This window comes from Tessaracoccus caeni, assembly GCF_029211185.1.
GTDB classification, from domain to species: Bacteria; Actinomycetota; Actinomycetes; order Propionibacteriales; family Propionibacteriaceae; genus Arachnia; species Arachnia caeni.
The window spans coordinates 110760-158717 of record NZ_JARGDO010000009.1; the positions used below are offsets into that span (position 1 = coordinate 110760).

46 protein-coding genes and 2 tRNA genes (1 of these 48 cut by a window edge) are annotated in these 47958 nt (G+C 66.6%); 22 read left to right on the plus strand and 26 right to left on the minus strand.

Annotated elements, in window-relative coordinates:
* Window positions 1-279 carry the start of a dTDP-4-dehydrorhamnose 3,5-epimerase family protein gene (locus P0D62_RS09905; protein WP_275702473.1) on the minus strand. It extends 297 nt beyond the left edge of the window, so only the first 279 of its 576 coding nucleotides appear in the window; it begins with the start codon at window positions 277-279; its stop codon lies off the left edge, out of view.
* A 183-nt stretch (window positions 280-462) separates the two neighbouring features.
* Here P0D62_RS09905 and P0D62_RS09910 point away from each other — a divergent pair, with 183 nt between their 5' ends.
* From P0D62_RS09910 to P0D62_RS09920, 3 genes are read left to right on the plus strand one after another with little or no spacing between them, the layout of a single operon-like run.
* On the plus strand, window positions 463-1731 hold the full coding sequence (locus tag P0D62_RS09910; protein ID WP_275702474.1) for an ATP-binding protein: 1269 nt from the start codon (window positions 463-465) through the stop codon (window positions 1729-1731).
* Between the two features lie 19 nt (window positions 1732-1750).
* On the plus strand, window positions 1751-2239 hold the full coding sequence (locus P0D62_RS09915) for a glutathione peroxidase (RefSeq protein ID WP_275702475.1): 489 nt from the start codon (window positions 1751-1753) through the stop codon (window positions 2237-2239).
* A 24-nt stretch (window positions 2240-2263) separates the two neighbouring features.
* On the plus strand, window positions 2264-3130 hold the full coding sequence (locus P0D62_RS09920; RefSeq protein WP_275702476.1) for an SDR family oxidoreductase: 867 nt from the start codon (window positions 2264-2266) through the stop codon (window positions 3128-3130).
* Window positions 3131-3202: 72 nt separating this feature from the next.
* Here the strand turns inward: P0D62_RS09920 and P0D62_RS09925 are convergent, their stop codons facing one another.
* A complete protein-coding gene (locus P0D62_RS09925) occupies window positions 3203-3616 on the minus strand; it encodes a hypothetical protein (RefSeq protein ID WP_275702477.1) in 414 nt (137 codons plus the stop codon).
* 265 nt (window positions 3617-3881) lie between these two features.
* On the opposite strand from P0D62_RS09925, the gene P0D62_RS09930 reads away from it, so the two are divergent.
* From P0D62_RS09930 to P0D62_RS09960, 7 genes are all read left to right on the plus strand, one after another.
* On the plus strand, window positions 3882-4988 hold the full coding sequence (locus P0D62_RS09930; protein WP_275702478.1) for a magnesium and cobalt transport protein CorA: 1107 nt from the start codon (window positions 3882-3884) through the stop codon (window positions 4986-4988).
* Window positions 4989-5032: 44 nt separating this feature from the next.
* Window positions 5033-5962, plus strand: a complete 930-nt coding sequence (locus P0D62_RS09935) for a helix-turn-helix domain-containing protein (protein WP_275702479.1) — start codon at window positions 5033-5035, stop codon at window positions 5960-5962.
* 97 nt (window positions 5963-6059) lie between these two features.
* The gene (locus P0D62_RS09940) at window positions 6060-7001 is read left to right on the plus strand and encodes an alpha/beta hydrolase (protein ID WP_275702480.1); all 942 of its coding nucleotides are present in this window, start codon (window positions 6060-6062) and stop codon (window positions 6999-7001) included.
* Window positions 7002-7137: 136 nt separating this feature from the next.
* Window positions 7138-8454, plus strand: coding sequence for an MFS transporter (locus tag P0D62_RS09945; protein WP_275702481.1), 1317 nt, complete (start codon window positions 7138-7140; stop codon window positions 8452-8454).
* A 42-nt stretch (window positions 8455-8496) separates the two neighbouring features.
* Window positions 8497-11190 carry a PEP/pyruvate-binding domain-containing protein gene (locus P0D62_RS09950; RefSeq protein WP_275702482.1) on the plus strand — a complete coding sequence of 898 codons (2694 nt, stop codon included), beginning with the start codon at window positions 8497-8499 and terminating at the stop codon, window positions 11188-11190.
* Window positions 11191-11842: 652 nt separating this feature from the next.
* On the plus strand, window positions 11843-14119 hold the full coding sequence (locus tag P0D62_RS09955; protein ID WP_275702483.1) for a tetratricopeptide repeat protein: 2277 nt from the start codon (window positions 11843-11845) through the stop codon (window positions 14117-14119).
* Complete coding sequence (locus tag P0D62_RS09960) at window positions 14097-14897, plus strand: tetratricopeptide repeat protein (protein WP_406708241.1); 801 nt, start codon at window positions 14097-14099, stop codon at window positions 14895-14897. The genes P0D62_RS09955 and P0D62_RS09960 overlap by 23 nt, the downstream gene beginning before the upstream one ends.
* Window positions 14898-15159: 262 nt before the next feature.
* On the opposite strand, the gene P0D62_RS09965 is transcribed toward P0D62_RS09960, so the two are convergent.
* The 5 genes from P0D62_RS09965 to P0D62_RS09985 are packed head-to-tail and all read right to left on the minus strand — an operon-like array spanning window position 15160 to window position 19799.
* Window positions 15160-15810, minus strand: a complete 651-nt coding sequence (locus tag P0D62_RS09965; protein WP_275702485.1) for a GNAT family N-acetyltransferase — start codon at window positions 15808-15810, stop codon at window positions 15160-15162.
* 23 nt (window positions 15811-15833) lie between these two features.
* On the minus strand, window positions 15834-16646 hold the full coding sequence (locus P0D62_RS09970) for an ABC transporter ATP-binding protein (RefSeq protein WP_275702486.1): 813 nt from the start codon (window positions 16644-16646) through the stop codon (window positions 15834-15836).
* Window positions 16643-17698, minus strand: coding sequence for a FecCD family ABC transporter permease (locus tag P0D62_RS09975; RefSeq protein WP_275702487.1), 1056 nt, complete (start codon window positions 17696-17698; stop codon window positions 16643-16645). The genes P0D62_RS09970 and P0D62_RS09975 overlap by 4 nt, the downstream gene beginning before the upstream one ends.
* Complete coding sequence (locus tag P0D62_RS09980) at window positions 17695-18696, minus strand: FecCD family ABC transporter permease (RefSeq protein WP_275702488.1); 1002 nt, start codon at window positions 18694-18696, stop codon at window positions 17695-17697. Before P0D62_RS09980 ends, P0D62_RS09975 begins: the two co-directional genes overlap by 4 nt.
* 38 nt (window positions 18697-18734) lie before the next feature.
* Complete coding sequence (locus P0D62_RS09985) at window positions 18735-19799, minus strand: iron-siderophore ABC transporter substrate-binding protein (RefSeq protein ID WP_275702489.1); 1065 nt, start codon at window positions 19797-19799, stop codon at window positions 18735-18737.
* Window positions 19800-19943: 144 nt separating this feature from the next.
* Between P0D62_RS09985 and P0D62_RS09990 the strand changes: the two genes are divergently transcribed.
* Window positions 19944-21362: a serine hydrolase domain-containing protein gene (locus P0D62_RS09990; protein ID WP_275702490.1), complete on the plus strand. Its 1419-nt coding sequence runs from the start codon at window positions 19944-19946 to the stop codon at window positions 21360-21362.
* Here P0D62_RS09990 and P0D62_RS09995 read toward each other — a convergent pair.
* From P0D62_RS09995 to P0D62_RS10005, 3 genes are all read right to left on the minus strand, one after another.
* Window positions 21352-21633: a hypothetical protein gene (locus P0D62_RS09995; RefSeq protein WP_275702491.1), complete on the minus strand. Its 282-nt coding sequence runs from the start codon at window positions 21631-21633 to the stop codon at window positions 21352-21354. The two genes, P0D62_RS09990 and P0D62_RS09995, sit on opposite strands and share 11 nt — an antisense overlap.
* 223 nt (window positions 21634-21856) lie before the next feature.
* Entirely contained in the window at window positions 21857-22849 is a 993-nt protein-coding gene (locus P0D62_RS10000; RefSeq protein ID WP_275702492.1) for an AraC family transcriptional regulator, read from the minus strand.
* A gap of 64 nt (window positions 22850-22913) precedes the next feature.
* The gene (locus P0D62_RS10005) at window positions 22914-23909 is read right to left on the minus strand and encodes a glycosyltransferase family protein (RefSeq protein WP_275702493.1); all 996 of its coding nucleotides are present in this window, start codon (window positions 23907-23909) and stop codon (window positions 22914-22916) included.
* 25 nt (window positions 23910-23934) lie between these two features.
* Between P0D62_RS10005 and P0D62_RS10010 the strand changes: the two genes are divergently transcribed.
* Window positions 23935-25686 carry a DUF4012 domain-containing protein gene (locus tag P0D62_RS10010; protein WP_275702494.1) on the plus strand — a complete coding sequence of 584 codons (1752 nt, stop codon included), beginning with the start codon at window positions 23935-23937 and terminating at the stop codon, window positions 25684-25686.
* Between the two features lie 23 nt (window positions 25687-25709).
* Here P0D62_RS10010 and P0D62_RS10015 read toward each other — a convergent pair whose 3' ends face one another.
* Complete coding sequence (locus P0D62_RS10015; protein ID WP_275702495.1) at window positions 25710-25979, minus strand: DUF4342 domain-containing protein; 270 nt, start codon at window positions 25977-25979, stop codon at window positions 25710-25712.
* Between the two features lie 274 nt (window positions 25980-26253).
* On the opposite strand from P0D62_RS10015, the gene P0D62_RS10020 reads away from it, so the two are divergent.
* Window positions 26254-27675, plus strand: coding sequence for an amidohydrolase family protein (locus P0D62_RS10020; protein ID WP_275702496.1), 1422 nt, complete (start codon window positions 26254-26256; stop codon window positions 27673-27675).
* Window positions 27676-27912: 237 nt separating this feature from the next.
* Window positions 27913-28407, plus strand: a complete 495-nt coding sequence (locus tag P0D62_RS10025; RefSeq protein ID WP_275702497.1) for an NUDIX hydrolase — start codon at window positions 27913-27915, stop codon at window positions 28405-28407.
* 136 nt (window positions 28408-28543) lie between these two features.
* Here P0D62_RS10025 and P0D62_RS10030 read toward each other — a convergent pair whose 3' ends face one another.
* Window positions 28544-29047, minus strand: a complete 504-nt coding sequence (locus tag P0D62_RS10030) for a carboxymuconolactone decarboxylase family protein (protein WP_275702498.1) — start codon at window positions 29045-29047, stop codon at window positions 28544-28546.
* A 94-nt stretch (window positions 29048-29141) separates the two neighbouring features.
* Here P0D62_RS10030 and P0D62_RS10035 point away from each other — a divergent pair, with 94 nt between their 5' ends.
* Both P0D62_RS10035 and P0D62_RS10040 read left to right on the plus strand, forming a co-directional pair.
* Window positions 29142-29612, plus strand: a complete 471-nt coding sequence (locus tag P0D62_RS10035) for a MarR family winged helix-turn-helix transcriptional regulator (protein WP_275702499.1) — start codon at window positions 29142-29144, stop codon at window positions 29610-29612.
* Window positions 29613-29795: 183 nt separating this feature from the next.
* Entirely contained in the window at window positions 29796-29948 is a 153-nt protein-coding gene (locus tag P0D62_RS10040) for a nuclear transport factor 2 family protein (RefSeq protein WP_275702500.1), read from the plus strand.
* A 75-nt stretch (window positions 29949-30023) separates the two neighbouring features.
* Here P0D62_RS10040 and P0D62_RS10045 read toward each other — a convergent pair.
* A tRNA-Arg gene (locus tag P0D62_RS10045) sits at window positions 30024-30096 on the minus strand.
* A 96-nt stretch (window positions 30097-30192) separates the two neighbouring features.
* Between P0D62_RS10045 and orn the strand changes: the two genes are divergently transcribed.
* The gene (gene orn / locus P0D62_RS10050; protein ID WP_275702501.1) at window positions 30193-30819 is read left to right on the plus strand and encodes an oligoribonuclease; all 627 of its coding nucleotides are present in this window, start codon (window positions 30193-30195) and stop codon (window positions 30817-30819) included.
* An 88-nt stretch (window positions 30820-30907) separates the two neighbouring features.
* A tRNA-His gene (locus tag P0D62_RS10055) sits at window positions 30908-30983 on the plus strand.
* Here P0D62_RS10055 and P0D62_RS10060 read toward each other — a convergent pair.
* The 8 genes from P0D62_RS10060 to P0D62_RS10095 all read right to left on the minus strand — a co-directional run bounded on the left by P0D62_RS10060 (window position 30976) and on the right by P0D62_RS10095 (window position 38762).
* Window positions 30976-32655: a recombinase family protein gene (locus P0D62_RS10060; protein ID WP_275702502.1), complete on the minus strand. Its 1680-nt coding sequence runs from the start codon at window positions 32653-32655 to the stop codon at window positions 30976-30978. The two genes, P0D62_RS10055 and P0D62_RS10060, sit on opposite strands and share 8 nt — an antisense overlap.
* 173 nt (window positions 32656-32828) lie before the next feature.
* Window positions 32829-33035, minus strand: a complete 207-nt coding sequence (locus tag P0D62_RS10065; protein WP_275702503.1) for a hypothetical protein — start codon at window positions 33033-33035, stop codon at window positions 32829-32831.
* Between the two features lie 3 nt (window positions 33036-33038).
* On the minus strand, window positions 33039-33602 hold the full coding sequence (locus P0D62_RS10070; protein WP_406708239.1) for a hypothetical protein: 564 nt from the start codon (window positions 33600-33602) through the stop codon (window positions 33039-33041).
* Between the two features lie 11 nt (window positions 33603-33613).
* Complete coding sequence (locus tag P0D62_RS10075; protein WP_275702505.1) at window positions 33614-34051, minus strand: single-stranded DNA-binding protein; 438 nt, start codon at window positions 34049-34051, stop codon at window positions 33614-33616.
* Window positions 34052-34133: 82 nt separating this feature from the next.
* Entirely contained in the window at window positions 34134-35909 is a 1776-nt protein-coding gene (locus P0D62_RS10080) for a type IV secretory system conjugative DNA transfer family protein (protein ID WP_275702506.1), read from the minus strand.
* The gene (locus tag P0D62_RS10085) at window positions 35906-36454 is read right to left on the minus strand and encodes a hypothetical protein (RefSeq protein WP_275702507.1); all 549 of its coding nucleotides are present in this window, start codon (window positions 36452-36454) and stop codon (window positions 35906-35908) included. Before P0D62_RS10085 ends, P0D62_RS10080 begins: the two co-directional genes overlap by 4 nt.
* Window positions 36451-37935 carry an ATP-binding protein gene (locus P0D62_RS10090; RefSeq protein ID WP_275702508.1) on the minus strand — a complete coding sequence of 495 codons (1485 nt, stop codon included), beginning with the start codon at window positions 37933-37935 and terminating at the stop codon, window positions 36451-36453. Before P0D62_RS10090 ends, P0D62_RS10085 begins: the two co-directional genes overlap by 4 nt.
* The gene (locus P0D62_RS10095) at window positions 37932-38762 is read right to left on the minus strand and encodes a hypothetical protein (protein ID WP_041652872.1); all 831 of its coding nucleotides are present in this window, start codon (window positions 38760-38762) and stop codon (window positions 37932-37934) included. The genes P0D62_RS10090 and P0D62_RS10095 overlap by 4 nt, the downstream gene beginning before the upstream one ends.
* A 149-nt stretch (window positions 38763-38911) precedes the next feature.
* On the opposite strand from P0D62_RS10095, the gene P0D62_RS10100 reads away from it, so the two are divergent.
* Window positions 38912-39673 (plus strand): hypothetical protein, encoded by a 762-nt coding sequence (locus P0D62_RS10100; protein WP_013601309.1) that lies wholly within the window; start codon window positions 38912-38914, stop codon window positions 39671-39673.
* Between the two features lie 42 nt (window positions 39674-39715).
* On the opposite strand, the gene P0D62_RS10105 is transcribed toward P0D62_RS10100, so the two are convergent.
* The 4 genes from P0D62_RS10105 to P0D62_RS10120 all read right to left on the minus strand — a co-directional run bounded on the left by P0D62_RS10105 (window position 39716) and on the right by P0D62_RS10120 (window position 43334).
* The gene (locus P0D62_RS10105; RefSeq protein ID WP_013601308.1) at window positions 39716-41185 is read right to left on the minus strand and encodes a PrgI family protein; all 1470 of its coding nucleotides are present in this window, start codon (window positions 41183-41185) and stop codon (window positions 39716-39718) included.
* A gap of 3 nt (window positions 41186-41188) precedes the next feature.
* Window positions 41189-42568, minus strand: a complete 1380-nt coding sequence (locus P0D62_RS10110) for a hypothetical protein (RefSeq protein ID WP_013601307.1) — start codon at window positions 42566-42568, stop codon at window positions 41189-41191.
* A 31-nt stretch (window positions 42569-42599) separates the two neighbouring features.
* On the minus strand, window positions 42600-42920 hold the full coding sequence (locus P0D62_RS10115) for a DUF6112 family protein (RefSeq protein WP_013601306.1): 321 nt from the start codon (window positions 42918-42920) through the stop codon (window positions 42600-42602).
* Window positions 42921-43067: 147 nt separating this feature from the next.
* Window positions 43068-43334, minus strand: coding sequence for a DUF6112 family protein (locus P0D62_RS10120; RefSeq protein WP_013601305.1), 267 nt, complete (start codon window positions 43332-43334; stop codon window positions 43068-43070).
* Between the two features lie 318 nt (window positions 43335-43652).
* On the opposite strand from P0D62_RS10120, the gene P0D62_RS10125 reads away from it, so the two are divergent.
* The 3 genes from P0D62_RS10125 to P0D62_RS10135 are packed head-to-tail and all read left to right on the plus strand — an operon-like array spanning window position 43653 to window position 46436.
* The gene (locus tag P0D62_RS10125) at window positions 43653-45155 is read left to right on the plus strand and encodes an MFS transporter (RefSeq protein WP_272027574.1); all 1503 of its coding nucleotides are present in this window, start codon (window positions 43653-43655) and stop codon (window positions 45153-45155) included.
* 25 nt (window positions 45156-45180) lie between these two features.
* Window positions 45181-45774: a TetR/AcrR family transcriptional regulator gene (locus P0D62_RS10130; protein WP_232550279.1), complete on the plus strand. Its 594-nt coding sequence runs from the start codon at window positions 45181-45183 to the stop codon at window positions 45772-45774.
* A complete protein-coding gene (locus P0D62_RS10135) occupies window positions 45771-46436 on the plus strand; it encodes a GAP family protein (protein ID WP_272027573.1) in 666 nt (221 codons plus the stop codon). The genes P0D62_RS10130 and P0D62_RS10135 overlap by 4 nt, the downstream gene beginning before the upstream one ends.
* 113 nt (window positions 46437-46549) lie before the next feature.
* Here P0D62_RS10135 and P0D62_RS10140 read toward each other — a convergent pair whose 3' ends face one another.
* Window positions 46550-47197, minus strand: a complete 648-nt coding sequence (locus tag P0D62_RS10140; protein ID WP_275702509.1) for an NAD(P)-dependent oxidoreductase — start codon at window positions 47195-47197, stop codon at window positions 46550-46552.
* Window positions 47198-47958: the final 761 nt, after the last annotated feature.

Below are 47958 nucleotides of genomic sequence, written 5' to 3' on the forward strand. Positions count from 1 at the left end.
GTCGAGGTAGACCCCGAGCGCCGATCCGCTGGCGATCATGACGAGCTTCGCCATGGCCTCGCCGTGCAGCCCTCGAACCGTGCCGGACTTGGTCCGGGTGAGGTTGATCTGCTTCCATCCATCGCCGGCCAGCGCCAGCAGCGGAGGGTAGACGCTCTCGCGGTACAGCTCGCGCACTGTCCCCCGAGCTTCGGTGACGGTGCGGGCGTCGATGACGACGAGTCCGTCGATCTCGCTCGACGACGTGCGGAGTTCGTTGATGGTCACATCCGAGGACATGCCGGGAGTCTATCTTCAAGGAACCAAGGGCCATCGATGAGCCGGCATCGCGTTGACGTCGTCTGCCGCGTGTGTACGTGAGCGTCGCGCGATCACGGGGCCAATTCGCTGTTCGTCGAGACGAGATCTGCAAAAACGGCGAATGGGTAGCCAAAAAAACGGTTAGTGAGTAGCCTGTTTTGCATGCAATCGTCCGACTATCTGCCGCGGTACCTGGATGCTCCGCTCGCGGAAGCGATCAGGACGTCACCGATCGTCGTTCTCGACGGGCCCAGAGGGGCCGGTAAGACGACGTCTGCGCGGCGCCTCGCGAAGTCCGTCGTCATGCTGCCGCGCGATCTGCCGGCACTGCAGGTTGATCCAGAAGGCTATCTGCGGGGACTGACCCCGCCCGTGCTCATCGACGAGTGGCAGCTTGCAGGCACGGAGTTGCTCTGGGTGTTGAAGTCAATGGTTGACGATGCCCCGGTGGCGGGAAGATTCCTCCTTACGGGAAGTGTTGAGCCGGCTTCCTACGGTCCGACCTATCCCCTCACTGGACGCTCCGCGCGACTGGTGATGCGCCCGATGACGTGGGCTGAGCTTGAAGGTGCTGGCGATCTGCCGCCCTTTTTGTCGGCGGCCTTTGCGGGCGCTCCGGTGTCGGTTTCGGCGGGCCGCCCGTCGACCTTCGAACTCGATTGGCTGGCTAGGCCCGGGTTTGCCGCCGCACGTGCGCTTCCCGATCCACGGCTCTTCCTGGATGCCTACACGTCCATCGTGTCCGAGCGTGCCGGCGACGAAGGCAGAGACGCTGCTCGTTTGCTGCGCACGATGCGAGTGCTAGCAACCCTGACCGCACAGACGGTTCCGGACCAACGGATCTGGGAGGCAGCAGACATCAACAAGGCTACTTGGCGGCAGTATGAGGATCTGTTGCTCAGGACGCACCTTCATTCACCGTCGCCGGCTCTGGAGAGCAACCGGCTGAAACGGCTGACGTCATATCCGAAGAGGTTCCTCGCCGATACCGCGATGGCTTTGGCGCTCAGCGACGTCACGATCAGCGACCTTCGAGAAGACCCTCGACTCGCCGGTCCCTACTTCGAGTCTTTCGTCCTGCAGCAGTTGCGTCCTCAGGTGGACTTGCTGCGTGGGGCGCTCATGCATCTTCGGACGGGGGCCGGGGAGCATGAGGTCGACGCGGTGGTCGAGGTGGGGCGCAAGATCGTGGGTATCGAGGTGAAGCTGGGGTCGCGTCCGGGAAAGGACGATGCCAGGCAACTGGAGTGGCTTCGTGATCGATGGGGTGAGGGGTTCCTTCACGGCTACGTGGTGCACACCGGGGGAGACTGCTACCCGCTAGGCGATCGGGTCACCGCAGTGCCGGTAGATCTTCTCGCCGCTCCCCGTGGGAGTCTAGGCTCAAAGAACCAAGGGTCATCGATGAGCCGACATCCCGGCGACGGATGAGCGTGGCAGAAGGAGAAGCATGTCCATCTTCGACATCCAGATCGACGCTCTCGCGGGCGGGCCGGCCGACCTTGCCCAGTACCGAGGCAAAGCGGTGCTGCTGGTCAACGTCGCGTCGCGGTGCGGGCTTACCCCGCAGTACGGCGTGCTGGAACGACTCCACGAGCACTATGCGCCCCGTGGCTTCACCGTCATCGGCGTGCCGTGCAATCAGTTCATGGGACAGGAGCCCGGCACTGCCGAGGAGATCGCCGAGTTCTGCTCCACCACCTACGGCGTGACGTTTCCCATGACGGAGAAGATCGACATCAACGGCGACGGTCGGCACCCGCTCTACGCGTCGCTGCACGAGGTGCCCGACGCTGAGGGATACCAGGGGGACATCCGCTGGAACTTCGAGAAGTTCCTGATCGCTCCCGACGGTGAGGTGGTCGCTCGCTTCGCGCCACAGGTCGATCCCGAGGACGAACAGGTCACCACCGCGATCGAAGCCGCGTTGCCGGTCTAGCCGCCTGAGGCGAGGAAGACAGGGATGAAAGCGGTTTTCGTCACTGGGGCCACGGGAACGGTGGGGGCGGCCGTCGTGGCGCACCTCGCGGAGCGCGGGGAGAAGGTGATCGCCGCCGTTCGACGCGACGCCGATGCTGAGAGGCTCCCGAAGGGTGTGGAGGCCAGGCGATTCGAGTTCACCGATGACGCCACCAAGGCGCACGCGGCCCTCGATGGTGTCGACCGGCTGTTCCTGATGCGCCCGCCCGCCATCGCCGACGTGCAGACCTACCTTTTCCCGCTGATCGACGCGGCGCGCACGCGAGGCGTTCGGCAGATCGTCTTCCTGTCGCTGCAAGGGGTGCAGGCCAATCGCGGCACGCCGCACCACGCCGTCGAGGCCTATCTCAGGCAGCAAGACGCGCCCTACACGTTGCTTCGTCCCAACTTCTTCATGCAGAACCTCTCCACCACCTACGCGACGCAGATCCGAGACACGGGCGAGATCTTCGTTCCGGCCGGGTGGTCCCGCACGGCGTTCATCGACGCGCGCGACATCGGCAGGGTCGCGGCCTCCGTGTTCACCGAGCCTGGCCACCTGCGTAAGGCCTACACGCTGTCCGGCGAGGCAAGCTTGAGCTACGGCGACGTCGCTCGCATCATGAGCGACGTGCTGGGCCGGCCCATCGTCTACGCGCGACCGAGCGAACGCGACTACCTCGAGGCCCTGGCCGCTCAGGGGGCGCCGACCGACTACATCGACGTGCAACGGATGATCTACCGGGTGGTCAGGCTCAACGTCTCGGCCCTGCCCAATCGGGCAGTTCGTAAGCTGACCGGGCAACCGGCGACGACGTTCGCCGCATTCGTTCGCGACCACCGCGCCGTCTGGCTGCCAGCTGCGGAGTAGCCCGCCGTTCCCGTGCGCCGTCCGACCACTGATCGGGCGTCGTTCTGGTCGTACGGCGCACCGGAACTCTCCTCAGCGCAGTTCTGCCACGCCAGCTCGGAGTTGCGCTTCGGCGTCGGCGAGGGTTTCTGCGGCCAACCGCCGGTACCGTTCGGCGAAGGAGCGGTCGAAAGACGCGTCTGGGCTTTCTCCGATCTCGCAGTAGTCGGAGATGATCTGCCTCACCACCGTGAGCACATCAGCCGCACTAGTGAGATCGTGTAGGAACCCGCGATCGGTGGCGTTCGGGAGGTGGACCAGGTCGAGTACGTAGAGGCTAGAGGTAGCCGCCGCAGCGTCAATGCGTTCGCCGGGGAGCAAATTGGGAAGCCATGCTTCGATGAAAGCGTCGGCTTGCCCCGGATGATCGGGAGCAACGTCGTTGACGATCACCTCGACGACGTCGCGAACCGACATGTGTCGGGCGATGCTGAGCGCTTCAGTCACCTCGCTGCCAACCGGCGCCAGAAGTGCTTCGTGCAGCTGCCTACCTAACCCACCCATTGCTGACCTTTCCGCTTTCCTTCGCGTATGTGACGACGACAGTCTTTCCGTTGTAGTTATACCTGCCCCGTGACCAACGCAGGGAGTGTTGTTGCTCCGGGTTCGGGCTGAACTCCTATCGGCGTTCCCTGCTCTTTACAGGGACCTTCTCTCGGAGCCTGACCATGTCACCGCGCGGTATGGTTGCCGACCACGGGTAGGAGGACGGGTGGCAGCAAGGAACGAGCCCGCGTGGCTGCGGAGCCGGACGTCTCAGCGTCGGTCGGCGTCGCCCAGTGAGATCGTCAAGGCGCCGGTTCTCGTGCGGCGGATCGAGGCGGGCGTGCCGCTCGCCGTCGATACCGCGACCAGCTTCGCGGAGGCGCTGAGCTACACCGAGGAGGCCGGCGACCGGATGACGCTCACCGTGCTCTCCTCGCCGGATGCGCGTGAGATCGCGGCGCTCGCGGATGCCTGGAGCCTGCATCCGGTGCTCACCGAAGATCTTCTGCACGCCGGTCAGCGCCCCAAGCTGGAGCGCTACGACGATGTGCTGTTCTTGGCGGTTCGCTCGGCCCGCTACATCGACGAGCGCGAGGAGGTGGAGTTCAGCGAGTTCCACCTGGTGATGCTGCCCCAGGCTCTCGCCGTCGTCTGCCAGGACGGTCGCCTGATCAACGGCGTCGATATCGCGCGCGGCAGCGCGAGCGACGCTGAACTCTCGCTGGGCGATGGCGCACCGCTCTTGGACAACCGGGAACTGCTCCTGCTGGGCCCCGAGGCGATGGTCTACCGCTTCCTCGACGCCGTCGTCGACGGCTATTTTCCGGTACTCGACGGGCTGCAGATCGACAAGGAACAGATCGAACGCCAGGTGTTCAGCGGCGACCCCGCCGCGGCGGAGCGCATCTACCGCCTGACCCAGGAGGTCATCGACCTGCTGCACGCGGCTACGGCGCTGTCGAAGGTCGTCCGGCGCCTGCACGAGGGGGCTGACAGGTACGACATTCCCGCCGAACTGCAGGCCTACCTGCAGGACGTCGCCGATCACCTTGCCCGCGTCATCACCGAGGCAACGGAACTGCGCGACGCGCTGTCGCAGATCTTGAACGTCAACGCCACGCTCGTCGCTCAGCGTCAGAACGAAGACATGAAGAAGATCTCCGGCTGGGCCGCGATCCTCTTCGCCCCGACGCTGGTGGCCGCCATCTACGGCATGAACTTCGACGTGATGCCGGAACTGCATTGGGCCGCCGGCTACCCCCTGGCGGTCGGGCTGATGGTGGCCTTCGCCGTGGCGCTGTATGTCGTCTTCAAGTACAAGAAGTGGATGTGACGGCCACGCGCTGGTTTTCCTAGGATGAGTGCTAGGTTTCCGGTATGAATGCCAAGACCGCGACGCGTATGCCGCACCTGCGTGAGCTGGGAGAGTTTCTGCGCGCGCGGCGTGGCGCTCTCGATCCTGCGGATTTCGGCCTTGTGGCGGATGGCACGCGCAGGCGGGTGAGCGGTCTTCGTCGCGAAGAAGTGGCCGAGCGCGCCTGCATCAGCAGCGACTACTACACGAGGATCGAGCAGGGGCGGCTCGCGCCCACGGGGCCGGTGATGGAGGCGCTGATCCGCGCGCTTCGGTTGGACGAGGATCAGGCAGAGTATGCGGTGAGCCTGCTCGACCACGCCGCCCACGCTGCCGCGGTGCCCAGCGTGATGGCAACCAGGGCGCGAAAGGACCGGCTCCGCGTGCGCCCCCAGTTGCAGCGACTGCTGGATCAGTTGGACAGGAGTCCGGCCATGGTTCTGGGGCCGCGCACCGAGATTCTCGCGTGGAATCCGCTGGCCGAAGAGGTGTATCTGCGCTTCAGTGAGCTGCCCAAGAAGGAACTCAACTTCGTGCGCCTGGTATTCACGGAGCCGCGGATGCGCGAGGTCTTCGTCGACTGGCAGACCGTCGCGCGCTCCTGCGTCGCGATCCTTCGACGTGAAGCCGCCGTCAATCCTGATGATCCCGCCCTGGCGGAGTTGGTGGGGGAACTGACCATTGCCGATCGGCAGTTCGGACGGTGGTGGGCGGCGCGCAACGTGGCCCGGCAAGACTTCGGCACCAAGGTGCTGAGGCATCCGGTAGTCGGCGAGCTGGTCTTCGACTGGGACATCTTCCGGCATGCCAGCGCGCCTGAGCAGCAACTGGTGTTGAACTTGGCGGAGGACGGCTCCGAGACGGAGAAGCGTCTAGAGGTGCTGCTTCGGGCCATGGTGCACGAGCGCGACGAGCCCGATGATGCGAGAAAAGCAGGACAGAATTTTTCCTAGGAAAGATTCTGTCCTGGTATCAGGCGCGCTCCTGGCCGAGGATGGAGTCAGAGCCCGGGTGACCGGGCGGATCGACAACCAATCCAGGAGGACGCACATGGCCGACTCGACCATCACAACCACTTCGGTCAAGGTTCCAGGCCTCGCCTGGGACATCGCCGCAGACGTCTACTTCCCGGCGGACTTCGACGAGACCGCCAAGCACCCCGTCGTCATCTCTGCCCATCCGACGGGTAGCTGCAAGGAGCAGACCTCGGGCAATATCTACGCCACCGCGCTCGCCAAGGCGGGCTTCGTCGCGATCGCCTTCGACGCGAGCTTCCAGGGCGAGTCGGGCGGCGAACCGCGATTCACCGAGGATCCCGGCTTCCGGGTCTCCGACTTCAGCTACGTCATCGACTACCTGGTCACTCAGGACTACGTCGACGAGAACAAGATCGGTGTGCTGGCCATCTGCGGCGGCGCTGGATATGCGGTCACCGCGACGATGATCGACCGCCGGGTCAAGGCGCTGACGACGGTGGTCGGCTCCAACGTCGGCCGGCTCATGCGGGAGGGCTTCTCCAACTACGACCCGATGGGCATGCTCGAGGCGCTCGCGAAGCAGCGCACGGCCGAGGCTCGTGGCGCCGCCGGGGTCGTGAACGACCTGCTCCCGCCGTCGGTGGAGTTCGCGCTGGAGAACGGCCTGACCGATATCGACGTCACGGAGGCCACCGACTATTACAAGACGGACCGCGGCGCTGCCGAGAACGGCTGCACCAGCTTCTTCTTCACGCGCCAGGGCCCGCTGGCACTGTGGGACGCCTACGACCGGGTCGAGACCTTCCTCACCCAGCCGCTGCTCGTCGTGATCGGCGATAAGCCCGGCGCCTTCGCGTCGTACCGGCTGGGCATGGAGCTCTACGGTCGCGCAGCGTCGAAGCAGAAGGAACTCGCGGTGATCGAGGGGGCCTCGCACTACGACCTCTACGACCAGCCCGAGCCCACCGGCAAGGCGCTGGAGAGCATCGTCCCGTTCTTCCAGACGCACCTCTGATCCGATCGACGGCCGCCCGAGCAGACCATGCTCGGGCGGCCGTCGTCGTTGGTAGGGTGCTGCCAAGCGGGGGCTGATCGTCCACGCGAGGGTCATGCGGAGGAGGGCTTCGGCCTTCCAGTCTTGAAGGAGCCCGATGACGACGTCCCCCTGGCGCTACGGCGTCGGCATGTTCGGCACCTCGATCCCGATCAACCTGATCAAGGGGTCGATGTTCTATTTCTACGTCACCCTGCTCGGCATGCCGGCCACCACCTTCGCGGCGGTGTATGCCGTCTACGGCGTCCTCGACGCGATCGACAATCCGGTGTTCGGCTACCTGTCCGATCGCACGCGCACCCGCTGGGGACGACGACGCCCCTACCTGGTGATCGGCGCGCTGGTGCTGCTGGCGTCGATGATCGCGCTGTTCCTCGTGCCGGGCCGCGTGGCGGCGGGCACCGCGTCGCTGGTGATCTGGTTCACGCTGTTCGCGATCCTCTCCGAGATGGCCGACTCATTGATCAACGCCAACTACGGCGCGCTGCTCCCCGAACTGTTCCCGGAGGAGAAGCGGCGAGCCGTCGCCAACTCCGCGCGTCAAGGGTTTCAGCTGGCGGCCATGATCATCGCGCTCGGGCTCACACCGATGCTCGCCCAGAACGTGTTGGGCTGCACGGGGCCGGACTGCGCTGATCCCACCGTCGGCTACTCCCGGCTGGCCGTGATCTATGGGCTGATCGCCACCGTCGTCATCGTCTATATGGCGCTGGGCGTGCGCGAGAATCCGGCGATCGACCAGGAGGAACGACCCAAGTTCTTCCGCTCGATCGGCCAGATCCTGGCCAACCGCTACTTCTGGACGGTGGGCGTCGTCAGCGCGCTCTACGGCACCGCGATGGCGCTGTTGCTGGGCGGCCTGCAGAACTACGTGAAGTACACGCTCGGCGGCGACGGTGTCACCGCCACCATCCTCCAGGTCACGGTGATCGTGGCCACGATGCTGTTCCTGATGGGCTGGACCCAGATCGTTAAACGCAAGGGTGCGGCATGGACGTGGAAGTGGGCGCTGCTGGTGGCGGCGCTCGGCTTCGTGCCGTTGTTCTTCGCGCACAACTTGGTGACGGCGATCGCCGGCGGGCTGACCGTGGCCCTCGGCTACGCGGGAATGCTCTCCACCAACGACCTGATCCTGGCGCGCGTGCTCGACGACGACGCTGCCCGTCACGGCGTGCACCGCGAGGGCACCTTCTTGTCGGCATTCGGGGTGCTCACCCGACTCAACGGCCTGGTGGTGGCGCTCGCGCTGGCCTCGCTCACGTGGTTCTTCGGTTTTGAGTCGGGGGAGAACCCGGGCGCCCAGCCCGACGTCGCCTTCCGCGTCTACCTGTCGGTCTATCCGTTCGTCCTGTTCCTGACCGGCGCGGTCCTCTCGCGTTTCATCACGGTGCCGGGGGCCGGCCGTCCACGCTGAGTAGGCGGGGTTAGGCTGGAGGCTCGACAGGAAGGGCCCGCCATGACGAGCAGCCACACCGACGAGGCAGCGACGAACCTGGAGAGATTCGGCGGCAAGGGGGCCAACCTGGTGCGCCTGCGCGACGCGGGCTTCCCGGTCCCGCCCTTCGTGGTGCTCGGCACCGAGGAATACGACGCGTTCGTGGCCGAGCACGGCCTGAACGTCGAGATCGAACATGCGCTGGACGACGACCATGCCGCCGCCTCGCGTCGCATCCGGGGGGCGTTCCGCCGGCCCTTGTCCGAGGCGCAACGGGCTCGGATTGCCGAGGCCGTCCGTGCGCTGGGGGACGTGGCCGTCGCCGTCCGGAGTTCCGCGACGGCGGAGGATCTGCCTGATGCGTCGTTTGCCGGCCAGCAGGACACCTTCCTCGACGTGCGGGGGCTGGATGCCATCCTCGAGGCCGTCGTCGAGTGCTGGTCGAGCCTCTGGACCGAACGCGCCATCAGCTATCGCGAGAGCCACGACGTCGACCACGCGGCGGTCAGCCTGGCCGTCGTCATCCAGCAGATGGTGCCCGCCGACGCCTCCGGCGTGATGTTCACCGCCGACCCGCTGACCGGCCGACGCGACCGCATCGTCGTCGATGCCGTGCTGGGGTTGGGGGAGCAGCTGGTCTCCGGCCAGGTGGTGCCGGATCACTACGAGCTCGACGGTGACGGCGCCATGACCGTATGGCACGTGCACGGCGACGTCAGCGCGCTGAGTCTGCCGCAACTGCGGGCGCTCGGGGCGTTGGGCCGGCGGATCGCCGAGTCGTTCGGCGCCCCGCAGGACATCGAATGGACTCGGGTAGGCGACGAGTTGCACGTCGTGCAGTCGCGCCCGATCACCAGCCTCTACCCGTTGCCCGACGGCCCCGGCGACGGCCTGTGGTTTAGTTTCGGGGCATTCCAGGGCATGCTCGAGCCCATCACGCCGCTGGGCCAGGATGCGCTGCGCGCCATCGTCAGCGCGGGAGCGCTGCTGTTCGGCGGCAACGCCGATTTCCGCCGCAACCCCTACTTGAAGCCCGCAGGTGGGCGGCTGTGGGTGCGCTTGGACGACGCGCTGCGCAACGCTGTCGGGCGTCGTGTCGCGCCCGTCGTGCTGGCGGCGGCCGACCCCAACGGAGCCGCGGTGCTGCGCGACATCCGCGACGAGGCGGACTACCCGGTGCGGCGCGGCTCCAGCCGCGGGGCCTTGCGACGCATGCTTCCGTTCCTGCGGCGGATCGCGCCCAAGATCGTTCGCGCGCTGCGCCGTCCGGAGTCCGCGCGACGGACGATCGACGTCTGGGCCGACAAGGTCGTGGGCAACTTCGAGTTCCGGTTGCGCGAGATCGACGGGCTTTCGGAGCCGCGTGCGCGGTGCGCCGCGAGGGTCGAGGCGGTGGAGACCTTCGCGGCCTCAGCACTGCCGACGTTGCTTCCGCTGTTCGCCCCGGTGATGTCGGTGGGTGTGCTGGGCACCCTGCGTCTGCGTGCCCTGGCGCGCTCGACAGGTCTGGACGACGCTGACCGGCTCGCCCTCGGCGCGTTGCGTGCTCTCCCTGGGAATGTCACCACGGAGATGGATCTGGCGCTGTGGCGTGCCACCCAGGCGATCCGCCGCGATCATGCGTCCGTGGAGGCCTTTGCCGCCGACCCCGAGGAACTCGCCGAGCGCTACCTGCGTCGCGAACTGCCCGTCCCCGCTCAGACGGCGATCGAGGGGTTCATGGGCCGCTACGGCATGCGCGGCGTCGCAGAGATCGACATGGGCGTGCCGCGCTGGCGCGAGCGACCCGATGGCGTCCTACGCACCATCCACTCCTATCTGACGCTGTCCGCTGAGGATGCGCCGGACGTCGCCTATGAGCGGGCGGGTCGCGAGGCTCTCGACGACATGGCCAGGCTCGCCCGTGAGGTCGGGCGCGTGCGCGGGATGCAGGTTCGCTTCCTGGGGCGACGGGTGCGCGCGTTGTTCGGGGCTCGGGAGACGCCGAAGTTCGTGCTGGTCCAGGGCCTCGGGCTGTTGCGCGAGGCATTCCGCGACACCGGCCAGGATCTCGTCGAACTCGGTGTCCTGGACGACGCGGACGACATCTTCTTCCTCCACCTCGACGAGCTGGTGCCCGCCTTCGACGGCGGCAGCCGCGCCGCTCTGGTTCCTGCCGTCGATGGCGGCAGCCTCGCTGCTCTGGTTCCTGCCGTCGATGGCGGCAGCCTCGCTGCTCTGGGTCCTGCCTTTGATGGTGGCAGCTTCGACGCTCTGGGTCCTGCCTTTGCCGGTGGCAGTCTCGCCGAGGTTGTGGCCGAACGACGCCAGGAGCGGGCCCGAGAGTCGCGACGACGCCGGGTGCCCGTCGCGCTGGTGGGAGACGGTCGCGCGCTGTTCGGGGGTTCCTCCGCCGGGGTCGCCGATCTCACCGGGATGGGTGTCTCGCCGGGCGTCATCGAGGGCGTCGCCCGAGTGGTGGATCACCCGGAAAGCTCCGCGCTGGAGCCGGGGGAGATCATGGTCTGCCGTGGCACCGACCCGGCCTGGACCCCCTTGTTCCTGACGGCGTCCGGCTTGGTGACCGAGGTCGGAGGCCTGATGACCCACGGCTCCGTCGTCGCAAGGGAATACGGCCTCCCGGCGGTGGTGGGAATCGTCGGAGCCACCGAACGCATCCCCACCGGAAGCCGCATCCGCCTCGACGGCTCCACGGGCACCATCACGCTCCTGTAAGGCTGAGTCGTCGACGGTGCGGTGGAGCAGGTTCTCGCGCTCCTTGTGGTGCGAGCGAAGCGTGCTGCTGACGGTGTGGTGGAGCAGGTTCTTACGCTCCTTGTGGTGCGAGCGAAGCGAGCCACTGACGTAGGCGTGGTGGAGCCGATTCTTACGCTCCTGTGGTGCGAGTGAAGCGAGCCGCAGACAGCGTGGTCGAGCAGATTCCCACGCTCCTTGAGGTGCGAGCGAAGCGAGCCTCGAAAGGGCGTTACCGTGGGCAGGGATTTGTGTCGCGCCCGTCTTTGGGCTGTCGCTCGCTTCGAAGCGCCTCCCAGGTTCGTTCTGTCAGTGCTCGACGATCAGCGAGGCTGAATCCGTCACCGCTTGGGCTCATCCATGCTCAGCGGGGTTGTGAATATCAGCATGCTGATATTCACAACCCCGCTGATGCGAGATCGCAGTGCAACTGAACGGAATCAACCCCGATAAGGCGTAACGACCGGACGCTGCGGTCGAGCAAAACGTCTCCCTCAAACGCCTGGTCTGCGTCCGCGTGGGGTAAGCGGTTCGAACAACGCGGGAATGTTCTGGCCAGGTGGCGGTGAATCCGGGAACCAGGCACCGTCGGACATCCGCGCCGGTAACGTGTGACCCGTCGATAGGGGGACGGATGTCGAAGGTGTCGTCGATCGTGAGCGCGGCGGTGCCGTGGGTCTTGGGAGTGTTCGGAGTGCCGCCCCTCGTTGCTGAGGGTGCTGGTGTTGTCGCTGCGGGGGTTGACACTGTTGTCGAGGCCGGGAAGGCAAGCGCGGCCCGCAACAGAGAGTTGCAGGCCTTCGTCGCGAAGGCTGCCGAGAGTTTCGAGGAGCAGTGCGGCCGCGAGATCACCCACCTGGGTGACTACGACCGAGAAGTCGTCGAGAAGCGGATGCGCGAGTTGCTGCAGGCAGCGGATCGTGACGCGATGCTCGGTGCGGCGCTGATCGGATACGACGAGTTCCAGCTCCGGCTCTTTGGTACGGAGGCGTGCGCCGGACTGGACGACGATGGTCGCGGATACCTTGTTGCACTCTGTGGCCACGTCCACGGATTGGTGTTGTCCTTCGCCCAATCTGACGCTGTTCTCGGCGTTGCCAGTACGACGGCGATCAGGATCATCTGGCGAGAGTTGGCATCGCGCCCGACGCTCGATCAGGTGCAGCTACTGATCAGGCAGGCGATCTCGGGAGAGGTCGAGAAGCGGCGACACGTCGTGGGGTCTCGCCCGCGATTGGCAGCTGGCTTCGTCACGCGCAACGAGATGCCCGCGCTGAGGGACGCGCTGGATCAGTCTGGGGTCGCGACGGTCTCCGCCTTGCAGGGCATGCGGGGTGCGGGCAAGTCGCAGTTGGCGTCGGCATACGCGGAGGCTTGCGAGAACGACCTCTGGCGATTCGTCGGCTGGATAACCGCCTCCACTCGTGAGCAGGCGATCACCGAGTTGGCGGCAGCGGCCCAGTCCACCGGCATCTCTGACGAAGAGATCCCGGAGAAGGCCGCCAGGCAACTACTCGCCTGGCTGAGTAGCGCCGGACCAGAGCCACGACTGCTGGTGTTCGACAATGTGAACAGCGCGGACGACGTCACCGACCTGATTCCTACCGGGCCCGGCATGCGGGTGATCGTCACCACCACGCGCAAGGCAACTGCGCTGGGAAAACCCGTCGAAATCGGCGTCTACACGCCTCAGCAGGCCATCGACTACTTGCAGGACGCCACCGACGTTCGAGACGAAGAAGGCGCGGGTGCCGTTGCCGAAGATCTGGGACGACTGCCGGTCGCGCTGACCCAGGCGGCGGTCGTGATCAAGGGACGCAACTATGACTTCCGCCGGTATCGGGAACTGCTATCCAGTGGCCGGGGGCTCGACAGGGTGGTTGAGACGGAAGACGGCGCCTATCCCCAGTTGGTCGGTGTGGCACTGCGGCTGGCGTACACCGATGTGCTGAAGGGCTTGCCCGGCGAAGTGTCGGATGCGGCAGAGCACGTGCTGGGGGCCCTGGCGCTGTTGGCCGAGCCGGGCGTGCCCCGTGAGTGGCTACGCGGGCTTGGGGACGATGAGTTCGTGGTCGACGAGACGGTGGGCGCCCTAGTCAAGAACTCGATCCTGATCGAGTCCGAGGACCGACGCATCGTCTCGCTGCACCGGCTACAGGCCCAGGTGATCCGTGAGGACTTTGAGGCTCGCAATGAAATGGGGGCCGCCGTTCGAAACGCCTGCGTCGCGATGCATGGGGCGAGTTGGTATGTCGCGAATACCTACCTGGTGGAGCGGGACAATAACCGTGAGATAGCTAGTCAGTTCGTTGCGGTCAGGGAGCAGTCACACTCTACATCGCTGATGAATGACGAGGACTGGATGCGACTTGTGGCGGCCGTGGTGTATCGGTCAAGTCAGCAGCTCGATCCTTATCCTGCTATCGAACTTGAGGGCTACCTGGAAGATGTAAATAGAGTATTAGGAGCCGATTGTCGAGAAGCTCTTATGTTCTGTAACAATCTCGGTGTCGTCTACGAGTTGGTAGGTGATCTTGGTCGGGCCCGTTTGTTCTACGAGAGAGCACTGGACGGGCTATCTAAAGTAACAGGAGCTGATCAGTCTGATGTGCTAGCGGCCAGGAATAATCTGGCTGGTGTTTATCTGTCATCAGGTAATTTGACTCAAGCGGCTTCGATGCTGGAGAGGGTTGTTTGCGATGCAAAACGAGTCTTCGGTGAGAGGCATCCAGATACCTTGATGTTTCGGGGCAATCTTGCGAAGGCCTACGAAGCGGTGGGGGATCTGAGTAGAGCATCTGTGCTGTTCGATAGGCTTACGGAAGATACGTCGCGCATCCTGGGGAGCGGTGATCAGCGCACGTTTACCGCTCGTAGCGGGCTCGCGCGTGCGTATAAGGAGCAAGGGTGACTGGGGTCGCGCGATCTCGTTGAATGAGGAACTGATGAGGGACTGTCAGCAGATCTTGGGTCCAGATCATCCTAGGACTGTGCGGATACGGGACGATCTTGCCACTATGTACGAGGCTGCGGGTCAATTCGAGCGAGCCATCTCATTGCATGCGCGTGCGTTGTGGGATAGCGAGCGGATTCTGGGTGTTGGTCATCCAGTAACGCTTACTTGTAGAAACAACCTCGCCTACGCTTACGAGTCGGCGGGTGATTTAGATCGGGCGTTCTCGCTTTACGAACAGACGCTGCTGGATCGCGAACGACTCCTGGGTCTCGATCATCCGAGCACCTTGGTGTCTTGTAACAATCTTGCCGGCCTGTATCAGGCGAAGGGAGAGATAGGGAAGGCGGTTTCCTTGTATAAGCGGACGCTGGGGGATAGGGAGCGCTTCTTGGGGGCTGATCATCCGGACACGTTGATCTCTCTTAATAACCTTGCTGGTGCGTATCGCGCCGCAGGTAATCTGGTTCGAGCTGTACGTCTCTATGAGCGTGGTTTAGATGAGTGTGGGCGTGTGCTGGGTAAGGAACATGCAACCACTTTGGGGGTGTGGCGAAATCTCGCCGATACATATGGGATGATCGGTCGGTGGCGGGAGGCGTTCATGACGCTGGAGGAAGCAGTCAAAGTGTCGAAAAAGGCCTATGGCGCCGAACATCCAATAACTCAAGGTCTATTGGAACGTAGGGATGCTATCAGTCGTATGGGTGTGTTTTGGGTAGGTGGCGATCATTGATCTTGACGATTTGTTTGAGCTCGAAAGCTATGGACTGATCAGCCGCCACGGACTATTGACCCGAATCCTCAAGTAGGGACACGTCCCCGCTGTCGAGGGCGCTCGCAGCAGCGTCGCTGCTCAGGCGTGCGACGGCTCGCCCAGGTTCTGGATGTCAGCATGCTGACGTCAACGACCTGGCTGATCCGAGATCGCGGGGCAGCTGAACGGAATTAACCTGGATAAGACCGCGCTGGCTTGCGCACCGTTGGCTCAGCTCAGCTCAGCTCAGGCCGACGAACTCCTTGAAGGCCTCCACGCCGTCGAAGGTGACGGTGCCTGTCGGGCGGACGAAATGATCGGGGGTCAGGATGAAGCGCACTTCCTGGGCTCGCTCGCCCAGCCGATTGACGGGCCGGACCTCGACCCGCTGATAGCCGAGCTTCTCGCTCACACGCTGACTCGCGGGATTGTCCGAATAGGCCTCGGTGCGGCATTCGTCGGCGCCCAGCGCGTCGAAGGCGAAGGCGCAGACCAACTGGCGCATCGCCGTGCCGATACCGGAGCCGTGGTGCCGGCGGCCGAGCCAGGATCCGGTGCGCGCCACGCGGGTGATGGGGAAGTCGTCGGTCATGAGGTCTTGGCAGCCGACGATCTCGCCGCGATGTCGAACGACGAAGAGCAAGGACCAAGCATCGGGCCGAGCCGCTGCCCAGGTGGAGAAGTAGTGCCGGGCGGAGTTGAGGCGCAGGTCGGCCGGTTCTCGCAGGGCCCAGTCGTTGTTGAACGGATACGGCCGGTCTGGATCGACGACCCCCTCCGCCGCGAGGTCCAACAGTTCCGGCACGTCGGCGGGCGTCATGCCATGCAGTTCGAGGTCGCCGCATGCGATGGACACCCCGAACGGGGGATAGATCTCTGCCCAGGTAGTCACCCAGGCAGGCTATACCTCTATCCCTACGCCCCGTGCGGGTTGACGCGGTGCCGGCCCAGCGGGAGCATCAGGGGGCGGCCGCTGGTGGGGTCGGCGATGATCTGGCTGTCGATGCCGAAGACCGTGCGCACCATGTCCGTCGTCAGCACCTCCTCCGGCGAACCCGACTGATAGACGGTGCCGCCGGCGATGGCGACGAGGTGGTCGGCGTAGCGGGCGGCCAGGTTGAGGTCGTGCAGCACCATCACGATGGTGGTGCCGCTGGACTGATTGAGGTCGGTCAGCAGGTCCAGCACCTCCACCTGGTGGCTCACGTCCAGGAAGGTGGTGGGCTCGTCGAGCAGCAGCAGCTCGGTCTGCTGGGCGAGCGCCATGGCGATCCACACCCGCTGACGCTGACCGCCGGACAGCTCGTCGACGGCGCGATCGGCCAGGTCGAGGGTGTTGGTGGCCTCCAGTGCGGCGGCTACGGCCTCGTCGTCCTTGGCGGTCCAGCGGGAGAACACCTTCTGGTGCGGGTGGCGGCCCCGGCCCACCAGGTCGGCGACCGTGATGCCCTCCGGCGCGATGGGCGACTGGGGGAGCAGCCCCAGCGTGCGGGCCAGTTCCTTGGCCGGCATCTGGTGCACCTGCTTGCCGTCCAGCAGCACTTGGCCCTCGCGCGGCGCGAGCAGCCGGGAGAGCGAGCGCAGCAGCGTCGACTTGCCGCACGCGTTGGCGCCGACGATCACCGTGATCTCGCCGGGCGGCACGCTGAGATCGAGGCCCTCGATCACCGCGCGGTCGCGATACCCGAGGCTGAGACCCTGCGCCTCGAGGAGATGGGACCGGGTCACAGTGATCCTCCTGTGCGGTTGGTGCGGATGATGAGGTAGACGAGATACGGCGCTCCCAGCGCCCCTGTGACGACGCCGACGGGGTAGCGGGCGCCGAAGGCGTACTGGCCGAGCAGGTCGGCCAGCAGCACCAGCAGCGCGCCCACCAGTGCCGCCGGTACGAGGGGAGAGCCATGCGGTCCGATGATCCGGGCCGCAATGGGGCCTGACAGGAAGGCGACGAAGGCGATCGGACCCGCAGCCGCTGTCGCGAAGGCGATCAGGCCCACGGCCGAGACGATCAGGATGATCCGGGTGCGTTCGGTGCGCACCCCCAACGCGGCGGCGGTGTCGTCGCCCAAGCGCAAGGCGGCCAGGTTGCGGGCCTGCCCCAGCAGCACCGGGGCGAACACCACGAACGCGACGACGGCCGGCAGGTTAGTCTCCCACCGCGCGCCGTTCAGGCTGCCCATCAGCCAGCGCATCGCCTCCTGCAGCTCCCATTGGGGCGCCTTGCTGAGGAAGTAGGAGGTCAGCGAGTCGAGCATCGCGGCCATGCCGATGCCGATCAGGATCAGCCGGGTGCCGGCCACCCCTGAGCGGAACGACAGCAGGTAGACGGCGACGGCGACGCCGAGGCCGGCGGTGATGGCGAACACCGACACGCCCGTGCCGGAGAGCCCCAGCACGATGATCGCGAACGTCGCCGCCGCGCTGGCGCCGGAGCTGATGCCGATGATGTCGGGGCTGGCCAACGGGTTGCGCAGCATGGTCTGGAAGGTGACGCCGCCTAATCCGAAGCTGAGCCCGGCCACCACCGCGAGCACCGCCCGTGGCAGGCGCAGGCGACCGACGGTGAACGTCGCACCCGCGACGTCCTGGCCCAGCACCACACGCACCACGTCGCTCAGCGGATAGAACGTGTTGCCCACCATCAACGAGACGACGAACAGTGCGACGATCAGCACCGCCAGGACAGCCATGATGATCCGGCGACGGCGCCCCCGGCCACGTCGCCCGGACGCGACCAGCTCGACAGCCGCCGGAGACGCGGACAACAGCCTGGTGCTCATAGCTCACGCACCTTCTGCCGACGCACGATGGCGATGAAGAACGGCGCTCCGATAAGCGCGGTGATGATGCCGACGTCCACCTCGTCGGGCCGGGCGACGACGCGCCCTACCACGTCGGAGGCCGTGAGCAGCGCGGCTCCCGTCAAAGCGGAGAAGGGTAGCAGCCAGCGGTAGTCGGGGCCGACGATGAGGCGGCAGACATGCGGAACGACGAGCCCGACGAAGCCGATCGGCCCCGCCACCGCCGTCGCAGCCCCGCACAGCACGACCGCACCCAGTGAGGCGACGGCCCGCGCCACCGCCACGCGCTCGCCCAGGCCGGCGGCCAGTTCGTCGCCCAAGGCCAACGAGTTCAGCGACCGGGCCGAGGTCAGCGCGATGATCGTGCCCACGATCAGGAACGGCGCCACCTGCGCGATGGCGTCGAGGTTGGCGCCACCCACTCCGCCGATCTGCCAGGACCGCACGCTGCCGGCGATGTCGCCGCGCGGTAGGACGATGGCGCTGATGAAGGCGCTGAGGGCGGTGGCCGTCGCCGCCCCGGCCAAGGCCAGCTTGAGGGGAGTGGCGCCGCCGCGGCCGAGCGAGCCCACCAGATAGACGAACACCGCGGACACCGCGGCACCCGCGATGGCGATCCAGATGAACGAGGTGTAGGTCCAGACGCCGAACCACGCGATGCCCACCACGACGGCGAGCGAGGCGCCCATGTTCACGCCGAGGATGCCGGGGTCGGCCAGCGGGTTGCGGGTTACGCCCTGCATCAGGGCTCCCGCTAGGCCCAGGGCCGCGCCGACGACCAGTGCCAGCAGGGTGCGGAGGATCCGCTTGAGCACGGCCGCCTCGCCCAGGCCGTTCGTCGAGCCGCCGAACGCCGCCACGATCTCCGCCCACGAAACCACTCGCGAGCCGATCGCCACGGACAACGCACAGACCACAGCAAGCACCACGGCGACGCCGAGCAGCCCGAGCGCGCGCCGACGCGCCGGCCGCCGCACGATGGCGGCGCCCGGCGCGTTAGCGGTCGTCTGGGGAATCAGCTCGCCTTGTTCGCGGCCTCGGCCAGCATCGCGACGTAGTCGTCGAGCACCCACGAGATCGACAGCGGCGTGGGGTTGGCGGCAGTGCCCAGCGGGCCGCTGCCGTCGAGGAAGACCACCGCGTCGTTCTTGATGGCGGGCATCTGCGAGAGCAGCGGGTCGGCCTTCAGGGTGTCGACCAGTGCCTGGTCGCCGTAGGTGACGATCAGGTCGACGTCGTCGAACATGTCTACCTGCTCGGCGCTGACGCTGCCGGAGAACTCGCCCGCGGCGGAGGCCTCGGCCACGGCGGCCGGGGTGGTGAGGCCGAGATCCTCGAAGAACGCGGCGCGGGTGTCGTTGGCGGTGTAGAAGTTCACCTTGCTCAGGTCGGCGGTGTCGACGTGCGTCACGAACATGGTCGCCTTGCCCTCGAGACCCGGGTGGGCGGCCACCGTGTCGGTGATCTGCTTCTCGAGGGTCGCGATCAGCTCGTCGCCCTCAGCGGCCATGCCCATGCCCTGAGCGTTGAAGCGGATCACGTCGCGCCACGACGTGGACCAGGCGGCCTCGGGGTAGGCGACGGTGGGGGCGATCTCGCTGAGGGTGTCGTAATCCTCCTGCGTGAGGCCGGAGTAGGCGGCGAGGATCACGTCGGGCTTGGTGTCGGCGACGGCCTCGAAGTCGATGCCATCGGTCTCGTCGAAGAGGACGGGGGTCTCGGCGCCCAGCTCGGTGAGCTTCTCGGAGACCCAGGGCAGCAGGCCGTCGCCGTCGTCGTCGCCGAAGTTGGCAGCGGCCATGCCGACGGGCACCACGCCGAGCGCCAGAGGCACCTCGTGGTTGGCCCAGTTGACGGTGGCGACGCGCTCTGGCTTGGCCGGGATGGTGGTGGTGCCGAGCGCGTGCTCGATGACGATGGGGTAGGCCTGACCGGTTGTGGAGGCCTCGCCGCTCGCGGACGGGGAGGTCGTCGGAGCGGAGGTGGTGGGGTCGGCCGGCGTGGGGGTGCCGGAGGAGCAGGCGGAGAGGGCGAGTGCGGTGGCGCCGATGGCGGCGGCGAGCATTCTGCGGAAGCGCATGAGGGGGAATCTCACTTTCGACTGGTGGTGGGCATGCCGAGTGCATCCGACGGGACGCGACACTTATGTAAGGCAATGCTTACCTAATACCCTAAGCAGGAAGTCGAGGTCTGCGCAATCGTGCAGTGCAATAGATTGGCGCCCATGACGATGCCGCGCAGTACCCCGTCCGCTCAGGGCGTAGACGCCCGAGGCCTGCTGGCCCTCCTCGACTCCTTCGAGACCCCCGGACACGGATACCACTCGCTGATGATCGCCCGCCGTGGCCATGTGATCGCCGAGGGATGGTGGGCGCCTTATGCCCGCGACCGAGTGCACCTGGGCTACTCGCTGACCAAGAGCTTTACGGCGACGGTACTGGGCGACGTGGCGGAACGAGGGCTCATCGACCTGGATGCGCCCGTGCTCTCCTACCTCACCGACCTCGACGACGTGCCGGAGATCTGGCGACGGGTGACCGTGCGACACTGCATCACCATGACCGTCGGGCACACCGAGGACGTCTGGAATTGGCGCGGCGACGCAGAACCCAACCCCGCCGGACCGCACGATGGCGACCCGTTGCTGTCCTTGGTCCTCGACCGCATCCCCGACGACGAGCCCGGCCAGGTCTGGGCATACAACCAGGCGGGCACCTACCTCGTCGCGCAGGCCATCGCCGCGGCCACCGGTGAGCCCGTCTCGTCGCACATCCGACGACTTCTTCTCGATCCGTTCGGCGGCGCTCCCGCGAAAGCGCAGCGCACCTACCAAGGCCGCGACCTCGGCTTCAGCGGAATGTCTTTCACCACGTCGTCGATCCTCGCGCTGGCGCAGACCTGGCTGGACGGCGGTCTCTGGCAGGGGAGGCGGATCGTTCCGGAGGGCTTCGCCGCGCTCGCTCCCGTCCCCAGCGCTCCGTCCTTGGCCAGCGACGGCGTCGGCGACTGGGGCTGCGGTTATGGCTATTCGTTCTGGGGACAGCGTCACGGCTTCCGCGGCGACGGAGCTTTCGGACAGTTCGCGGTGGTGCTACCTGAGCAGGACGTCGTGGTGGCGATCACCTCAGAGGTGGACGTGATGCAGGACGTGCTCGACCGGCTGTGGGCCCATCTCCTACCCGCCGTCGACGCCACCCCGGACGTCGAGGCCGATCGCGAACTCGCCGAGCGGCTGAGTGCCCTTGTGCATCCGGCGCTGGGCGGCCCGGAGCGCAGGGAATCGTCGACGGTGACGCGCGATCCGGCCTCCCAGCTGCCCGACACCTTCGCGGCAGCGAGCCTGGAGGCTGTCGAGGACGGCCACATCCTGCGCATTCAGCATCCGGCGGGGGAGTTGGTCACGGTGATCGGCGACGGGAAGTGGGTGGAATCGTCGTGGCCCACGCCGAGAGGACCGGAGATTCCGGTGGTGGCTAGCGGTGCGTGGGAGGGTGCCGTCTTCGTCGCTCAGGTGCGTCTGGTGGAGACTCCTCACACCGTCCTCGTCCGCATCGATCCGGCGGCCGGATCCGTGAGGCTCGACTGGAGGCTGGTTGCGCTCACGGGCGCTGACCCGCTGTCGACCGCCTCGTTCAGCTTCTGAACGCAGCCCCGCGACGACGGGCGGTCCCGACCGCGATGGTGGTCATTGCCAGGGGGAGGACGAGGAGGGACATCAAGGCGTCGGGCAGACCAGCACGCACGATCGGCGCCCCATCCGCGGGATCGGTGAACCCGATGTGGTGGGTGCCGACGAGGAGCGCGATCATGCTCAGCACGATAGCGATGCCGATCGCCGTGGCGTCCTTGCACGCCGGGCGCCGTCGGAATCGGTCGCTCGTAACCACGTTGTAGTGCGCGATGGCAGTATCCATCTTCTTCCCCTCGTCACTGGCTTCGTCCGAACGGATGAAGCCTGTCAACGCCCCGGATCGCGGTGATCGGACCTCCCGATCGTGTGCCATCCAGAAGGGCACCGTTGTGTCTTTCTACACAAGAAGACAGCGAAAAGCTCTAACTATGACGTGATGTAGGAGATATCGCTCCGAATCCGAACGCGCCCGGACGGCCGCGTGTCTCTCAGCCGAAGCGGCGAGCCTAGCGGCTCCAGGGGTTGTTCGAGTGGGGCGGCCGGTTCGGTCGATAGTCGCGGCGCACGGCACCGGGGTTGCGGCCGATGACGCGCGTGAACGCCCGGTTGAACGCGGCCTCAGAGCGATAGCCCGTCTCCTCGGCTACGTGCGCGACCGGGACGTCGTCCTCCCGAAGCCTGGTCAAGGCCAGGTTCATCCGCCACCGGATGAGGTAGGAGATCGGAGGCTCGCCGACGAGCCTGGAGAAGCGTGCGGTGAACGAGGAGCGGGCCATGCCGGCGACGTCGGCCAGTTGGTCCAGGGTCCAGGAGCGGCCCGGATCCGAGTGGATCGCCTCGAGGGCCCGACCGATGCGCTCATCCTGGAGGGCCCTCAACCATCCGGTGGTGGCGTCGGCCTTGGTGGCGATCCAGCAGCGCAGTGCCTGAACGACGAGGATGTCGGCCAATCTGGTCGCGACGGCCTCTTCGCCCGTTCGGGGCTGGGCGAGCTCGCTGCTCATGAGCCGGGTGGTGTCCCTGAGGAAGGACTCGGCGAGCGCGGAATCGCGTCGGATGATCAGGACGGGCGGCATGGCGCGCATCAGCTCGCGCGCGGCGGCGTCCTCGAACGACACGACGCCGTAGATCAGCTGCGACGCACGGCCCGCGCCGCCATACCGCAACTGCGAGTAGCGCTCGCTCACGCGTTCCTGGGGGACGCGGTCGATGCGAGGGCCCTCGGGCTCGTCCGGCGAGCTGACCAGTTCATGCCCCTGGCCGTCGAGGATGAGCGCCAGGTCGCCCCCGCGCAGCTCCATCGGAACCGACCCTGGCATGCGGATCCAGCACGCTCCCGAAGTGAGCAGATGGAACGTGAGTGAGTCGGGGATAGCCGGTATCTCCAGTGACCACGGGGCACTCAGGTCCGCGTGGCAATAGAGCCTGCTTCGCATCCGGAGCGACCGAAGAGTACGGGCGAGCCAGATCTGATTTCGCGTGCTCGCCGTTGATTGCATGAGGCATTGTGGCACGACTCGGGGCTTCTTTGCGCGTCCGTTCCGCCAAAACGTGGCGCCGACGCTAGCTCCGGAGCTCCAAGGCCCGAGTCAGCAGTGCTTCGGCGCGCCGCTCGAAAGAGTGCTCCGAGCGAATCCGTTCGGCGACAGCCATTCGGTGCGCCAGGTCGGGCCACACCTGCTCCGGGTCCGACGCGAGTGCCTCTCGCACGTCGTCGGACGACTCGCAGCCCACCACGCAGCCGTCGAAGAGATCCAGCCCGTCGATCGAGTCGCTCAGCACCCGCGCTCCGCACGCCACGGCGTCGAACAGGCGGTTGGAGAGGAACCCAGCCCGTCGCATGTCGTCCCAGTGATCGCTCAGCACCACCGTGGCGGCGGCATAGTGCGCGCCCAGGTCGTCGTTGGGGATCCGGGTACCGGCCAGGTGTGAAGCCACATGAGTCTCCTCCCAGCCGGTTCCGAAGATCCGGGGTCGAGCTCCCGCCTCAGCCGCCGCTTCCACGACAGGACGATGCGAGCCGCGTCGCGCGTTGCCGACGAACAGCACTCCTTCTGTAGCTCCAGGCAGGGTGCGGCCGGGATGGAAGAACTCTGGGTCGGTGCATTGCAGCAGCGGTGACACCGGGATGCCCCACTCGGCGCTTCGAGCGGCAGCCCAGGACGGGGAGGCGGCGAATACGGCGTCGTAGGAGCGGGCCTCGTCGGCATCCACCTTGTCGGGATGCGAGATCACCCACAACAGATGCAGCGGACCGGGGCGAGGGGTCACCCGTTCCAGGCCGCGCAGCGTGACCACAACGTCGTCCTGGCTGCGGCTGTCCCTGTCGCGGGTGTCGCGACGGTCGATCTGAACGCTCTGATCGAGTCGGCGCAACGCTCGTGCCAGCGAGATCGCGAAGTAGGTGTCGCCCCACTGGTCACCCCAGCGCCCCGGTGTGGCCGCGGTGTCGATCGCCCAGTTCAACCGAGGGCGGGCGGCCGGCTGTCGGCGTCCGGTGAACCGCCCGAAAAGGCGCGCCCACGAACCTGGGATGTCCGAACGCTGCATGTCGTTCATCGTAGTCACTCTGTACGATGGCGCCATGCCCGCTCACACAGGCGCGTCACGCCGCGTTTCCCGTCAGTCTCAGCGTCGACGCACAGCGAGGTGGGTGGGCATCACGGTGGCGGTGGTGCTCGTCGCCCTGATCGGTGCCGGCGTCTGGTTGGGGCTGAAGGTGCTCACCGTGCGCAACGAATTGATGGCCGCACAGGCAAGCTTGTCCGGACTGCGTGACGGCGACGCGGAGCAAGGCCTCACCGTCATGGCGGAGCATGGAGCGCGGGCTGCCGAGGCCACCGACAGCCTGGTGTGGACGGCCGCCGAGTACGTGCCGTGGGCGGGGGACAACCTCCGAGCCGCCCGCCTGGCCGCCGAGACCTTGGACGCGCTCGCCGGCGGGCTCGGCGTGCCGGCGCTGAATGCGCTGAAGAGCGACAGTGACGATCCGATGCTGACGCGCGTGTTGCCGGTGCTGCAAAGCTCGGCGCCGCGGGTCCATGAGCTCAACGCGCAGCTTCAAGACGTGGGACGCAGTGACAGCCTGGTGTCGCAGCTGCGTGGTCCTATCGAGCAGGTTGCCGAAGTGATGGGAACCGTCGACCCGGTGCTGCAGGTGCTGCCCGGAATGCTCGGCGCTGACGGCGAGCGCAACTATCTCCTCGTCGGGCAGAGCAATGCGGAGACGTTGGCGCTGGGTGGCAGTGCCGCATCGCAGAGCCTGCTGCATGTGTCGGACGGCGAACTGAAGATCGTCAAGCAAGCCGACAGCAAGCAATATCAGTGGGGCGTACACGCCGATGTGGAGATCGATCAAAGCGCGCTGGACCTCTACAACGAGTACCTGATCAACAACGTCAACACCGCCGTCGGTCGGCCCGACTGGCCCACGGCGGCCCGGACGATCATCGCGCTCTGGCATCGGGACATCGACCCGGAACCCGTCGACGGTGCCGTCTCGATCGACCCCCTTGCCATGGCGCGGATCATGCGGGCCACTGGTCCCGTCACCGTGGACGGACGCGAGCTGACCAGCGACAACGTGGTGGCCTTCCTGCTCAGCGACGCGTATGAGCTCTATGAGCCCGGGGAGTCAGGCGAGGTCGACGGCATCTTCAAGGAAGTCGCGGTTGCGGTCATGGACAGCGTGGTCGAAGGCGACTTCGATCCGGGGGCCCTGGTGTCAGCGGTCAGGGACAGCATCGACGCCGGCAGCCTGATGTTCTGGAGTGCCGACCCCGAGATCCAAGAGATGATCACACCTTGGAGGCTCTCCGGGGTGCTGCCCGCCAGCAACCTGCCCGACACCGTGGTCGGTGTCTACTTCCGTGACGCCTCGCTGGGGTCGAAGATCGACTACTACATGCGCACAGAGGCCGAGGTCACAGCGACCTGCAACATCGACGGCACCGTCACCTACGATGTCAGCGCGACGGTCGGCCTCGATCTGACCAAGGACAAGGCGCGGACGTTGTCCTCGTATGTGACGGGTGGTGACGTGGAGACCAAGATCTATCGCACCCAGGTGTTCCTCTACGGACCGCCCGGTACCAAGGTGACCGAGCGGCTCGGCGAAACCGATCGTGACAAGGCGTGGAAGTGGCGTGCGCTCGACATGGAGGATCTGGGACGCCCCACTCCGTCCTTCATGACGGTCAACCCGCTCGGCGGTGAGACGGTGACCGTCGGAGCCCGATTCACGGGCCCCGCCACGGAAACCGGTCCGCTCGATGCGTGGACGACCCCCATGGTGCACCCCACGAAGGTGACCGTCGACGACAGCTGCAGCCGCTGAGGCTGAGACTCCTCGGGGATCGCCTAGTCGGTGGGGTCTGACGGGCGTTCGACGACGATGGTCACCTTGCTGACCACGGCGGCGATCGCGCCGACGCCGAGCAGGAGCGGAGCGACCAGGGCTGTCACCGCACCCACCGTGAGGCCGGCATTGAGGGGGATCTCGAGCAGCGTCTTGCCTTCGCGTCGCAGCGTGATCCGCCGCACGTTGCCCTCTCGGATCAGCTCCATGACCTTGTCGACCACGTTGCCGAGTGTGACCTCGAACTCTTCGGTCTTGCTCTCATCGCTCATGTCGCTCACTCCATCGCCGGGGCCGACGTCGCCGGCCGTTGCCCCCATTCTCCCCGTTGAGGCAAATCATGTACCTCCATCGACAGTCGAGGCAGTTTTACATTTCGGAAACAACCCCGGCAGATTGGCGAAACAGGGGCAGTGGATACTCTTTCCGTAAGAAGGCGGTATCTGCCGCCGAGCGTTTCCGCGGCCGCTATTGCGCCGCCGCTAAGAAGGAGTGGTTCTCGTGTCGAATGGTGGACCTGAAGTAAGTCGTCGATCATTGGCGGGAATGGCTGCTGGTTTTGCGGCCGTCCCTTTCCTTGCTTCGTGCGCCAATGATGGTGGGACTGACGGTGGATCCACTCCGGATCACAAGGAGAGTGGTGCGGGCATATCTGCTTCCCCAGGGACTGGTGAGTTCGATCTGGTCATCGCCGGGGCGTTCGTCTCGAAGCTCGGCCAGGTGGCCGACGTGGCGATCAAGGACGGCAAGATCGCGGAGGTGGGTACGGTCGATCCGAAGCGGGCAACCGAGGTTGTCAGCGGTGAGGGCAAGTTCCTCGCTCCGAGCTTCGTGGATACCCACACCCACCTTGACAAGGCTCTCCTCTGGGATGACGACGCCTATCGCGCCGACGTCAAGGCCAACGAGGAGGCCTGGTACGCGTCTGATCAGAGCGATGGCTTCGGCTATTCGACCGCAGGAATGGCCGAGCGTGCCTACATGGCACGCCTGATTGACGCGGGCACTTCCCAGGCGGACATCGTCGTCAAGGTCAAGGAGCGCATGACGACCGTGATCGACTGGGCGATCGCGCGAGGCACCGGCACCATCAAGACGCACACCACCTGGGGTGAGATTGGCGTCCAGGCCATCACCGAGCTGAAGGAGGAGTACGCCGGCCGGATCGACCTCAAGGCGATCGTTCCCTGGTCTGCAGCGACAGAGAAAGAAAGTTTTACGCAGCTCACGCGAACAGACTATGAGAAGTACGTGGAAAACGGTCAGGTCGACTTCATCGGTGGATATTTCTCGGTAGGTTCCGACCTTGCGAATATCGATTCCCTCTTCGCTTTTGCGGAGAGCAGTGGGTTGCCCGTCGATCTTCACGTCAATGAGCAGGACACGCCCGATTTCACCGAATACAATCACATTCTGGATCACGCGATCAGACTTGGCCTCGGCGACAAGCTCAGCTGTGGGCACCTGACCGCACTGGACGCGCTCGGCGTCGATCAGAACGATCTGGACGCGGTCATCGCCAAGGCGGCGCGGTCCGGCAGCAATGTCATCTCCCTGCCGTCGTGCAACATGTTCTTGATGGGCCGGAAGCAGGAGGTGCCGCGACGCCGCGGGACGACCCGTCTCGACCTGTTCCTCAAGAACGGCGTGAACACGGCCTTCGCGTCCGACAACATCCGCGACGCATGGCGGCCCTACGGCAACGCTGACCTGCTTCAAGAGGCGCTGGTCGGATCCCACGTCATGCAGTACGCCTATCCAGAGGATCTGGAGAAGGTGTTCGACATGATCACGTATAACCCGGCGCGCAACGCCGGGCTGGAAGGCTATGGCGTCGGAGTCGGATGCAACGCCGATCTGGTGCTTCTCGATACCGACAGCGCGGCGAACGCGATCCTGACTCAGGCTGCGCGCATCGTCGTGGTCAAGGCCGGAGCGATCGTTGCGCGGGACGGTGCGCTGGTCTGAGCGCAACTCGAGCGTTGGTGTTGGATGGCTCAGCGGGGTTGATTCCGTTCCGTTGCCCGACGACCTTTGGTTAGCGGGGTTGGAAATATCGGCATGCTGACGTCCATAACCCCGCTCCCTCTCGACAGGCTGTCCTGGCTGACGGAATCAGCCCCGATCCTGTCTTCATCATGGCCGCGACGATGAGATGTCTATGGACTGGTCAGATTCGGCGAGCCCCCTCAATACTCTGGGGTCATGCACTTCACCGAGTACGACACGCGGCTGGGTGCCTATGCCGTGATCCTCAACGAGGCCGACGAGATCCTGCTGAGCTGGTTCAACGGCGAAGGCGTGGCCACCCCCTCCTGGACGCTGCCCGGCGGTGGGGTGGAGTACGACGAGACCCTGACCGACGCGGTGGTGCGCGAGGTGTACGAGGAGACGGGGTATCACGTCGAGGTGGGGGAGTTGCTCGTTGCGCATCACTTCACGGGGGCACGATCTGTGCGTAGTCCAAGGCCGTTTCGTTCGCAGCGCTTCCTCTTTTCCGCCACCATCGTCGGCGGGACGCTGGGCACCACGGAGGAGGGAGGATCCACCGATTTCGCTCGTTGGATCCCGCTCGCCGATGTGCTGAGCCTGGACGCGCCACGGGCGGGCATCGTCGATCTCGCGGTATCGCTAGCTGCCGGTCCGCGCCGCGCTCAGGGTGCTAAGAGCGCAGGATCATCGCGTTGGTCTGAGGGATAAAGCCACGGCGCGCTCTGTGTGCTGGCCGATCTCGCGTTGACTGAGCGGTTGATCGTCGAGGAGGGCTCGGATCTGTGTGGTCCCGACGACGAGGCCGTGCGGCGTGTTGCGTGCGCAAGTGTGGATCTCGTCGTGCTCAGGCGCGAACCAGTCTGTTGGCGAAGGTGGACATGGTGTAGACGCCGATCCCGAACACGACCTCCAATGCCTGCTCCAAGGTGTGTCCGGCGTCGAGAAACGCGCGTAGTTCCTCGTCGGTGACGGCGCCGGTGTGATCGAGCAGCTGGATCGTGAAGACTCGAACCGATTCGAGCTGAGGGCCGGGCAGCGGTGAGTTCTCGAGTATCCGGCGGGCGAAGTCAGGGTGGCCGAGGCGCGTCAGCACCCGGCTGTGGATGGCGATGCATGTGTGGCACTCGTTGCGAGCGGCGACGCACAGCGTGACCACCTCGCGCGCGACCTCAGGAAGGGAGCTTTCCTCAAAACTCTTGTTCGCCTCGAGGAATCCGTTCAGCAGGCGAGGGGATGTTGCCTGCGCCGCAGCGGCCGGCGGGATGGCGCCGAACTTGCGCTGGATGGCGGCGAGGGCTGGTTGGGACTCCGCCGGTGCGGTGTCGATCGTGTGGCGTGGGAATGGCATGGTGACTCCTTCGTAGTTGTCAACTGAGTTGACGAAAACATCATGCTAGGCTCGGCGTCGTAGATAGTCAATAGAGTTGACGAAAGAGACGGGGATGAAGGACGAATCGCTACGCAAGCCGGGTTATGAGCTTCCGTTCCTGCTCCTGTCCGGCTTCCGAGTGCTGGTCGAAGAAGCCCATCGCCGGCTAGCGGATCGGGGGCATGCCGATCTTCGACCGGCTCACGGGTTCGCGATGCAGGCGGTGGGGGCGGGGTCGACGACGGGCGAGGTGGCGCGCGCGCTCGGTGTCACCAAGCAGGCCGCATCGAAGACCATCGAGCGCCTGACCGAGATGGGGTACGTCGCGGCGTCGCGCGATCCCGCGGATGCGCGCCGCAAGATCGTCGTGCCGACGGCGCGTGGCATCGACATGCTGGAGAAGAGCGCTGTGGTCTTCGACGAGGTCTACCGGGAGTGGGGAGAACAGATCGGTGTCGAGGAGTTGGACGGCATGCATGAGGGTCTCCGGGTGCTGGTGGGAGAGCGAGCCCTTCGGGTCGACCACGCCGGGTGGCTGGCGTGAGGTGCTGGGCGTCTCTTCTGGAGCGCGTGCCCACCCTGGTAGCGTTCCTCCTGGAAGCAAATGTCTAGGAGCTGACGCTCCGAAGGGATCGAGTCTTCGATCCTCTAGTGAGTCTCGTACTCGCCTCGCAGGATTTCCGCCGGGAGCACGTCCGTGTGTGGTCTCCTGCGATACACCTTCGCTGTGGCTCTGCTCATCGCCCACGGGCATATCGAGTACCTGGACAACCGATCCAGCGACGGCAACAAGTGCACTGTCTACTCTCTTGTCGCGCAGAGGCTCGAGGGGCACTGGCTGTTCGCGGGGTATCAGAACACGCCACTCGCCGGTCATTAGAGCTGCTTTGTGAAACCCCGGACTATGCGCGTCAGGTTGGTTGGGTCGACTCCGTGTCTCAACACGCTCGACGAGCGCCCCAGGCAGGACTCGAACCTGCGCACTACAGATTAGAAGGCTGTTGCTCTATCCGCTGAGCTACTGGGGCCTCGTAGCCTGTGGTGGCTACTACAGGCTGAGTGTAGCGGCTGCCCGTCCGGGGTGATGGTCACCCCCTGTCGCAGGCTGCTACTAGGCTGTGCGGGTGGCTAACAATCATTTGGTGTGGATCGACTGCGAGATGACCGGGCTCGACCTGGCCGGCGACGCGCTCATCGAGGTGGCGGCGCTGGTCACCGACGGCGAGTTGAACGTGCTCGGTGACGGTGTAGACGTCCTGATCAAACCCACCGACGAGCAGTTGGCCAACATGGGCGACTTCGTGCGCAACATGCACACCAAGTCCGGTCTGCTCGATGAGCTGGCTTCCGGCACCACCCTCGCCGCCGCCGAGGCCCAGGTGCTCGACTACATCCGCACTTACGTCCCCACCGAAGGCAAGGCGCCGCTGGCCGGCAACACCATCGGCACCGACCGCGCCTTTCTCGCTCGCGACATGCCCGCACTCGAGGGCTTCGTGCACTACCGCAACGTCGACGTCTCCTCCATCAAAGAGCTGGCGCGACGCTGGTATCCGCGGGTGCGTTTCCAGGCGCCGGCGAAGGTCGGAAACCACCGCGCCCTGGCCGACATTCAGGAGTCGATCGAGGAGCTGCGCTACTACCGCGATGCCGTCTTCGTGCCGCAGCCCGGGCCATCGTCTTCGGAGCTGGCTGAGATCGCCAAGCGCCACCAGGGCGCTCTGACCGGGGCCCGCCCCGCCGACGTCTGACCGCGTCGTCGGTCGGGGCGGGATCGATTTCCCGTGACACGGCGACGTACGCTATTGTTTCCTGGTCGCCGGGCAACCGACGACGATGGTGGGTATAGCTCAGCTGGTAGAGCACCTGGTTGTGGTCCAGGATGTCGCGGGTTCAAGTCCCGTTACTCACCCCAAACGGGTCAGGTGTGAACTTGCGACCAAGGGTCCGCCCTTGGTCGCGGTTCGCGCCTGGCCCATCTTCTTTGCCTCGGCGGCCCAGCTCAGTGCGTCGGCATGGAGGCCGGACAGGCTCAGCCCGTCGTACGGGTTGCGGTAGCCGACGCGCACGTCGTTGTCCTCGTCGATGTAGATCGCCTTGAACAGCGCCTGATTGATGAGTCGTCGGTTCGCGTCGTCGGCGTGCTCGTAGATGTCGGCGGCGTTGGACAGCAGTTTCAGGGAGTCGTCGAGGTTCTCTCGCGCACTGGCGTAGTGGCCGTGGTGCGCGGTGATCCGGTGTTCGATGGTCTCCAACGAGGCGGTGATCCGGTCCTGTTCCTTCTTGAGGAGGTCGAGTGGGATGGCTCCGGCGTAGTGAGCTTGGAGCAGCTTCTGCTGCTCGCCTTCGAGCTGGGTCCTCCGGGACGCGAGGTCGGCGAGTTCGGCAGCTCCTTCGGTCATCATCTCGTCGAACCGGGCATGGATCATCGCCGAGACCGCCTCGATGGTTTCCGGGTCGATCTGCACCTTGGTGTAGAAGCGCTCGATGAGGCGTTCGACCTGCTCGATGAGCATCGCCTGCCGGGTGCAGTCACCTCTGCCGCCGTGGCGGCTGGCGCACACGAAGTACGGGTAGATCGTGCCCTGGCTGCTCTTCGCGTTGCACACCAGTAGCCGCGACCCGCACTGCCCGCAGAACACTGTGCCCTTCAAGTAGTGCTCATGGACTTGCGTCGCATCCGCAGCCGAGCGGTGCGTGCCGAGCACGGTCTGCACCTGGTCCCAGACTTCATTGGGGACGATGGCCTCGTGCGCTCCGGCGTAGGTCACGCCCTGATAGCGGACGCTGCCCTTGTAGTACGGGTTCGTCAGCATCCGGTGCACCGACGACTTCGCGATGGGCCTGGATGGTCGTCGCGGCGACGCTGCTGTCGTGAGCCCTCGCGCCACGAGTTCCTGGTGGAGTTGGCTGGTCGTCCAGTCGCCGGATGCGAACACCTGGAACGCCCACCGGACCAATCGCGCACGCTCTTCGTCGATCTCGACGGTGCGTACCTCCCGCCCGAACTCGTCTCGTACCCCGACGTTGAGGTAGCCGATGGGTGCCTTCGTCACGGTGCCGCCCTGCGCGGCCTTCTGCGACAGGCCCTTGACGACCTCGGTGGCGAGGTTGCGGGAGTAGAACTCGGCAATCGAGGACATGATGCCGTGCAGCAGCATCCCCGATGGGGTCTCGTCGATGTTCTCCGTGGCCGAGACCAGCGTGACGCCAGCGTCCTTGAGTGCGAGGTGGATGGTCACGTCATCGGCACGGTTCCGGGCGAGCCGGTCGACCTTGTGGACGATGCAGTAGTTCGTCTTGTGCTTCGCGACGTACTGGATCATCCGCATCAGCTCGGGCCGGTCGGCCTTGCGCGCGGATTCGCCAGCGTCGACGAACTCCTCGATGATTGTTGCGCCGAGCTGGTCGGCCTTGCGCTGGTTCGCCTCGCGCTGCGCGGGGATCGAGAAGCCCTCCGCCTGGCCGCCCTTCTCCGCCTGCTCCTTCGTGGAGACCCGCAGGTACGAGACGGCGAACGATCCGGGGAACGGGGTGGGTGCTACGAGGCTGTCTATCGCGGTGCGGTCCGCGTCGATGATCGTCATGGCTCTTCTCCACAGTCACTGGTCCTGCCGACGCGGACTTGTGAGAGCGGATGTTGATCGTGAGAAGAGCCCGAAGGCTGTAGGACTAGGCCGAGTCGGCCACGTTCACTTTGCCCCGCCGAGGCGAAGCGCTAGGACCACAACATCCGCCATCCGCGACGGATGCCAACATTCTACGACGACGCGCTCGCCCTGGCACGAGGGCGCTTCGGTCGCGCGGCGCCCTCCGAGCGGCAGGAGCCCGACTGCTGGAGCGCCAGGCGGATCAGCAGCTCGCAGAGCTTGTCCAGGTCGGGCGGCTCGTGGTACTCGGCGCGGATCGTCAGCTCGCGCTCGCTCTGCTGACGCTGCGCGGTCTTCCGTTCATATCGGCGCGCCACGACTCACACCTCGCCGATCTCCGGGTCGGTGCCCGCGAAGAAGGCATCTTCTGCCTCCTGGCGCGCATCCACCATGTCGATCACGAACCGCACGAAGTCCTCGTCGCGATCCGTGATTGGTGCGTCTTCGATCGACGGCGAAGGGTCTTCGCCCGGCCAGCTCGTCTGGCGAGTCGGGCGGTCCCGGTCGAGCCGAGTGCCGCACGCCGCTACCCAATCACGAAGGCGAGCGCGGGCATCAGCGAAGTCGCGGTGCCAGCCCAGCGGCGCGGACCCGTTCTGCTCCGGGTCGTACGCGCACAGCCAGTGCAGGTGCAGCCCCGACAGTTCCCAGAGGAGTTCGGGGTGACGGTGCCAGTACGGTGGTACGACGCTTGCGGGGAGTCCATAGGTGTGGCGCAGCCAGTCCACCCAGCGGTTCAGTTCGAGCAACTCGGCTTCGAGATCGTTGGCGGTCAGCAGGTTCCAGTTGACCGGGTGCGGCGGCTCGGGCGCATCGAATCGCGGGGACGCCGGGCCTGCCTCGGGTGGCATGTCGTCGTGCTCAGGGAGGAACTGATCGGTCATGGCTCGGTTGCTCACATTCCGATGGCCGTCGCGGTGGACGGCACAGCCTGCTGAGGTGCGGCGAACGCGGTCGCGTCACGGCCGGAAGTGCGTTCGCTGCGATCCACTTCGTAGCGGGTGCGGGCGAGGTCGTGTCCGATGCGCGTCGCGATGAACTCCTCGCCTTCGTAGCGCTGGCTGTTGCGCTCGTAGGAGTAGTCGCGCACCCGCCCGTCGGCGATGATGTTGTCGCCCTTGGCGAGCCGCTCGGCTCCCTGCTCGGCGGCACCGCGATACGCGATGAGGTCGTGGAAGGTCGTCTCCAGTTGCGTGAAGGTGTTATCGGGCTCCTTGCGGTAGTGCTCGATGCCGACCTTCATGTAGAGGCGCGCGTCGCCGCGCTCGGTGTAGCTGAGCTGCGGGTCCGAGGCGACGAAACCGGAGATGGACTGGTGGGTGTGAATGGCCATGATGGCGCCCTCCTGAACTTGGGCGACCAGCCGTGTGTGGCCGCTGTGTCAGGCAGGTGCGCTTCCGTACCCAGGTCTGCGCTCAGAGGGCCGGGCGGCGCAGTAGTGATTCGAGTTCGCTGCGGTCGCTGCGGAGCTGCGCGGCGTCGGAGCGGGTCGGCCAGGCGCGCAGGTCGGTGACGATGGGCGGCGCGGAGCGCAGCATCGTGATGCCGGTGCCGAATGGCAGGGTGCGGATGCGGTCGGGCGGCAGGATCGGGACGCGACGGATCGAGCGCTGGTTGGAGCGGGTGCCGTGGTCGCCGAGGGTCACGCTGTCGGTGTACTCGTCACGCTCGCCGATGAGGGTGGAGAGGTCTTGAAGGTCGCGACTGTTGGATGCGCCGCCGAGGATGATCTTGACGATGCTGGCGTCCCAGATCGCTCCGGCCTGATGCTCGCTCCACCGATCGCGAGCTTGGGCGAGGGACTGCAAGACCGGCATGGTCGTGATCCCGGTGCCACCGCCTTCGGCCATGAGCGTCGGCAGTGACGGCAGAGGGGCGAGGTTTCCGATCTCGTCGAGTGCGAGCAGCAGGGGTGGGTCGAGCCGTGCTCCGGGTGAGCGGGCGGCGAGCCGGCGGGCGGTTTCGATGAGGTCTTCGACGAACGCCGCGACAAGCGATGCGGAGGCTCCCGCTCCGGCACCGGTGGCGAGTAGGTAGAGGGTGCCTTGTTCGGTGAGGAAGGTCTCGGGGTTGAAGTGTTCGTGCGGGCCTGGGGTGACGGCATCGAGCACGCGCGGGTCGGCGAGCGCGGCGAGTGCGAGGGAGACGCCTTGCCAGATGCTGTCGCGGGTCTTGGGGTCGGCGTCGATCATCGCGGCCAGTGAGTCGTCCCAACCCATCGCCGCGTTCGGGTGCGAGTTCAGGATCGCGACGGCCTCCGACGCCGCGCTGGGGTCGAGGGTCCACCTGAACAGCTCGGCCGGCTGGCGGCCGTCGAGCGCGGCAGCGTGCAGCAGCGACTGGAGTGCGGTGCGGGTCTTGCCCTCCCAGAACCCGCCGGACTCGACCCCGCCAGCGCTGAGGCCGGTTGCGGCAGCGAGTCCGTTGGCGCGGATCATCGCGGTCAACGGATCGTCGCAGCCGCGAATGGGTGACCATCGGAGCCCTGCGGGGATGCCTTCGGCGAGGTGCTGGGGATCGAACACGGCGACCGGCCCGCCCTTGTAGCGTCGGGCGCGGAGTGTCGCGGTGAGGTTGTCGGGCCTCGTGCTGGTCGTGACGACCGCGCCGGGTGCGTCGAGGATCGCGTTGATGACGACGTGCAGGCCCTTGCCTGAGCGGGGTGGGCCGATCAGCAGGATCGAGTCTTCGACCGATGCCCAGACCTTCGTGCCACGGCTGGCACCGAGGAGGTAGCCGACATCCTGTGGAGCTGGTGATTCCAAGGAGGGGCGCAGTGTGGCCGCGCGGTGAAGCAGTGCCTTCGCGGACGCTGCGGTCTTGACCTCGTGGCTGGTCGCGATCCCGGCAAGCCGGTGCGGGTCGGTCTCGGTCTTCCGCGTGTGCCGGCGCAGCACCATCCACACCCAGACGATCCCGGCAGCCAGTCCGCCGAGCAGTGCCGCACTGACGAGCCAGTAAACGACTGGGTTGAGTCCGTCGGCACCGAGCGCGGTCGCCGGGTCGGCGGGGTTGAACAGCACGCCGAGCCCTGCCGCTGCGCCGACTTCTGGCTGCGGTGTGCCGGTGAGGAACGCGGCGACGCTGCCAGCGGCACGGAGGACGAGAGCGATCCCGAACATGCCGACCAGACCAATGAGGGCGGCGTTGGTGAGTTCGTCGCCCATGCCCCCGGCTTGCCGCTGGTTCATGTCAGCCGCCGCACCGCGAGCGTGCCCGAGATACGCCCGAACAGGATCACCTCATACGTGCCATCGGGTAGGTCATCGAGGTCGAGGAGCGCCCGCGCTTCGCCGGTTCCGGTGGCGTCGGCGTGGGACACGATCGTCGCGACGGCAACATCCTCGCCAGGCACGAACCCATCGGCGGTGACCTCAGCCAGACGTGGTATCCGCCGGGCGTGACGACTCCGACGAGTCTCCGGCACCGGGGTCTCGGACGGGACCGCGGCGCGTCGGGGCTTGCGGGTGCGGAGGATGTCGGTGAACACGCTGCCGTCGCTCTCGCGGACCTCGACCCGGACTGCGATGGTGCGGTCCTTGGTGATCGCATCCATGAGCGGCCCGAACGTCGCCCGCGTCCACGCGGTCCCGTCCGGCGACGCAAACGGTGTTCCATCGACCGCGGCAGTGAGGGTGCCGTCTGCGGCGACGGAGACGAGGACGTGCGGCAGCTCGACGGGCGCGGTCGTCTCGTCGTCGTTCGGGCCTGTTCGGCGCGGGCCGGTGAGGTTCATCGGTGGCCTCCTGCGGCGCGGCTGCTGGTGTCGAACAGGGCTAGTTCGTCGGGGTGGAGCTGGTGCTGGCAGACGAAGCTCCTGGCCTTGATTCGCCACAGGCCTTGGCCGACGCCGAGGTTCGGCAAGAGTTGCTGCTCCGTGCCGGTCAGCCCGAGGGCGGTTGCGGTCGGTCCGAGCTGGTCGGACTCCTGCCGGTAGACGATCCGGGTCTCGGCGTTCGCGAGCAGTGAGTTGGCCAGGGAGCGCATGGCGGAGCCTTGGTCTCCCACGTTGTCGAGGTCGGTGAGCTTGTGGAAGATCAGCATGTTCGCGATCCCGTAGTGCCTGGCGAGTCGCCAGTGCGCATCCATCCGCCGCAACAGCGCCGGGTGGGACATGAGCCGCCAGGCTTCGTCGTAGATCACCCACCGCTGCCCGCCGTTCGGGTCGAGCAGCGCAGACTCCATCCACGCCGACGAGCACGTCATCAACACCGAAATGAGCGTCGAGTTCTCGGTGACGCGCGAGAGGTCGAGCGAGATCATCGGCAGCGACGGGTCGAACGCGACCGTCGAAGGCCCGTCGAACAGTCCGGCCAGGTCGCCGGCCACGAGACGGCGCAGCGCGTGGCCGACGAGCCTGCCGTCCTCGGCCAACCGGCCGTCGGCATCCGCGCTCGGGGCGAGGATGCGGTCAACGACCATCGGCAGGATCGGCACATCGTTCTCCCGCACGGTCTGGGTCAGGGCGATGTCGATCGCGGTGTGCTCCAACGGCGACAATCCCCGCGCGAGCACGGTCTCCGCGAGTGCGCCGATCAGGTCACGCCGTCGGGCTGCGACAGTGGACGCCCATTGCTCATCCGAGAGACCGCTGGGCCGGTGGCCTTCATCGAGCGGATTCAGGCGAGTGTTGAGTCCGTGACCGAGGACGATGGCACGTCCGCCGACGGCGTTGGCGACGGCGGTGTGTTCGCCCTTCGGGTCGCCGGGCACGTACACGCGCCGTCCGAACGGTAGCGAGCGCGTGTAGAGGGACTTGGCCAGCGATGACTTGCCGGAGCCGACGATCCCGGCCAGCACCACGTTGGGTGCGGTGATGATGCCGCGTGCGTAGAGCACCCACGGGTCGTAAACGAAGCTCCCGCCCGAGTACAGGTCTTGGCCGACGAACACACCATCGGCACCGAGCCCACCCTCGGCGACGAACGGATACGCACCCGCCAGCGTCGCCGACGTGTCCTGATGCCGCGTCAGATGGAACCGACCCGGAGTGCGCAGCCTCGCGGCACCCGGTTCGCCAGACTTCGGCAGGTAGACCGTGGCGCGCCGCTCGGCACGCTCCTCCTCGGCCTTCGCCTTCGCCGCGGCGAGCGCGGCCCGACGCTGCTCGGCGTGGAGCCGGGCCTCTGCCTTGCGGCGCTGCTTCCGGAGCTTCCGCCGCTCCTTCGACGGCGCTACCAGAACTGCGGTGTGCAGCCGCGCGCGATCCTCGGTCACAGCACCAGCCCTCGCGCCTGCTTGACAGCCGTGATCTTGGCCGGCTCGAACCACGACCCATCCCGCTTCGCCGTCGGCACATCGGCCCGCTCCGTGGCACCCGGCGACGAGTACGACACCAGCAACTCCGGCCCAGCCTGCACCGGAGGGGTTCCGACTGGTTCGGCGTCCTGGGGCTCTGCTTCCGGTTCGGTGTAGCGGCGCAGGAGCGAGACGTAGCCGACGTGCGGGTTGACGACCAGCGCGTAGTCGCCCGAGAGCGCCACCTGGTCGTTGGTGCCCTCGCCGGGCTCGTCGTAGACGTACCCGTTCTCCAGCGCGGCCTGCGTGGTCTCGTCGCCGTAGTCCCACTGCGCGAGGAAGTCCACCGCATCGACATGCCCCAGCTCGCCGAGGATGCGCAACGGCCGGTCCGCCTCCTCGCCCTGAAGGAACACCACACTGACCCACCGAGACGGCGCGGCCTCCTCGACGGCGGGCTCAGGGTGCCAGGCGATCCGCCCGGCGGCGATGAACCCTTCCGCGAGCCGGTCATACGCCCGGTCGACGAGGTTCGCCGCCTGACGCAGTTCCTCCGCAGCAGCGAGGGCGTCACGCACTCCTGCCTCGTGGCTTCCGGCGTCATTGAAGGCGTGCGCGACCTTGCGCTCGTGAACATCGGCGATCTGATCGAGTGCCTGCCGCAGCGAGCGCATCCCCGAGGACAGATCACCGATCACCCCGTACATCTCGGCGGGCTGATCGAACCCCCGGCTCGGGTGCGCGAGTCCGCGCAAGGCTTCGGATGCCTCCGCTGCATCCGCGGTCGAATCGAAGAACGTGGGCATGGTGGCCTCCATCGGTAGGTCATGTCACCCACGAGGTGCGCCCCCGTGCACCCGCAGATCATTTGAGGCATTCAGCAGCAAGGGGCTTCTCATTCCTCCAGCCCACCGCGCTCGACGCCGGTAAACTTCGACCACCGAGGAGGTGAGGCATGAACGACGACGAAGAGCTGCGTTGGGTGCGGCGTCGCGAGGGAACCCACCGTTCCGAGTCGCGGGCGACCCGTGGGTATGAACGGGACCTGCTCCGTGACGACGACACCAAGAACCTGCTCGGTCCTACTGAGTCTCGCCCAGCCGACATCGACGAGATCGTGCGGTCGCGCGGACCCTTGGTACCAGCGCGCCCTTCGCCCGGTCAGGAGTTCCGGTACCAAGTCGGCGACGCAATCATGGAGGCGTTAGCGCCCTACATTGAACGTGGAGTTGATGTTGCGGTGGACGCCGCGGTCCTCGGTGTCTCAAGACTGTGGAAGTGGGCCACAACTCGACCGCCACGGCAGACGTTCTCTGTCGAAGTCGGCAAGGTAGATGAGGTTCCTACTGCGTACCTTGAAGGTCCGCTCGCCGAGCATAATGAGCCACCGTCGGAAGAGCTGGCGCGCAGCCCACAGAGCATGACGGCGGAGCAGTACCAGGCGATTCTTCTTTCAGCGTTGCTGGCGGACCAATACGCAGCTCGCGCGCGATCAATGCTCGCCAATGTCCGCATCGACGACGAGGTGCTTCCAAGCGAGTTGGAAGACGCGGTCCGCGCCGCTCTGGACGGACCGACGATTGACGATGCGACGCTCGTGCGCGTCGTTGAGCTGCTGCGCGAGAGCATGACCCCTGACGGCGAGTATGTTCTCGTTCGTCCGCGGCAGGTCGACGCTCCAAGGTCAATCGCCGACCGCACGAGGGACAGCGCGTAGTCGTTTGGTACGGGCTTCACACTGCGAGGCACGTAAGACCCGTCAGACCCTCCGGCAGAGCGGGAGCGCAGCGGCGGTGAAGGCGGCGGCTTGCTGGCCGACGAGCAGCCGGGTCTCACAAGATGCCTGGATCGCGGCTTGCTCGATGGCGGCGACGGCGGCGTCGAGTTCTTCGACGGTGGGTGCGGAGACGGCGATGAGGCCGGTGTAGCGGAGGATGCCGTGTCCGGCGGTGAGGTCGGCTTCTTGCTGGAGCACGTCGTGGTACTCGGCGGTCTGTGAGGCGTCTTCGATCTGGCCGATCTTCGCGCGCTGGGCCTGGTCGGAGATGTGCTCGACCTTCTTCTTGCGGATGTCGCGAGCAGCGGCGTCGGAACGCATGGGGGTGCAGATCAGCGAGAACGACCGCTGGATGCCGGTGGACAGCAGCACCGGCGACAGGAATCCCGGATAGACGAGCGACCTGGGCCACTCGCTGACCCAGAGCACTGCGTGGTGGGCGGAGTCGGTGCGGAGCTTGCCCCAAGTCTCGGTGACCGCGACCGGCCCTGCGGTCGCAAGGGATTGGCCGAGCCTGCCGTGGCGTTCCAGCGTGGCGGCGATAGCGGGGTCGTAGGCGGAGCGCAGCATCACCGCGATCTGCCCCGGCGTCAGCCATCCCGACGGCGAGAGGTCGGCGGAGCGGAGCGCGGCGACGAGCGTGTTCATCTCCTGCCGCAGCACGGCGGCAGCACCACGAATCCCGCCGCCCGCGGTCCTGATCTGCCGCGCACTGGTCTTCATGTCCAGTGATAGCGAGAGTGTGGTGGCGTGCCGTTCGCCGGCTGGGCCGGCGCGGTCGATGAGTTCTGCGTAGGTGTCGGCCGCCCACGAGCCGTCCGGGGTGCCGTGGGTGGCCCACCATTCGGCGAGTCCGGTGCCGGAGTCTGGGAGGGTGCGTTCGAGGACTTGTAGCGTCGCGATCCGCCCGGAGCGGCAGACGGTGGCCAGGACGCGACCCCAGGAGCTGACGCGGCGTTCCTGTTCGCCGGGGTCGAGGAGCACGAACGCGGGATGGGTGACCTCGCACACCACGGTCAAGGTTGCGGCGTGGGGGTCGTGGATCATTCCGGCGCTGGTGTCGGGGTCGGTGTATTCGCGCAGTCGCGCCATGTCGCCGGGCAGGGCGAGGGTTCCGACGGGGCGTGGGACGACGATCCTGTGTCGGTAGAGCAGTTGCCCGCCGGTGGTGCGCCACAGCCACCAGCAGGCGATGGGTAGCCATTCCACGATGGGCCGGCCCGCGATGGGTATCCAGGTCAGTGCGGCGGCGAGTACCCAGATGGGGGCGGTGTAGGCGAGCAGCATCCCGCCGCCGGCGTAGAACGCGCCGATGAGTGTGGCTCCGCCGATGGCGAGCGTGATGAGCTGGGTCAGCGACAGACCGAGGAGGACACCGCGGCGGGTGAGGCGGGAGAACTTCACCGGCACGAGTTCGCCCGCGGTGGGACGGTCGTGGTTCGTGCTGCTCATCGTCTACTCCTTCGGTGGGCGTGGCGCGGGCGGCGGGGGCTGCTTCGGTGGCGGTGACGGGTCGGTGCTCGGCGGTCGTGGTGCCGGGCTCGACGGCGGTGCCGCAGGCGAGGCTGCGGGAGGTGGCGGTGTCTGCGCGGCGGCGTCGGCGGCGTGCTCGCCCTGGGCTCCCAGCGCGGTTCCGGCTTTCGGCCCGGCGGTCGCGGCACCCTTGGCGACACTCGCCCCGACCACGACGCCTGCCGCGACGGGACCGGCCGCGGCTGCGCCGCCCCCGCCGGCTGCGGCCCCTCCACCAGCGGCGGCACCTCCGCCGCTCGCGGCGTGTGCCGGTGCCGGGGTCTTCGGCGGTGGCGGGGCGCTGCTTCCTCCACCAGAACCTCCGCCCGCGTTCCCGCCGCCACTGCTGGCTCCGTCGAGCACCTTCTTCGGGTCGCCGCCGCCTTGCGGCTTGGTCGGGACGGGGATCGGACGGTTGAGGGCGCTCTTGGCATCCTGCTCGGAGCCGATCGCGTGGTACATGTCGAACCCGACGAACGCGATGAACTTGTACGTGAGATACGGGGCGAATGCGGCCATCGCCATCAGCACGATTCCCGCGATGGGGTCGCTGACCGAGGCGAGGTCGGCGTCGATCGGTGCGGAGACTTGGGTGATCGCGACGAGGAACATCACGACGAGCACGAGCTTGGAGCAGATCAGCGCGACCACGAACATCGCCCACTTCCCGATCCACCCCCGCGAGGCATCCCACGACGCGCCGCTAAACGCGAGCGGCGCGAACACGACCGCCACCAACAGCAGCGCCTTCCTGACGAGCAGGGACAGCCACACGATCGCGGCGGCAGTGATCGCGAGCCCGGCCATGAAGATCGTGATGATCGCGCCCACGCCGGGAGCGGCGATATTGATCCCGACCAGCCCCGCAGCGAGCAGGGCGATCTTGTCGCCCATCGACTCGGTCGTTTCCCCGGCGGCCTGCACGATCCCGATGCACAGCTGATCAACGACCTCCAGCAGCAGCGCCGTCAGCGTGATGACCACGAACGACCCGAGGACGGACTTCGCCAGACCCAGGGCGGCGCGGGTGAGGGCGGTGGGGTCGCGTCGGATCAGCCCGGTAATGAGTTGGAGGCAGAAGAAGATCAGCATCACGAAGACCGCGATACCGAACAACAGGTTGTAGACGGCGATGTAACCGGGCTTGGTGACATCCACCAGCGTCGTGGTGTCGAAGACCGACCAGACCGCCTCGAACAGCCACCCCGCGGCGGCACCCATCGCCTGGGCGAGCCAGTCGAACGGGGCCGCGACCAGAGACGCAGCTCCTTCGCCGACGGCATCGCAGACCGAGGAGATCACGGGAACGTCGCACACGCCCATCACGAACACCAGCTCTCGACGACGGGGCGGGTCAGACGGACTGGCCGACGTTCCAGAAGAAGTTGATGAGCGTCACGCTCGCGCCGCAAATCACCGCAGCACCGCAGGAGACGAGGACGCCGATCTTCCCGCGCGAGGCGAGGTGCGGGTTCGACGAGTTCGCGCCGAAGCCCCACACGATCGCGGACACAATCAGCGCGAGCACGGACAGGATCAGGCCGATGGTCATCACCGCGCCGACGATGGTTCGCAACTGGTTGATCCCCGGCAGGCCGTCGGTGTTCGGGTCAATGTTGATGTCCATCGGCACCAGCAACGGCGCGGACATGACGTTGGCGAGCAGATCGAACACGGTAGGACTCCTTAGCGACGGGCGGCCCGCCCACGAACTCGCAGACGGGGTACACGCCACAGGTGCACCCGTGACCCCTCGGCGACGGAATAGCAATGCCCACGCCGGTGAGGACGTGGGCATCAACGGGCTCAGAGGTGTTCGGTGTCAGAGCTGTTGGCCGAGGTTGAGGAGCCAGTTCATCCAGGCGACGCCGCCTCCGGCGAGGACGGCGGCACCGACGGCGACGAGGACTCCGATTCGTCCCTTGCTGGCGGTGGCGTAGTTGCCGTGGGCCGTTGCGATGGCCCAGACGATCGCCGAGACGATCAGCATGAGGACGGCGACGATCAGGACGAACGTCAGGAGCGCGCCGACCACGGCGCGGAGGTCTCCGATACCGCCGAGCCCGTCGAAGTCGGGGAAGACACCCATCGCCGATCACCCAACCGGCGTAAGCAAGTATTCGAAGCGTTCGTAATCCATGCTGTTCAGGTGTGCATCGGGGTGCAGGGGGCGTCAGCTGGGTGGGGTCGTTGGTGCGGCTGTTGCGACGGGTGGTGTGCCGGTTCTCGGGAGGCTCTGTTGGGACTGCTGCACGTGCGCGCTGTCCGCTTCGGTGTCTTTCTGAGGGTCCGGGTTGTGCGTTCAAGGCTGGTGTGGAGCCCGGCCACCTATCACCAGTCGTAACTGTACCGTACGTATGGTATAGTTACGGGTGGTGATAGTTCGGTTCCGGAAAGGTGTGATGACGTGAGTTTGAGCAAGCGGCAGCGGTGGGGTCTGCTGGTGACGGTGGCGGCGGGGCTGCTGTTGATCACTCTGGACAACTCGATCCTGTATACGGCGTTGCCGACGTTGACCGAGGAGTTGGGGGCGTCGGGGTCGCAGAGCTTGTGGATCATCAACGCCTATCCGGTGGTGATGGCGGGCCTGTTGCTGGGCTCGGGCACGCTGGGGGACCGGATCGGGCACCGGCGGATGTTTTTGATCGGTCTGGTGGTGTTCGGGGTGGCGTCGTTGGGGGCGGCGTTCGCGCCGTCGGCGGGTCTGCTGATCGCGGCGCGTGCGGTGCTGGCGGTGGGCGCGGCGGCGATGATGCCGGCCACGCTGGCGCTGATCCGGGTCTCGTTCGAGGTTGAGCGTGAGCGCAATTTCGCGATCGCGGTGTGGGGGAGCCTTGCGGTGGTGGGTGCGGCGCTGGGCCCGATCGTGGGCGGGGTGCTGCTGGAGCACTTCTGGTGGGGCTCGGTGTTCCTGATCAACGTGCCCGTGGTGATCGCCGCGTTGATCGCGGCGGTGCTGATCGCACCGCCCAACGACCCCGACCCGTCCAAGAGGTGGGACCTGGTGTCGTCGTTGCAGGCGATGGTCGCGCTGGTGGGTGCGGTGTTCTTCATCAAGGAGCTCGCGCATTCCCCGCAGAACTGGGTGATCGTTGGTGCGGGCTTGGTGGCCGCGGTGGTCGGGTCGGTGCTGTTCGTCCGCCGTCAGCGGGGCTTGGAGCAGCCGCTGCTGGAGTTCTCGATCTTCCGCAATCCCGCGTTCAGCGCCGGGGTGCTGGCGGCGGCGTTCTCGATGTTCGCGATCGGCGGGTCCCAGCTGGTCACGACCCAGCGGTATCAGCTTGTGGAGGGTTTCACCCCCCTGGAGGCCGGGCTGCTGGTCGCGGCGGTCGCGATCGGGTCGCTGCCCACCGCGCTGTTGGGCGGGGCGTTCCTGCACAGGATCGGCCTGCTGCCGTTGATCGCCGGGGGCCTTGCGGTCGCCTCGCTCGGGGTGGTCGTGGTGATCATCGGTGTGCAGGCCGACGTGTTCGGTGTGTTGGTTGCCGGGCTGCTGGTTACCGGCGCCGGGCTGGGTGGGGCGATGTCGGTGGCCTCGACCGCGATTGTGGGCAATGTGCCCGCCCGCCGTGCCGGGATGGCGTCCTCGGTCGAGGAGGTGTCGTATGAGTTCGGGTCCCTGACCGCTGTCGCGTTGTTGGGCAGCCTGCTCACCTTCGTTTACACCACCACCGTGCGGCTCCCGGCCGGCGCGCCGGAGGGTGCGCACGAGAGCCTGTCGGATGCGCTGGCGACAGCGGGCGGGGACCGGGCGATCATCGAGGCGGCGAGCAGTGCCTTCGACACCGGGTTCTTGGTCACGATGATCATCCTCGCCGTGGTCCTGGCGGTCGGGGCCGCGGTCACCGGACGGTTGCTGCGCCACCACGGGCCGGGGACTCAGTCGCAGGCCTTCTCGGGCAACCACTGACCGGGCGGGAGTGGAGGCAGAGGCTATGCGTCCCAGCAAGCGGACCGAGATCCTCGATGCGGCCCTGGGGGTGATCGAGGCCGGCGGGGTCACCGCGGTGACCTTCGAGGCCGTGGCCGAGGCCGCGGGCATGACCAAAGGCGGGCTGCTGTATCACTTCGGCACCCGCGAGGTCATGCTGCAGGCGCTGCACGAGCACCTCGCCGAACAGTGGGAGACCGCTCTCACCGAGGCCGCGGGCAAACCCGCCGAACGGGCCAGTGATGCTGAGCGTCTGGCCGCCTACGCCCAGGTCGCGACCCACAGCGCGACCCGGGCCGAGTTGTTGCTGATGCTCGAAACCGTCAACGACCCCGCCATGCACGCCCCCTGGAACGGGGTCCTGGCCCGGTGGACCCCGCCACTGCCCGAGCATGCAGACATCTCCCCGGGTGAGTTGAGCCAGCTCATCGCCCGCCTGGCCGCCGACGGGCTCTGGCTCATCGAGTCCCTCACCACACCCCTGCACCCCTCTATGCGGGCCAGGATCGCGAACCACCTCACCACCCTCGCCTACACGACCGAGACCCCCAGTGCACCCGGCACATCCGGCGGGGGCGGCGCACGTGATCCGCGGTGACTGTGGGGCTGCTGCTCACCCTGGTGGGCTTGGCGTTGCTGGACTCGGTCAACGTCTCCACGATCTGGATCGTCGTGGTGATCCTGCTGGCCGCCAAGCGGCCCGCGGCCACCGGGTGGGCGTACGCGGTCGGGGCGTTCGTGACGTTCGGGACCTTCACGCTGCTGCTCTACTTCGGGCTCAACGCCGCCGAGACCTGGCTGGACGGGTTGACGCTGTGGCTGCGTCGCATCCTGTTCACGATCATCACGGTGGTCTTCATCGTTCTCGGCGTCCGCCGGTTCACCGCGCGCCCCCGGCGCGGGTACGGGCTGCCGTCCTGGGTGAACGCCTGGACCGCGCTTCCGCTCGGTCTGGTCGCCACGATCAGCGACATCCCTAACGCGTTCCCGATGTTCCTGGCCGTCGAACGCCTCATCGACACCGGCATCGGCCCCGAGACCGCGGTGCCCGTGCTGATCGGCTACACCGCGATCTACGCCCTGCCGACCCTCGCGGTCCTGATCATCGGCCTGCTCTACCAAGACCGCCTCCGAGCCCGGCTGCAAACCCTCTACAACCGCTACGCCACCGGTCACACCAAGCCCAGCGGCAAGATCGCCGCGCTGTACTTCACCGCAGCCGCCGCGAGCCTGGCCATCCTCATCTTTCTCGTCCGATGACCCACGCGCTCGTGCCTGACGGTGCGGCAGGCCCGGCCTCCTGAGCGTGCCCGCCCGGTAACGATCGCCGGGCCGGCGCGGTCATGCGGCTGAGCCCGCGAGAGCCCAGGAACTCAGTAGGCGACGGAGAACTGAGCCCGCCGGTGGGTGGGCGTGTCGATCTCAGCGACGATCGCCGCGGCGAAGTCCGGTCCGCTGATCGCCGACTTCCCCTCAGCATCGAACAGAGCGACCTCCCCGCCGATCCGGTACCGGCCCAACTCCTCACCAGGCACATAGGAGCCGTAGTTCGCTGCCGGGCTCACATAGAACCAATCCAGTCCCTGCGGAGCGTCGCTGAGCAACCAGTCCAGCACCGCGCCCATCGTCCGGGCCTCAGCGGCGAACTCCGGCGGCAGCTCCCCGGACTCATAGAACCGCGGAGCCCCCTCCGCCGGCCGTAGCGCACTGAACCCGCCCACCACCCCGAACCGCACCCCACCGGCCGCGGCCAGGCCGGCCACCTCCCGGTACACCCCTGCCAGGGAGTCCTCCAGCTCACCCCGCGGGGCGAGGGCACCGATCACGACATCCGCCCCGGCCACTGCGTGCTCGCGGATCGCCGCGTCCGTCAACGACCCCGTCCGGTACGTGACCTCATCGACCGGTTCGGACGGGGCCGTGCGGCTGTAGGACGTGACGTGGTGCCCCGCCCGCACCGCCTTGGCGACAATGTGGCCTCCGGTATAGCCGGTGCCACCCAGAACAGCAAGACGCGCCATGACTCGTGCTCTCTCTTCCTCAGGACAAGGAACCCCCGCGGCAGGATCTCCGCAAAACTAGCCGTATGGGCCAGAACACCCGGATCGGCTTCGAGGTGTCTGCTCAGCTGTGGCCTGGACTCGGAGCTGGCTGACTCGGCCAACTGGTGATGGCCAGGTCCTCATCCAGTTTACCGCGCACGACCGGCTCGACCATATGCGGCAATCGGTGCCGCGGTGCCCCTTCGTCCGTGTCACTGTCGAACAGCTGGCGGCGAGCCACCTGTCCCCGCACCGACACCGTGCACCCGGACCGCTCCCAGACCACCCAGTGAGCATATCGTCGAGACTTGCTTCGCCGCCGCCACCGATCCAGGTCTGCTTCCCGTCCCCGAAGTCCACGTCCCCATCTTCCTCACCAGCAGCCGCTTCCGGGACCCGCTTCTCGGCCTGCCGCTACCCTCGCCTAGTCAGGCGAATCGGCGTTATCCAGACAACTAACCACTACTTGTCGCGTGGTCATTACTGACCAACCGGGGATCGCAAGTATTCGAAGCGTTCGAAATCCATGCTGGCGAGGTGCGCAGGCAGGACCGCCGCCGTCGGGCTAGCGTTGAAGTGTGGACGCATGGACTGACGAGCCGGGTGTGGTGGTGTTGCCCGACGGGCGACGCATCCGCGGCGTCGGCGTGCGCCGGCCGCGCGGCGATGTGCCTGCCCCCGATTTCGCGGTCTATCTACTTGGCCGTGACCCAGCGCCTGGTCCTTGGCCTCATCGCTGG

Bases quoted from the DNA above. Each gene is read 5' to 3' on its own strand.
- P0D62_RS09910 (WP_275702474.1), top strand. From the start codon at position 463: ATGCAATCGTCCGACTATCTGCCGCGGTACCTGGATGCTCCGCTCGCG.
- P0D62_RS09915 (WP_275702475.1), top strand. From the start codon at position 1,751: ATGTCCATCTTCGACATCCAGATCGACGCTCTCGCGGGCGGGCCGGCC.
- P0D62_RS09920 (WP_275702476.1), top strand. From the start codon at position 2,264: ATGAAAGCGGTTTTCGTCACTGGGGCCACGGGAACGGTGGGGGCGGCC.
- P0D62_RS09935 (WP_275702479.1), top strand. From the start codon at position 5,033: ATGAATGCCAAGACCGCGACGCGTATGCCGCACCTGCGTGAGCTGGGA.
- P0D62_RS09940 (WP_275702480.1), top strand. From the start codon at position 6,060: ATGGCCGACTCGACCATCACAACCACTTCGGTCAAGGTTCCAGGCCTC.
- P0D62_RS09945 (WP_275702481.1), top strand. From the start codon at position 7,138: ATGACGACGTCCCCCTGGCGCTACGGCGTCGGCATGTTCGGCACCTCG.
- P0D62_RS09950 (WP_275702482.1), top strand. From the start codon at position 8,497: ATGACGAGCAGCCACACCGACGAGGCAGCGACGAACCTGGAGAGATTC.
- P0D62_RS09955 (WP_275702483.1), top strand. From the start codon at position 11,843: ATGTCGAAGGTGTCGTCGATCGTGAGCGCGGCGGTGCCGTGGGTCTTG.
- P0D62_RS09975 (WP_275702487.1), bottom strand. From the start codon at position 17,698: ATGAGCACCAGGCTGTTGTCCGCGTCTCCGGCGGCTGTCGAGCTGGTC.
- P0D62_RS09985 (WP_275702489.1), bottom strand. From the start codon at position 19,799: ATGCGCTTCCGCAGAATGCTCGCCGCCGCCATCGGCGCCACCGCACTC.
- P0D62_RS09990 (WP_275702490.1), top strand. From the start codon at position 19,944: ATGACGATGCCGCGCAGTACCCCGTCCGCTCAGGGCGTAGACGCCCGA.
- P0D62_RS09995 (WP_275702491.1), bottom strand. From the start codon at position 21,633: ATGGATACTGCCATCGCGCACTACAACGTGGTTACGAGCGACCGATTC.
- P0D62_RS10000 (WP_275702492.1), bottom strand. From the start codon at position 22,849: ATGCAATCAACGGCGAGCACGCGAAATCAGATCTGGCTCGCCCGTACT.
- P0D62_RS10005 (WP_275702493.1), bottom strand. From the start codon at position 23,909: ATGAACGACATGCAGCGTTCGGACATCCCAGGTTCGTGGGCGCGCCTT.
- P0D62_RS10010 (WP_275702494.1), top strand. From the start codon at position 23,935: ATGCCCGCTCACACAGGCGCGTCACGCCGCGTTTCCCGTCAGTCTCAG.
- P0D62_RS10015 (WP_275702495.1), bottom strand. From the start codon at position 25,979: ATGAGCGATGAGAGCAAGACCGAAGAGTTCGAGGTCACACTCGGCAAC.
- P0D62_RS10020 (WP_275702496.1), top strand. From the start codon at position 26,254: ATGGCTGCTGGTTTTGCGGCCGTCCCTTTCCTTGCTTCGTGCGCCAAT.
- P0D62_RS10025 (WP_275702497.1), top strand. From the start codon at position 27,913: ATGCACTTCACCGAGTACGACACGCGGCTGGGTGCCTATGCCGTGATC.
- P0D62_RS10030 (WP_275702498.1), bottom strand. From the start codon at position 29,047: ATGCCATTCCCACGCCACACGATCGACACCGCACCGGCGGAGTCCCAA.
- P0D62_RS10035 (WP_275702499.1), top strand. From the start codon at position 29,142: ATGAAGGACGAATCGCTACGCAAGCCGGGTTATGAGCTTCCGTTCCTG.
- P0D62_RS10060 (WP_275702502.1), bottom strand. From the start codon at position 32,655: ATGACGATCATCGACGCGGACCGCACCGCGATAGACAGCCTCGTAGCA.
- P0D62_RS10070 (WP_406708239.1), bottom strand. From the start codon at position 33,602: ATGACCGATCAGTTCCTCCCTGAGCACGACGACATGCCACCCGAGGCA.
- P0D62_RS10075 (WP_275702505.1), bottom strand. From the start codon at position 34,051: ATGGCCATTCACACCCACCAGTCCATCTCCGGTTTCGTCGCCTCGGAC.
- P0D62_RS10080 (WP_275702506.1), bottom strand. From the start codon at position 35,909: ATGAACCAGCGGCAAGCCGGGGGCATGGGCGACGAACTCACCAACGCC.
- P0D62_RS10085 (WP_275702507.1), bottom strand. From the start codon at position 36,454: ATGAACCTCACCGGCCCGCGCCGAACAGGCCCGAACGACGACGAGACG.
- P0D62_RS10095 (WP_041652872.1), bottom strand. From the start codon at position 38,762: ATGCCCACGTTCTTCGATTCGACCGCGGATGCAGCGGAGGCATCCGAA.
- P0D62_RS10100 (WP_013601309.1), top strand. From the start codon at position 38,912: ATGAACGACGACGAAGAGCTGCGTTGGGTGCGGCGTCGCGAGGGAACC.
- P0D62_RS10105 (WP_013601308.1), bottom strand. From the start codon at position 41,185: ATGAGCAGCACGAACCACGACCGTCCCACCGCGGGCGAACTCGTGCCG.
- P0D62_RS10110 (WP_013601307.1), bottom strand. From the start codon at position 42,568: ATGGGCGTGTGCGACGTTCCCGTGATCTCCTCGGTCTGCGATGCCGTC.
- P0D62_RS10120 (WP_013601305.1), bottom strand. From the start codon at position 43,334: ATGGGTGTCTTCCCCGACTTCGACGGGCTCGGCGGTATCGGAGACCTC.
- P0D62_RS10130 (WP_232550279.1), top strand. From the start codon at position 45,181: ATGCGTCCCAGCAAGCGGACCGAGATCCTCGATGCGGCCCTGGGGGTG.
- P0D62_RS10140 (WP_275702509.1), bottom strand. From the start codon at position 47,197: ATGGCGCGTCTTGCTGTTCTGGGTGGCACCGGCTATACCGGAGGCCAC.